This is a genomic window from Gilliamella sp. X-46 (assembly GCF_057063525.1).
Window position 1 is genome coordinate 1 of the sequence record NZ_JBXSQH010000006.1, and the last position, 57,671, is coordinate 57,671.

Below are 57,671 nucleotides of genomic sequence, written 5' to 3' on the forward strand. Positions count from 1 at the left end.
TGGTTATAAGTCTTTAAAAAAAGTCCCTCTCTCAAAAAATGTATCGGATTTTCACTTAATGCTAATTTTTGTTCTATTTCCATTACATGACTTCTCTTTATTTATTTGATTTTACCCCTGAGCCACCCGCCATCGACACTTCCAGCGTCGCCGGCGGGGGGCGGCGCGATTGTGGCTTCGCCGCAACAGCGCAACCCTAAGGGAAATGCCCCAACTGACGCGAGGGCGTTATTCTTTGTTAGATTGTCCTCTCAGGCACCATAACCACCCCCGCGGCCCAAGGATTAAGGACTAAGCAATAAAAGCTAAGGTGTGGTGCAAACAGCGAAATCACTGTAGGAAGCGCTGACGCTGGTAACGACGCCGTCGTACGAGTAGACATCGAAGCCATGGCTACCTGCCGCGGCGCTTGTCCAGTAGTAGTAGCCGACGAAGCCCGCATCAGCGTAGCTGTCCATGTGGCCCCACTCCGTGAAAAATCCTGAACCTATGTGACGCTTGTAACCATTAAAACCAGACGACGGCACGGCGCCTAAATTGCTATAGTTTGAATTGGTTAAATCCCTTACCCTAGCAAGACGATAACCCAAACCACTACACCAAGTGGATTGGTTATTCTGAGTATCCAGTTTATCACTCCGATTGACGAACCACTGCCTTAACACAAATCCATAACGAACCTCATTACCACTTCTATCCCTACCGACCAACTCAAATCTCTGTGGCAAAGATAACGACGGAGTAAGCCGACTAGGACTACTTGAATTTATCTGAGAACTACTTGCCCTAGGACCATGCAACGTTACCCGTGTTACATAACTGGATTTATCTCTAATCCATTTATCTTCGTTTGCACCTTGGTTTGGCCGTCTCCAACTCACCGTTGCCCCTAGACTACCACTTGTATTAACCGTCCAACTCAACTGACTTGCATCGATTCCACCTATGAGCAAATCAAAATACAATCCGTCAGCACCCGTTGTAGGAAAATTTCGGTCGTAAGACGATGGATTTGTAGACTGAACTAAAAAGCCCTTAGTAGGACTCCATATGTTAGCTGGGCCTGCAAAGCGAGGGTTGTCATAAGAAACGATGCCAGCAGTGCCACCCAACAACAAATTCGGCCTGACCGAACAAATAACCGGCTGTGACGACAAAGTGATATAATAATTCGCCGTCCCTCCGTAAAATCGACTACTTCTAGGCACACCATAACGAGTCTCTAAAGTCCCCCCTGTACTACTTAAAGTTAACCTATAAGGCGCTTTACATAGACTTAATGCATCACTACGACTAACGATAGTGCCATTTTTATCCTTTATTGTTAAATCTATACGCCCTGATGCTGTTACTCCATTAACACCCTGTCCATCCCCATCATCATCTCCCCACTTCCCTTGGCTAACCAAATTATTTATATCTATTGCATACTCACCATTTACCAATGAGACCGATGCGGGAACCACCGTGTGTATATCATTAAATGTATAATTACCTCTAGGTAACATTATCGGATTGGTAGCACTTGATGTGTTAGCTGACTGACTAATACGTCTTCCATCTGGCAACTCAATTGCCAAGAAGGTGTCTGTATTAGTTGCCTTTGTCTGTCCACCATCAAATGTTAAATATGGCGCACTACCTTCAATTGCTCTTGATGTCTGGGCCGTTAATGCCACTGAACCCTGTGTATATGACAATAACAACAATGCCACGAAGAACAACGCCGATTTAAATAACAATGAAGGTTTAAATAATAACCTCGGTTTGGATAGCAATGGCGGCCCTAATAACCACTTGGATATCGACGATAATTTTACCGAACATGTGGCCGATGACCTGACCAAAGCGGTTTCCGACGATATTTCCAAAGATGTTGCCGAAGTACCCGCCGAAAACATCGCCTGTAAAGACCACGACGACGGCGTCCATTTCGCTACGCGAAATGACCTCGCTGATGAAAATAAGAACTGTGTCTGTTTTAGACTACGGTGAAATTGAAAAAGATTTTGAGCATAGGTTTGGCAGGCCAGATGCCAGATGCCAGATGCCATAAATGGTAACGCATTTCGATTATCCTGTCAAGTAATTTTTTGTTTTATTTGAATTTTTTATAATTGACTGCTCGACTAATGAGCACTCCCTTGCTTTGAAAGCGATTAAATTATAACCGTGTGAGTAATAATGCGCTACCTTTTTTGTTAAAAATTTGTAAAGTTTTGTTAAAGGATGAGTCAGCCTATGTTGGCGGGCTACTGGGGACGACTTTTGCTGGTGGTTTTTGGTTAAAAACCAACAAACAAAAACTTCAATAAAATCAATACCTTTCCTGACCGATTTTTGGTTAAATTTGAGAAGTTTGTTTGGCGGGGAGGTTGTCGATTTGTTGTTAAATTGATGTTATTATCTTGCTGTTTATTAATACAATGATAGGAATTATGTTGATAACATGGATATGCCGAGGTAGTCGGTTTACGTCAATGGATGGAAATCCGAAAAGCTGTGCTAGGATTATATTGCTACTCTTTATTTTCATTCTTGCTTTTGTTCCATTAACCTATTGCTTTGCACAAGAAAGATCCTACCGAAATAAAGGCGATCATCTCCTTTTTACGCCTAAAGTGGGGGATATCTATTTGTTTAATTTAGCGAATGTCGGAAGAAGCGGTAACGATGATTCTAACGATTTTATTTATGATCTGTATCAAGAGAAGATCATTAAAATAGATGATTCTGATATTGATAACTTCAATACTGATAAGATTGGTAGATATCAAGACCTTTATGTGGGAATGAAGTTGTTAAGCTATAATTCAAGCAATTATGTCTACTCTGTTGCACTTTCGAATGTAGCTTATACGTCATTAAGCCAAGCTAAATCAAATCTCATTTTGTCGTCTTCTTATACTAGGCAGCATAATTCACTTGATGATCGGGAAATGGCTGACTTGCGTCAAAACGATATTATGACCGATGTCATTCGTCGATCTTTAGGTAAATCCTCTAAGAAGGATCCTTATTATTCTGTGTTTAAGCCGATGAAACATGATGTGTATTTAATTGATTTAGATAAATTTAATACCTTTAATTATAAATACAGTAATGAGTTTAATCAGGATGATATCTATCAACAAAACCTGACTAATATAGATGGCGTAAGTACAGACGATTTTAATAAAGACGCGAAGAATAAGAGTAAGAAGATCTATGTCGGTATGAAGATGGATTTTTACAGTTTAAGAAACGATTATTATCAGTTTGCTGTTTCAAAATCAGGTTATACGTCGTTAAAAGAGGCTAAAATTAAGCTTCCGTCTTTTGATTATAATCTTTTTGATTTGACGATAAGTGGCAAGGCGGTAAGGTATATGATTAATCATGGTATCATTGTCGATAAAGTTCGCGAATCAGAATACCTAAGTAAAGAAGAAAATGATAATAAGAAGTAGTTACAAGATAATGCTAACCTTGTGGTAATATTGATAAAAATCAGGTGGTTGTTGATACCTGATTTTTGTTTGTATGCTAATTATGGTGATTAATCGTCACTATATCCTAAGCTGCGCAATGCTCGCTCATCATCCGCCCAACCCGCTTTGACTTTGACCCAAAGCTCTAGATGGACTTTGTTGTCAAAAAATGACTGCATATCTTTGCGGGCTTCTATGCCTATTTTTTTGATTTTTTCGCCTTTATTGCCGATAACCATTTTCTTTTGTCCATCGCGTTCAACTAAGATTAATCCGTTAATGCGATACATTCCATTGCGTTCGTCTACTTTGAATTGTTCAATTTCAACGGTTACCGAATAAGGTAGTTCATCGCCTAAAAAACGCATAAGTTTTTCGCGGATGATTTCCGATGCCATAAAGCGTTGCGAGCGGTCAGTTATGTAATCTTCAGGAAAATGGTGCTCACCCTCAGGTAAGTGTTTTTTGACGATATCTTTAATAATATCAACACCCTCTCCTTTTTCAGCGCTAATTGGCACAACATCAAGAAAATTAATTTTTTGGCTTATCGCTTGAATATGTGGTAATAATTGTGTTTTGTCGGTGACGTTGTCAATCTTATTAATCACTAGCAGAACTGGACTTTTGCAGTCTTTGAGTTTGTTGGCGACCATTTCATCATCGTCATTCCAATGAGTTCCTTCCACCACAAAAATCACTAGCTCCACATCGCCAATTGAGCTGCTTGCAGCACGATTCATTAAGCGGTTTATGGCTCTTTTTTCTTCTATATGAAGTCCAGGGGTGTCGATATAGATAATTTGGTCGTTATTCTGTGTGTCAATACCGACAATACGGTGCCTTGTGGTTTGTGCTTTACGTGATGTGATCGAGATTTTTTGACCAAGTAATTGGTTTAATAGCGTTGATTTACCTACATTTGGTCGCCCAACAATGGCGACAAATCCACAATGTTGTGTTGTTTCTGTCATTTTATACCTAATTGGTTGAGTGCTTCTTGTGCAGCTAGTTGTTCTGCTTTTCGGCGACTTAAGCCACGACCTAAATATTCGTGGTTATCATTGTCGATTTTGCATTGGACTAAGAATTCCTGTTCGTGGTTATCACCCGTGACCTCAAGAATAAGATAGCACGGCCTTGGGCGGTGAGTGCCTTGTAAATATTCTTGTAGTCTTGTTTTAGCATCTTTTTGTTTTATGCCAGGTTGGATCTGGGTTAAGCGAGTTTCATACCACGATAAGATTAACTGTCGAATGATTTCAATATTGCTATCTAAGTAAATAGCACCAATAACAGCTTCGACCGTATCAGAAATAATCGATTCCCGACGAAATCCACCGCTTTTTAATTCCCCTTGGCCTAAGATGATGTGTTCACCCAATTGGAAGTTCTTGCCAATTTCAGCAAGTGTTTGCCCACAAACCAGTGTTGCACGCATTTGGCTTAGGTCACCTTCGTCTTGCTTGACAAAACGGTGATAGAGCTCATCTGCAATAACAAAACTTAAGATAGAGTCACCAAGGAATTCTAAACGTTCGTTATGTTGTTTATTAGCGCTTCGGTGAGTAAGCGCTAATTCAAGTAGTGATAGATCTTGAAACTGATAACCAATTGATTGTTGAATTTGACTAAATTTTTTCATAATTATAGCTATTAATGTATACCACCAATACGACTAAAGCGAATTCCAGTAGGCCATTGATTAGGCTGTTTTTCAAAGCTCATCCAAATAGCAGTTGCTTTACCAACAAAGTTACCTTCAGGTACAAAACCAAAGTATCGACTGTCGCCACTGTTATCGCGGTTGTCGCCCATCATAAAGTAATGACCTTGTGGCACAACCCAAGTCGCTATAGGTTGACCTTCTTGATGATAATAATATCTTGGATCTTCTTGCGAACCTTGCGTTGTTAAAATATCGTGCTGTGTGTTGCCTAGAGTTTCTTGTTGAATATTTACATTCAATGTCACGATAGATTCAGAATCGACAATACCTTTGTCGGTATATTGATCTAAAGTATAGAAGCTAGGGGCAGATTTAAACTGTTCATGAACTTCTTTCCAATTGCTTGGTTTGGGTTCACTATAATGTAAATCGAGCGGCTGTGCTTGTTGCCCTACACAATTGGTATCGGTAATTTGGCACGCAGGGTAAATGACGATTCTCTTTTCTTTAACAAGATAGACGATTTTGTCACCCGGTAGACCAACTACACGTTTGATAAGATCCATTTTTGGGATACTTGGGTGTTTAAATACCGCTACATCACCGCGTTTAGGCTGTCCCGTTGGAATGATGACGGTGTTAGTAATAGGATCACGCAAGCCATAAGCGTATTTTTCAACAGCAATAAAATCGCCAACGAGCAACGTTTGCATCATTGATCCTGATGGGATTTGAAACGGCTCATATAAAAATGAGCGAATAACAAATACCACAAACAAAACGGGAAAAAACGATGATAAGTTTTCAACCCAACCTTTGGGTTTTCCAACTTCAGCAAGTATCTTTCCATCTATTTCGCCATTGCTTTGGGTGCGAATTTCTTCAACTTTTCGCTGCCTTGCGGGTTTCCATTTGAATTTTTCTAAAAACCAAAATATCCCGGTAATAAAAGTTGCTACTGTTAATGTGATGGCAAATGTTCCAGCCATTTTTTTCCCTCTTTAAATGAATCTTTTTATGGATTCGTTTTAATTAGTTAATCTTTTCCTACATGCAAAATCGCTAAAAACGCTTCTTGTGGTAATTCAACATTACCCACTTGTTTCATGCGTTTTTTACCTTCTTTTTGCTTCTGTAAAAGTTTCTTTTTACGACTTACGTCACCACCATAACATTTGGCCAATACGTTTTTACGTAGCTGTTTGACCGTTGATCGTGCAATGACATGATTGCCGATAGCCGCTTGAATGGCGATATCAAATAGTTGACGAGGAATAAGATCTTTCATTTTTTCGACTAATTCCCGCCCTCGATATGGTGCGTTATCTTTATGGGTGATTAAAGCTAATGCATCCACTCGCTCACCGTTGATTAATACATCCAATCTTACCATATCGGCAGCTTGGAATCGTTTAAAACTATAATCTAACGAGGCATACCCACGCGAAGTCGATTTTAGTTTATCAAAAAAGTCTAATACAACTTCAGTCATTGGAATTTCGTACGTTAAAGCAACTTGGTTACCATGATAAACCATGTTGGTTTGCACGCCACGTTTTTCAACGCATAGTGTGATGACGTTACCTAAATAAGTTTGCGGAACTAATATGTTACATTCAGCAATTGGTTCGCGTAATTCTTGGATGTTGTTTACTGCCGGTAATTTAGCTGGACTATCAACATAAATTGTTTCGTTCGATGTGGTTAGTACTTCATAAACAACTGTTGGCGCAGTAGTGATAAGATCGAGGTTGTATTCACGCTCTAAGCGTTCTTGAATGATTTCCATGTGTAGCAAACCAAGGAAGCCACAACGGAATCCAAATCCTAAAGCACCAGAATTTTCAGGCTCATAAAATAGTGAAGCATCGTTTAAACTTAATTTGCCAAGCGCATCACGAAAAGCTTCATAATCGTCAGAACTAGTTGGGAATAACCCAGCATAAACCTGCGGTTTAACCTTTTTAAAACCCGGTAATGGGGTTTGTGCAGGTGCTTTTGCTAAAGTTAAAGTATCACCTACTGGAGCGCCTAATATATCTTTGATAGCACAAACAACCCAACCCACTTCGCCGCAATGTAAGCATTGTTTGTCAACTTGTTTTGGGGTGAATATGCCAAGTCGATCAACGTTATAAGTCATGCCTGTGCTCATAACTTTGATTTTATCGCCTTTGTTTAATTCGCCATTTTTTATGCGAATTAATGAGACAACACCTAAGTAGTTATCAAACCATGAGTCGATAATTAGTGCTTGTAATGGCGCTGTTGAGTCGCCTTCTGGTGGTGGAATGTCGTTAACTAATTGTTCAAGTACATCAATAACACCAACACCAGTTTTAGCCGAACAGCGAACGGCATTGCTTGCATCAATGCCAACAATGTCTTCAATTTCGGCCGCTACGCGCTCTGGTTCAGCCGCCGGTAAGTCAATTTTGTTAAGAACAGGAACAACTTCAAGATCCATATCTAACGCGGTATAGCAGTTTGCTAGCGTTTGTGCTTCAACACCTTGCCCTGCATCGACAACTAATAATGCCCCTTCACAAGCAGCAAGCGAGCGCGAGACTTCGTAAGAAAAGTCAACATGGCCTGGTGTGTCGATAAAATTGAGCTGATAGGTTTCGCCATTTTTAGCATGATAATCAAGCGTGACACTTTGTGCTTTAATTGTGATCCCTCGCTCACGCTCAAGATCCATTGAGTCGAGCACTTGGGCTTCCATTTCGCGATCTGACAGTCCACCACAAATCTGAATGATGCGGTCTGAAAGTGTTGATTTGCCATGGTCAATATGTGCAATAATTGAAAAATTGCGGATATTTTTATTCATATTAATAAATTATAATAAGTATCTTCGTTATTAATGGTTAACTATCTAAAATGGCTTTGGTTGTTACCAACATTGCTAATAATTACATAGTCATAAAGGGAACATTTTACACATTTATCGCTGCCAAGCATAGCGTTATCGAGAAGTTTGCACTCATTTCTGAATAATATTTTGTGCAATACGTTCAACTGTAGCCCGCGGTAAATTGCCAATGACGATAATATTTTTGTGGCCTAAGTTAGTTGAATAAATAGTTTGTCCGCCTTGTTGAATGATTTGGTTTGATTGCTTCGCTTGTTCTGACGAGATATTGACTGTAAACGAAAATACACCATCTGAATACAATTTGGTGGCAATATCAGAGCTATAAAAATTCAAATTATAGGCAGCTATTTCTTTAAAGCCTTGTGGTAACCAAGCTAGTCGCCATTGGTCGAGCAAATTACTTTGTTTTTCGATCGATAGTAAAATGGGGTAAGTTCGGCCGTTTATATAACTAATAATCTGTTTTTTATCAAATTTATCATCAAGCTGAATGACTTTTAGTTGGCTAATAATATCGTTATTTTGATCTAATAAATCAACCCTAATTGGTAAATAAGTTTCATCATCAATCCAAATCACATAGCTATAACGATCTTTTTCTTTCGCAACAATTTTGACCAGTTGTGCACTGCGATTCGCGGTTCTTGCTTTTCCTAATATAATAAAGTCGTAAATATCTTTTAGATCATTAAAATTATTATAAATAACATCAGGGAAAACCTCGATAATACGGGAACTTGTAATCGAAAACGATGGGCTGTCTGGTTGAAAATAGCTAGTTATGCCTTTATGCAGGATGATCTCTTTGTCTGGACCTTCAAGATAACGTAGACATGCGTTAACAGCATCTTTGCTTGTAGCACCTAAATGGCTATATTCAAATGTGGTTGCATACTGATCTTTATCTTGAGATAAGAAGTGAATGCGGTAATCTTGCGTTTGCGCAGCATGATTCATTTTGTTTAATAGCGCTAAGGCATCGTTTGTGTCATCTGCATAAATCGACGCTGAAAAAAACGCAAAAAACAGAGTGAAAATAATGTTTCCACTCTGTTTTATACAATGTAGCAAGAAATTATAATGAAGTAATTTCATTTTGAATTAACGGGCATTAAGTCTTTTTTGTAATTCATAATCTTGTACAAGCAATCTGATTTTGTCGTATTGTCTTTTTTCAAGTAGTTGTTGATCATTTTGTGGATGAATCCCACCCACAGGCGCAACATTAACGCCCACTGGAATGGTATTTAATGTAGGACTTCCATTGGTATTATCCGGTTGGCTTTGCTGATATTGTACACCAGCAATAATGCCAAGCGTTACACACGCCGCAAGTCCAACCTGACTTGCTTTAGCAAAAAAGTCTTTAATGTGAATCCAAATTAGATTTTCAGCTTTTGGTAATGTGGTTGTTTTGGTATTAGGCTGATCAGGAAGTTGATTGTATAAATCTTCGCTTGCAATAGCTTGAGCGATTTGATTAGAAAGATCCAACGTCAATACACTACTATGCAACTCACCTCGCATTGTGTCTCTTACAATATGGTAACGGTGCCAGCATGATTGCAAACTTTCATTTTGTGATACTTCATCAATAATATGATCGTTTGCGAACTCACCATCCATAAGTAATGAAAGTTGTTCTTTCTGCTCTGTTTGCGTAGTAAATTGCATAGTAAATACCTTAAATGTATGACTACTCTTTATTAGTTTGTAACCATTAACTGAGTAATGGTTTTATTTTTTCATCTATTGCATCACGTGCTCTAAAGATCCGCGATCGCACTGTCCCAACAGGTGTATCCATAATTTCAGCGATTTCTTCGTAACTTAAACCGTCAATTTCCCGCAAAGTAATTGCTGTTTTTAAGTCATCAGGTAGCGCTTCAATCGTTGCAAATACGGTTTTTTTTACTTCTTCTGAAAGAGCTAGATTTTCGGGGTTATCAAAATCCCTTAATGAATCCGCACCTTCGTAACTTTCAGCTTCGCTAGCATCAATATCTGATGACGGCGGCCTTCGCCCTTGAGAGGTTAAAAAATTTTTTGCCGTATTAACCGCAATTCGATACAACCATGTATAAAAAACACTTTCACCTTTAAAAAGACTTAACGACCGATACGCCTTAATAAAAGTCTCTTGTACAACATCGGGGACTTCGGACGCTAATACATAACGAGAAACCAAATGAGCTAATTTGTTTTGATAACGAACCACAAGTAAATTAAATGCGTTTTTATCTCCGTTAAGAACGCGATCAACTAATACTTGGTCTGTTACTTGCTCCCCCATTAAAGGCCATTCCTTATTATGTTAATAACTGTCTATCGGCCCATATTTGTGCACTCTAACAGTTAGATTCTTAAATTGAAAAAAAGTTCCCATTATTTTAATAGAAATTTAATTATTTTACTTATTAATTGTAAATTTTTATTCTTTTTATACTAAAACGGATCGTTTCCTGAAACTTTTAGACATAATCTTGTCTAACTAAGATCGTTTTCGATCATTTAATTAAGTGGGATGATATCTCGTTCACCACAGTCATTATAAGTGATTTGATAAAATTGAGGTAGATTAAAATTAACTGAGCTGCTAGTCGTAAAAGTAAAACGATCGTCTGATAGAGCATAAAATTCGTTGATATCTTTAACCATGTTATCTTTTGATCCGTTGCAATTACGGTAAATTTCGACTTGGTTGTGTTCGTTTAGGATATAAAGATCAAAACCTGAATCGGTATCTTCAAAGAAGAATTGAATGATCCCTCTGTAAGCAACGCTGTCGACTTCTATCGGTAGTTCATTGGTTTCGTCTAAAATGTTCAGTGGTCTGCCTTGTACTTTATTATTTGATACCGCTCCATAAAAATCGATCGCATTTTCAAATTGATGGCTGGAAACACCTAGCCGTTCAAAAAATAGGTACCAAGAAGAACCCCCTATTCTTAATGGTTTGACTTGCGTTGAGTTATTTTGAGTCGTAGTTAAACGTAGATCAATACATTCATCCATGAGCTTTTTCATTTGCTGTTTGATTTCACCGCTTAAATATTCACTATAACAAAAAATTTCGATTGAATTGGGCAAGTCTGCATCTTTGTGCATGCGATTTAATAATGCCTTAATGGCTTCAAGCATGGATAATTCACCACTAAAATGGAGTACGCGAATTTCATTCCAAGAATTGCGATAAAGAAGATCAATTGATCCCACCAAACTTAGCTCGTCTTTGCTGTAATTAAGTACGCTATTGGTAACCCCATCGTCTAAGTCAATATTAACTGTAGGATCGTCTTCTATATTTAAAATAATAGCTAAGTGACGAATTTCGCAAGGACCATATAACTGTGCTTCAGTTGCTGCAGGCACATCAATAGGAAAGTAATTTTTTAGATCCTCGATCAATTTATTAATTTTTGAGTTATTTCGATTTTCACCATCACGATAATAAAAGTGAGTAGTATCCGCAATTAATCCGTTAAAATAACACCATCCCACCAATTTCACTAGGTATTTGCTGTATTCCAAATATTGATGACCAATGATTGATTGCATTATCGGTTTTTGATTATAAACATACCATCCAGCTCGATTGATACGATCTTCTGCCACATGAATAAACGTTAATGCATCTTCTTGCAAATTATCTGATATGTTGAGCTTTAAAGTGGTGATCTTACCCGGTAATACTTCAAAAGCGGCATAGAGCTTGCGCGTTAAGATCGCAAGATCTTGAGGGCTAATCAATGAGTCTAAATTATTACGACGACCAAAATTAAGTAAATTTCGATAGCCTGTCATCATGGTGTGTAACAAGATTTCATGTATTTCTCGTACTTGTCCTATATTCCAAGTTTGACAGGCATCTAATTTTGTAATTTGTTGCTCATTCCATCCCCAATCGTTTACTAAATTAGTCAAAATAGTACGACGCCATGACGGTGATTGCATTGGAATGGACAGTTTTTCATTCACTTTTAAATAAAAGCAGTTACGGATTAACTCAAGCCGCTGAAAATCATTAATTTCAATGAGATATTTACTAATTCTGTCTAACAGCATGTAATACGAATCTAGATACATGCCTTTATGTATTTCACCGTTTTGAATAAGTTCTCTCATTTGATAAGCAACTGGTTTATTTTGTGGGTAAATCCATGAATACGCTTCTAATAGCAGGGTTTTAAGAACTGCTTTAAAAGGTGAATCGATACTTTTATAAAGTTGCCATAAACTTGCGCCAAAATACTCTTCAGCCGATAAGCCGGTTAGCGGGCCAAAATCAATCCATTGTTCTCGTTCAATTAACTTAAGATCAACCATTGCGTTAACGCACTCTTCATAAGTTGGATAAGTGACGTTATTTACAGTGAAATTATAAGGTACCGCAAACCACAATAAAAATTTACCCGCTAATAAATTTGCTGAACGGTAAAACTCTTCAAGCAACAATATATGCTGTGCAGATCCGCAATTTTCTCCCATTAGACATTCATGATGCTTATTGATAAAACGATCAGCATCAACCACAAATAACGTTAATTTGACTTGCAAATTAGCTGCCCAGTTTTCGATTAAACGACATTTTTTCTGTAAGGCTTCTTTTTGTTGCTCTGTTAAGCTGTTTTCAATACATATCCAAATATCAAGATCTGATTGGATCGATTGCCCAATAGAACAGGTGCTACCCATCGAATATAAAGCAGATATTGTTGGAAGCGTAGAGGTTAGAGTTTCATTTTTGGTTGCAATAAAATTGAATTTACTTTTAAGTAGTTTATTCACATCATCGGATAATTGATAACAAGCAATGCCTGAAGGTATGTTACCCTCCATATATCCTGGTAACTCAGGAGTATGATAATGAAAAAGAGCTGGAAGTAACAAAAATACCTGTCGAAATTCATCAGGCATGCCACATAGAGCTCGCTCTCGTTTTAAATCGGCAAGATCTTCAAGTTCTTTTTTTATGTTATTGATATAATATTGCATGGCTTCAATTAGGTAAAACACGCGTATTAAATTAACGCATTTAGTAAATCTAGCATGTTATTGATGCAAGGTAAATAGGGCTAAAATTTAAACACTGAGTAAAGTTAATTATTATGATCACAATTGAAAATATAGTTAAACAGATTAAAAAACAAGAAAACGCTAAATCTGCTGATAACAAAGCTGCGGTGTTATTACCTATCGTGGATATTGATCATCAACTGCATATTTTATTTCAAGTTAGATCGAAAAAATTAAGATGGCAACCGGGGGATATCTGCTTTCCTGGTGGACGTGTTGAATTAACTGACATCACCCCCGAATACACAGCTAAACGTGAAACGGTTGAAGAATTAGGTATAGCCTTTGATCGAATAAAGATTTTAGGACAATTACCCAAATTTATTGCCACATTAGGCATGATTATTTATCCATTTGTAGGCACAATAAACTCACTAGATAATTTACAACTAAACCATGACGAGGTTGAACAGATTTTTACCGTTCCTGTTGAGTGGTTTATTCATCATCCACCAGAGCATGCAACAATGTTGGTAGGACATAAACCTGCCAATGATTTCCCTTTTGATATCATTGCTAATCGTTCACCAAATTGGCAAAAAAGATCAGAACATACCGTCTATTTTTATCGGTATCATAATTGGGTTATTTGGGGATTAACCGCACAAATCCTTAAGCGATTCATCGAAACCATTTGCGAATAATATTATCAACCCAATAATTCAAAAAAGCTTGCCAATAGGCTTAATTGGCACAAAATTAACATTTTTTTTAAATAATTTATTTTAAGCAATTTGTGCTAGACCTTTGCTATTTTGTTAAAAGAGCTTGAGGATTATTGCTGAACGTCTTATAAAGATAGTTAGTTGTTTTACTTTTTATTTCTACTAAAACAACAATATGTCTTAACGCTTTTAACAAGTAGACAAGGACAAAACATTCAGGAGCTCCACAAGTTCGAATACTCTCGAAGCAATACCATTACAAATCTATTAATTAAATAAGCGTTAAACAGTGATTTTCTATTTTAATAATTCAAAATGAAGGATTCAATCATGAAACGTTTTACCAAAACCTCTATTGCTTTAGCCATATTTTTATCTTTACCTGTTGCTAATCTTTACGCAGCTCAACCACTAACAGCAAAAGAAAGTCGTCACTTAGTACCATTAAAAGAAATCTCAGTGACAGGAAGTTATTTACAAGCCAATAACGCCGCTAATGATATTTCGCGCGCTGCCGATGAAGCAGGTGCTAAATATTACTATATTACAGCAATGGAAAACCCTGCTAATGGAACCTCGTCAGATCGTGCTATTGTTTATGCCAACATTTATAGCTCTAATGCACCAATCGCCGTGGAACAAAATACAACTACTTATAATGGTGTTGTTTCCTATAGCCGTTCAAAAGCGCTTTACTATGTACCATTTGAAGTTGCAAAATTGAAAGGCAATTACAATAACACGTCTGAAATTACTGAAGCTGCAAGTAAATTAGCCGCTGAAAAAAATGCCTATGCGTTTTATATCGATTCTATTTTATCTGCTGATAGTCAAAATCAAGCACAAGATATTGACGTTGCCTTATACAAAAAAGACGCACCTGTTAGGGATTATATCGTCGCAACCGCAATACAAGGTCAAGATGCTTACGAAATCAGTAGCGATGCATTTAAACGCATGACACCATACAAAACAATTAGCTTCCATGGAAGCTTCAACAATACTTCCGAAATCAGCGATGCAGCACAAAAACATGCTATTGCTAATGGTGCACATTTTTATTATGTAAAAGAAGTGTCAGCAAACTCAGCAGGCACAGCACAAACTATTTTTGTCAATTTATATAAATAAAGCATAAATAAACTCGTTCTTTACAAAAAACACCCACGCGATAACCCGTTTGCCGCGTGGGCTTTACTTTAAAAGTCAGTCAGGTAAGACATTGATTTTATTTAATTTTTTATGTTTTAAATTAAATCAAACAGTTCTGCTCAATTAAGCAAACAAAAAATATTCCTCAAATTCAATTCAACGATAGCAAATCAGTATTTTAGTTTAATTAGAAATGGTACTTAGACAGACAGCAACCGTTAAGAAGGTTATCTATGAGTGTAGATATGGCTGGGGTACCAGGATTCGAACCTGGGCATGGCGGGATCAAAACCCGCTGCCTTACCGCTTGGCTATACCCCAATGAAGGATATATGATATCTGGTACGGGTAGTGAGATTTGAACTCGCACACCTTTCGGAACTAGAATCTGAATCTAGCGCGTCTACCAATTCCGCCATACCCGTTAGGAATAATCGAAAAAGCAAATTGTAATAACAAAGATAGACTGAATAATCAGATATCAAAAATTTGAGCAGTTGGAATGGCTGGGGTACCAGGATTCGAACCTGGGCGTGGCGGGATCAAAACCCGCTGCCTTACCGCTTGGCTATACCCCAATAAAGGATAATCATCAAGATTAAATGGTGCGGGTGGAGAGACTTGAACTCACACACCTTGCGGCGCCAGAACCTAAATCTGGTGCGTCTACCAATTTCGCCACACCCGCACTGAATATTTTCGGTAAAAATACTACCTAATCTTAATGGTGGCTACGACGGGATTCGAACCTGTGACCCCATCATTATGAGTGATGTGCTCTAACCAACTGAGCTACGTAGCCATTCATTCGCAACGTCATAACCAACACTGCGAGGCGCATTATGCTTGTGTTACGCAAAATCGTCAACTATTTTTTTTAGATATTTTGAAAAAAAGTGACAATTGATTAAGATGCAATCAAATCCAGTTTAATAACGCTTCAATTCGCCTTTTTTGTAGTTCAATATGAATTTGTTTTCCCGTATAACCTTCTGCAAGAATGCGTTGTACGTTGACATGACTAGCAATGTTATAAGCTTCTTTTAGATAATTTGCTTGTGAAAATGAGGTTGCTTTAGCAAACGCTTGGCTTGCAATAATTAGTTGGTCAAGGTGTAACGGATTACGCCAAACATCTATACTATTGAGTAAAGAAACAATTTGCTCCGCAGTCAGCGTTTGCACACATTCAAGATCGTGACGATATTGCTGAACCATAACGGCAATTTTAGTGTAGTTGTTAGGTGCTTTGATTTTTTTACATAAGGCTTCAACCACTGGCTTGTTAGATAGTTGCGCACACAATACCGCAAAACGGATAGTCAAATCGTCAGTTAATAAAGCGGATCGTTTTAATGCATCAATAATATTGCTTGATAATTCTAGTGAAGGAAAGAGTAATGTAAACGCTCCGCATTGTTCCAACACTTGAAAGTAAATTTCAGGATTTGCCGCTGATAAGGCCTTTTCGGTTTCCTTCCATATGCGTTCGGCTGTTAGGTAACTCATTTCGCCAGCAAACACCATTTGTTTCATTAGTTCTAGGGTTTGTGGCGCTACTGTAAAACCGAGTTGATGAAAACGAGCAGCAAAGCGTGCCACGCGTAAAATACGTAGTGGATCTTCACGAAAAGCAGGCGAGACATGGCGCAAAACCTTTTTTTTGATATCATCAACACCATGGTAAGGATCAATGATATTGCCGTTTTCATCCATGGCAATAGCGTTAATGGTTAGGTCTCTACGAATCAGATCTTGTTCTAACGTGATTTCTTGACCAAAATCGCAAATAAATCCAGTATAGCCTTTACCCGACTTGCGTTCAGTACGAGCTAAAGCATATTCTTCTTTTGTGATTGGGTGTAAAAATACGGGGAAGTCTTTACCAACTTGTTGATACCCTAAATTCAAAAGCTCATCTGGAGTAGCACCAACAACAACCCAATCATGGTCGGCAACAGGCAGATGCAACAATCGATCACGTACACTTCCACCTACCAGATAGATTTTACTCATCTATCGCATCCAACGATCTTTTTTGCGACGTCTAGGTATTATACTTGGCAATACCAACCCTAAAATAAGTCCACCACCAGCAACAAGTCCACCATAGGTAAACCAAGTGGTAATAAGATCACGACGTTTATCATCCACTTGATTTAGCATCGATTCAATCTGTGAGCCCTGCTCTTTGACTTGCTGTTCTAAGGCTGCATTCTTATTTTGTAGTGTTTCTATTGATTTTTCAGCCAATTGTAGCTTTTCGATATAGTCGCTCACCAATTTTTGTTGATTTGCTTCGGCATTATCAACTTTGTCTTGATATTCTGCAAGTTTTGCTTCTAGTGATGGAAAGCGCTCTTTATAGCTAGGTTGCTCACTTAGTTTAGCTGTTTCAATCCAAGCTGTGTTACCATTATTAAGTTGAATGTGGGTGTACTTACCATCTGCGCTTTTTTCAAGCTCAACAACTTTTTCTCCAGCTTTAACAGCATTAGAATACGCATATTGCGCCCCTGGGCCACGACGCAAATAAATATCAACATTATCAGTTACATATTTGTCTATAGCATAAGTATCAAAAGCCATCGCAAAAAACGAAAGTAGCGCAATAATATTTTGTTTTTTCATTATATTTCCAACAATCACCCATAGATAGGTACATAATATCATAAATAAACGGCAATTCGCATCGTCATTTTATAATAAATCGTTTTAGATCCTAAAATGAAATCGGTTACAATTTCATGAGATCTTAACTATAAAATATGAAATTAATGATATTTTTTAGACATATCTAGGTCTTATTTTACACTAATGCTATGATAAATTTATGGTATAAAGTATAATCATCAATAAACTTGCTAATTGAGATAAATTGCTAGCAATTAAAAATGGTCAATTAAGTTATGATGAGATTATGAATATAGCGGACTTATTGTTAGCCAACATTGAAATTGCATCACATATTTCAATTTTCCCAAAAAGTCCTAAATCAACAAAGCAATACAGATTTTAGTTAATACGCGTTATTACTTATATATGATTACTTTCACCAAGGTATAGAAATGAAGCACTTTATTCCATATTGTTATTTAATTTTATCTATTTTCCTTTGCAGTTGCGATTCAACAACAAAGCAATTTAAAGGTTTGAATGAAGAACCTATGATAGCTCCATACTCTCGTTATATAAAAAAACAAGTGCTTAAAACAGCAGCTAATGGTGAATTAGAAAGTGTTCAAACTTATCAATACACAAAATCAGGAAATATATTATCAAGTCATGCCAAATATACTAATTCAAATGCGCTTGAAAATAGTTTTGAGTTTGATTATAAAAATAAAAAATTTAATCACTATAATCATTTATATCAAATTAATATCACTGGTGGGGACTTCATATTAGATAATAATAATTATGATTTTATTAAATTATCAGGAGTTAACGATGGTACGCTTTTCGAGAATGACTTTAAATATAACCAAATAAATACTTTTAAAGATGGCAAAATTATTCTTTCTGTTACAGAAGTTGGTAAACTAAAAACTGAAACTAAAATGCATTGGCAAGATTTTCAACTCGTAAAGTTGGAAAAACAAATTTTTAAAAATGACAAATTAAAAATTTATACCCAATTTAATTATTCATATAACTTAAAAAAACAAATAATAAAATTAGAAATGTATTCAATTTTGCCAGATAAAAAAATTGTTAGTTCGGAAACGACTTTTGATGAGTACAACAAGTATGGTGATTGGACTAAGGCCATCACATATAGAAAAAATCAAGGTTCCTCTGAAACTGAAACTGTAATAACAACAAGAGAAATCGAATATTGGTAATTGTAAAAAACAATTCAACATTCCATGATTTATTAAAAGTGTAAATATTTATACAATTAGTTAGAAAATTAAAGGAATAAAAACAGGCAACCTAGTATTGATTGCTCATTTTTAGTTATTTAATCGTGTTTTTTATACGACATTTCACCATCAAATAGCTTATCAAGTTCTTCAATAAATGCTTGTTCAGGTAGATGGTAGAAAATACCATTCTTGGGCATACCTCGCAAAAAGAGATAATAGACACCCCCAAAATGCGTTTGGTATTGATAATTTAATAAACGACTTTTTAAAAAACGATGTAATGCTAAACTATAAAGTTGATATTGCAAGTCATAGCGGTGCTCGCACATTACTTTTTCTAGTGCTTTTGGAGTATAAGAATCAACACTCTCACCTAGCCAATTTGATTTATAATCGACCACATAATATTTACCTTCAAATTCAAAGACTAAATCAATAAATCCTTTTAACATGCCTTGTACGGAGTCAAAATCTAACTCAGGGCATAATTTTGATAAACAATCATATTGTTTACATAAGCTATCTAATTGCTGGCTAGTAACAGTTTTCCGTATCGGTAGGTAAAATTGTAATTCGTTAATGCACTTCCCTTTTAGCACTTGTGACAATATTAAATTCGGCGCATGCAATTGAGTCGAAAGTATTTGTTGCATCCAGTTTGTTACTACATAACTCCATGCTAAATCTAAATTGAGTTTTTTTATCATTTTATCAGAGAGTTCATCAAGGTTATCTGACATGATATTTTCCATCATGCTATGCATCAATGTACCGACATATGCGCCTTTAGGAAAATGGTGAATATCGTATGGTAAATCGTTTGGTTCAACGTTATCAGATTCGAGTGTAGATTCATCCCAATCATTAATAATATCGGAATTATAAGCCATTACAATATGATTATTTTTTTGTAATTCTGTATAACTTGTGACTCGCCAACTGTTTGATATCTTACGTGTAAATGCGTTAGCCGATAATGATTGATTTGGTAAAATTGGAGGAAGATATTGTTTGCTCTCTATCGGCAACTGAACATCAACTAAATGAGCCATATTGGCAATTGTTCTTAACTCACCTTTTAATAAATGATTAATAGCCGATCTGTTTTTTTTCAAAGAAGCAAGCCCAATACTACAATGATAAACCGAACGCGTCATTGCAACATATAATAGTCGCAAATCTTCAGCAAGGCGTTCATCTTCTATTTGTTGCTTAATTTCATCAGTTAATAACCATGCATAGGTTGGTTGATAGTCATTATCTTTATCATGATAAAACTGGTTGTCAGACACACGATACATCGAAATAAATGGTAACCAAACAATTGGGAATTCCAGCCCCTTGGATTTATGAATGGTAATTATTTTGACAAGGTTTTCGTCACTTTCAAGCCGTTGCTGATGATTTTCTAGATCCAGATCTGGACTAACTATTTGTTTGGTCAACCAACGAATTAAGGCATGAGGACTATCTAATTCGTCAGAAGCGTCTTGAAGTAATTCACCTAAATGCATTAAGTTAGTTAATGTTCGTTCACCATCTTGGCGAGCTAAGATATTTTCAGCTAAATGACGTTTTCTCATCATTCTGCGTAACATCACTAATACACCATAGTATTGCCAAATTGCTTGATATTGTTTGAATTCTTCGACTAAGCTTTCCCACTTATCTTGGTCATCGCTGGTTTGCTCAAGCTCGGTCATCGTTTGCCCCAAGAGCGAGGTCATTAATGCTAATCTTAGTTTTGTTTCATTTTCAGGCATTAAGACGGCTTGTAATAGATTCAACACCTCTTTTGCTTCAATTGAAGAAAAGACACTACTATGATTTGATAAATAAACACTTTTAACACCACAATTGGCTAATTTTTGCTGAATAATGCTAGCTTCTCGCCCTGTACGCACTAAGATTGCAATATCAGCAGTAGTTACAGGACGTTGTTCTTTTTCATTATCAATTAATAGCGAGGAGTTAGATAACAAAGTCACAATTTGGTTGGCACAACAGCTTGCTATGAGTTCTTGATAATCATCATTTGTTACAATATCATCAGGCAATACATAAGCAGCTAATGCAGCAACTTCTTGGTTATTAATTTGTAAAGATTTTTGCTGGTTTCGTTTTGCAGCATCCATGGGTAAGAAAGGAATATCTTTAAATATAAATGGATTATCATTATTAGCAAATAATTGGTTAACAGCTTTAACCATCGAAGCAGATGAACGATGGTTTACATCCATAGTGAAATAATTTTCTCCCGTTGATTGCTTGGCTTTTAAATAAGTGAATATATCAGCGCCCCGAAAGCTATAAATCGCTTGTTTTGGATCGCCAATAAACAGCAAACCTTGTTCAGACTGTTGGTTGCCATAAATACGATTAAAAATTTGATACTGCGCAGGATCGGTATCTTGAAATTCATCAATCAAGGCAACACGGTATTTCGAAACTATACTTTTCGCTAATCGTTCGCCTGTTTTTGCTTGTAATGCTCGGTTAAGTTGCCAAATAAGATCATCAAAGCTCATTTTTCCTTGTTTGATTTTTTCATTATAGATCCCTTTTTGAATCACACTAACAATATCCATTAAGATTTGGCTGCGTAAATTAAATGGCTGTTGATATAGGTTGTCAATTTGTTCAAAAACAAAATGACATGGCGCAACTTTTCCTTCTTTCGTTTTTTCAATTAAAACTGATTGCTTAAATTTTTCAAGTTCGCTTGGTAATTCAAACGTTAGCGTTGGATTGCTAGCCCATGTAGACACCTTATTTACCCAATTAGGCAAATATCGACTACTATAAGATTGTTTACTGATGCCCGATTGAATGATGATATCAACTAATTCATCTGTCGATGCTAACCACGACTGTTTAATATCTTCAATCTTTTGATAATTCTTTTGGTAGAATGCCTTAATTGTTACACTAATATCTGAGTTTACCTTGGTATCATCGTTAAGATTTAGGCCTAAATATGGACTAATATCTTTCAATAATGAGGTTGGATCTTGCCATGTAGCAAGTACTAAATGAGCAAGCGGTTTATCAAGTGGAGTAAAATAGTGTCGCCAAAAATCTTGTACCACTCGCAATTTTAGTTGATTCTCATCAGAAATAAGCGTTTGTTCAAATAAAACGCCAGATTCAAAGGCGTGACTAGTAAGTATTCGCTGACAAAAACTATGTATAGTATAAATTGCTGCATCATCCATTGATTGTTGAGCTACTGTAAGTTGTTGTACAGCCAACTTACGATCAACAATTAAATCAATTAATTTTTGATAAATAGGATCTTGATGTTGCCCTTTTAGCAATCCAATTCGCAATTCTTGAATATTTTGTCTTATCCGCGAGCGTAGTTCTTGAGTTGCCGCTTTGGTAAAGGTAACCACTAAAATTTCATTAACTTCTAAAGGTATTGGGTGACTATTTTGACCAATGCCAAGTAATAACCTTAAGTAAATGAAGGCAAGCGAATAAGTTTTACCTGTTCCAGCTGATGCTTCAATCAAAGTTCGACCAGTTAAAGGTAAATCAAAAAGATTAAGTTTTTTTACTCCGCTTGATGAAACCATTCAAACTTCCCTGCAGAGTTGGGCGATAAACTAATACAAGCAATTGCAGCAGTAGGAAACATAGGGGGAGAAACTTGCGGACACAGTTCATTAACTAAATAGCCCACTAAAGGCAAATGCGATACCACAATCACATTTTCAACACCATCATTTAACAACAGCGTTAACACATCGGCAACATCAGATGGACTACCACCGGGCACTAAAAACGAATGAGTTTCAACGCTTGCAACACTAACGTGTGACGATAATTCGGTTAATGTTTGTTGAGCTCGTAGGTAAGGACTAACTAAACCAAAATCAAATCGATAGTTTTGCTGTTTAAGCCATATTCCTGCTTGATTTGACTGCTCGATACCATAATTCGTTAACGTGCGACTTGAATCCGATGAAGCTGAAAATCCTGCTTCACCGTGTCTCATAATACAAACTTTCATAAATATTTAATTAGCGTAATTTTAATTGAAAAATCATGCATTCAGCACCACAACAAAAAGTGAATTTAGCAGTTAATTTAAAACCATTGTTAACCTTTTCAAGGCGGCTTGTGATTTCACATGGTTCAGTTGCAACATCTTCGGCTGCTTGGGTCAATAAAGCTAATTTGGCTTGAGCTTCTGACTCTGTTGCAAAAACGTGATCATACTCTGCGCTACAATCTTCGTTGTCAATGATTGTGCCAACATCCACACAACAACACGCTGCAGTTTCGTTTGCTTTACATTTGTTTAAAGAATCTGTCATTCTATACCTCAATTTCCTAGTTAATATTGCTAACAGTATACTCTCAATCATAACTTAGGGCAAAATGCTATTATTTCAGTTAAAGTAATACAATTAAGAACCTCTATTTTTTAATAACTATAAGTTAAATAGAACCAATATTTGATTAGCATTGATTATATGACTCTACTGGAAGGGACTGGTAATAATACGTATGAAATGAATAAAAAAACCTTTGCCACTTGGGCAAAGGTTAGTCGAACTAAAATTTAGGTGCTGAAGGGCGACCACGTTTTTTAGCGCCCGCTTTATCTGATGCATCAAATTTATTGCTTTTACGCCCACGCTTAGCATCAGAGGATGCTCCGCTAACAAGACTCATTTTCATTGGCTGATTAAGCACTCTTACTTTTTCAAAGTGTTTTAATATGTCTTTTGGCATCCCTTTTGGCAATTCAACTGTAGAGTAAGTCTCATAAAGCTTAATATTACCAATATAACGACTACTAATATCGGCTTCATTAGCAATAGCGCCAACGATATGACGAACTTCTACACCATTTTCTTTACCAATTTCGATACGATACATATCCATGTCGCCTACATCGCGACGTTCACGACGTTTTGGTGTTTCACGGTTATCCCCACGTAAACGACGTTCTCCTCCACGACCATCAAAATCACGGGTATCTCGTGATGGTTTAAATACAGGATCAGGTGGAAGAATGAGTGGACGTTCGCCTTGAGCTAATTTTAATAATGCTGTTGCTAATGTTTCCAGATCAGTACCACTATTAGCCTGTATTTGTGATAATAAGGTTTGATATTGTTCTAAATCACTACTTTCTAACTGTTTTTGAACTTGCTGGGTAAACTTAGCTAGACGACGTTTTTCAAGTAATTCTTTTGATGGTAATCCAATTTCTGGAATTGGCTTTTTAATGGTGTGCTCAATATTTTTAAGCAAACGACGTTCACGACTATCAACGAATAAAATAGCACGTCCAGCACGGCCAGCTCGTCCTGTACGACCAATACGGTGAACATAAGATTCAGAATCCAATGTAATGTCATAGTTAATCACTAAGCTAATGCGTTCAACATCTAAACCACGAGCAGCAACATCTGTTGCAATTAAAATATCTAAACGCCCATTCCGTAAACGATCTAATGTTTGCTCACGTAATTGTTGTGTCATATCACCATTTAATGCAGCACAACTATAGCCGTGTTTTTCAAGTACTTCTGCCACATCTAAAGTAGCTGATTTTGTTCTAACAAAAATAATAGCAGCATCAAAATCTTCTGCTTCTAAAAAACGAACAATCGCTTCATTTTTACGCATACCGCGAACAAGCCAATAACTTTGGTCAATATCAGGTGCTGTTTGATTAGTACCTTTAATTTGAACTTCTTTTGGATTATTCATAAATCGTTTAGTAATACGACGAATAGGTGCTGGCATCGTTGCTGAAAATAATGCTGTTTGATGATTTTCGGGAATCGTTGCCATGATGCTTTCAACATCATCAATAAACCCCATCCTTAGCATTTCATCAGCTTCATCAAGCACTAAACCCTTCAGATTAGAAAGATCTAGTGTTTTACGATTAAGATGATCTAACAAACGACCAGGTGTACCGACTACAATCTGTGGACCTTGTTTCAACGCGCGTAACTGAACGTCGTAACGTTGACCACCATATAAAGCAAGTACTTTTATTCCCTTCATATATTTTGAATATTCAGAGCAGGCATCTGCAACTTGCATAGCCAATTCACGCGTTGGTGCTAGAACTAAAAGTTGTGGTGCTTTTAAGTTTGCATCAATATTCATTAAAAAGGGAATTGAAAACGCAGCAGTTTTACCGCTACCCGTTTGTGCCATTCCTAATACATCGTTCCCCTTTAATAATAAAGGAATACACTCTGTTTGGATTGGTGATGGCTTGCTAAAACCAAGATCATTTAATGCGTTAAGAATATCTTCGGATAAACCAAGGTCAATAAAAGAAACTTCTGTTGTCATGTAAACTCGCTTATAAATTTTGAATATATAAACTTGCTTATTTAGTTAACAAAAAGATTGATGATTATTAACTAACACCAATTTTAATATGTCTTATTTTTGCTAAACCAAATAAAGAAAGCAGATATAAATTTATGCCAGCTCACTAAATTGAAAATTTACAACTCACCCCAATAACTAACTGCCAATATAACTCCAACAATTATCCAATATAGAAACAATATAAATTTTAAGATAATTGATATATCTAAGATAAAGCTAACTACATTATCAAATATTAAGAATATATTATTGGCAAATCAGAACTACGCTATAACAATATTTTCACTTTTAAAACTGGCATGACCCTTGTTACTTTTCTTTCTCTTCAAGTAACTTTATTTCATAGAGTGCCTGTTGATGTTCAACATAGTTATAAATATTATTAGCTAAAGCATATTTAAATAACATTTTGGCACGCTCATTGTCACCTTTACTTTGATAATACTTACCTAAGTAAAAGTAGGCTTCACAAAGGCGTTCGGCTAACTGCCGATTATTTTCAACACCTTGCTGAAGATTCTGCATTAATTTAGACTCGCTTATTTTGCCTAAATAAAATGCAATAATATTGCCACTATAAATCGTTTTATCATTAATCAGATCATAACGTTTTTGTAGCTCATTTTGGGCAACTTTATTGTTGATTTCCTTCTCAATCAAATAAAGCCATAAAATCCTGATGGGTTCATTCACATCATATTGATAAAACTGTAATGCATCGCGCTTAGCGGCTTGATAATGCCCTGTACGATATAATGAAATTGCACGATTTAAGTAAGCATAAGCATAAGTAGGATCAAGCTCTAACGTTGTATTAAACGATGTTAAAGCTTCATCAAAATTACCTTCTCTGAGCGCATAAGTACCCAAAAAATTATAAATATCCGGGATTTCTGGATTAAAATTTAACAAATACGAAAAATCACTTTGTGCAAAAGCTTTAAAACCTAATGAATCGTAAACAATACCACGCTCAAAGATAAGTTGCATTCGCGTTACAGTATCAAGATCTTTTCTTGATAACTGTTGGCTGATCTGAGCAATTTTTAATTCGTCATCATATGAAACTTGCTCAGGAACAGCCAGCAAAGGCTGAGAGTTAGAACAACCCGACAAAAGAATAACAGCTAGCAAAAAGCAGTATACAATCCTCAGGTTGAATAATTTCACTTTTACCCCCTAGAGTGAATCACAGTTTTATTCTGCAGTCGGAGCTAAGTCTTCTGCCGACTCAACAGCATCTTTCATGCTTAACCGAATTCTGCCTTGACGATCAATTTCGAGTACCTTCACATTCACTTCTTGGCCTACTTTTAAATAATCAGCCACTTTTTCGACTCGATGATCAGCAATTTGAGAAACATGGACAAGTCCTTCTTTTCCGCCAATAACAGATACAAAAGCACCAAAATCAACGATTCTAGTAACTTTCCCTGTATAAATTTTACCAATTTCGACATCAGCAACTAAATTAGTAATACGTGCCATTGCATCTTTAGCTTTATTGCCATCTGAAGCTGCAATCTTAACTGTACCATCGTCAGTGATTTCTATAGTAGTCCCTGTTTCTTCAGTTAAAGCTCGAATAGTTGCCCCACCTTTACCGATAATATCGCGGATTTTGTCAGGATTAACATTCATCGTATAAATGCGCGGTGCAAATTCAGAAATTTCTTGACGAGGTTTATTAATTGCTTGCTCCATTACACCTAAAATGTGTAAACGTGCACCTTTTGCTTGATTAAGCGCTACTTGCATAATCTCTTTAGTGATACCTTCAATTTTGATATCCATTTGTAATGCACTAACACCTTCACGCGTACCTGCTACTTTAAAGTCCATATCACCAAGATGATCTTCATCACCAAGAATATCTGACAATACCACAAATTGATCGCCTTCTTTGACTAGGCCCATCGCAATACCAGCAACAGATGATTTAATTGGCACGCCAGCATCCATAAGCGCAAGTGAAGCTCCACAAACAGAAGCCATTGAAGATGAGCCATTTGATTCAGTAATTTCTGATACCACTCGGACAGTATATGGAAATTCTTCACGACTTGGCATTACTGCCGCAACACCGCGTTTGGCTAAGCGACCATGACCGATTTCACGACGCTTTGGTGATCCAACCATACCTGTTTCGCCAACAGAATATGGAGGAAAATTGTAATGAAGTAAGAAACGTTCAGTATATTCACCCGTTAGTTCATCAATAATTTGTGCATCACGTTCTGTACCTAATGTTGCCGTGACTAATGCTTGTGTTTCACCACGTGTAAACAGTGCACTACCATGCGTTCTTGGTAAAACACCCGTGCGGATATCAAGTGCACGAATCATATCTTTTTCACGACCATCAATACGAGGTTCGCCCGCAATAACACGCTTACGAACAATTTGGCTTTCTAAATCGACGATAATATTAAGCACTTCGTTTTCATCAATCTCTTCATTTTGTTCTTTTAGTGCGGCTAATACTTCTTCTTTGATTAAATCGATTTGAGCATAACGCGCTTGTTTTTCGGTTATACGATAAGCTTCACCTAAACGTTCTTTAGCGAGTTCAATAATGGCATTATATAATACTTCGTTTTTAGCTGGTGCTACCCAATCCCATTTTTCACAATTGGCTTTTTTTACAAATTCATTAATATTATCAATAACAACTTGTTGTTGTTCATGACCGAATACCACCGCCGCTAACATTTGATCTTCAGTAAGTAAATCAGCTTCAGATTCAACCATTAATACTGCACTTTTAGTTCCAGCAACCACTAAATCTAAACGACTTGTAGCAAGTTCTTTTACAGATGGATTTAATACAAATTCATCATTAATAAAACCAACACGCGCAGCACCAATAGGGCCATGGAATGGCACACCTGATAAGCAAAGCGCAGCAGAAGCACCAATCATAGCAACTAAGTCTGGGCTCACATCTGGGTTTACTGAAACAACGGTTGCAATAATTTGGATTTCATTAACAAATCCTTCAGGGAATAATGGACGAAGTGGACGGTCTATCAAACGTGCAATTAATGTTTCGCCTTCACTTGGGCGACCTTCACGTTTAAAAAAACCACCGGGAATTCGCCCTGCTGCATAGGTACGTTCTTGGTAATTGACTGTTAGTGGAAAAAAGTCTTGACCTTCTTTCACTTTTTTATTGGCAACAACGGTAACAAATACGGCGGTATCATCCATATTAACCATAACCGCGGCAGTTGCTTGACGAGCCATAATGCCTGTTTCTAAAGTAACAGTATGACGACCATATTGGAATTTTTGATAAGTCGGATTAAACAAAATAATGTCCTCTTGTTATTTATTATGTTGAAGTTTGATATTTCGACAGGAAGCAGCATTATGCTGCACTTATTGATATTCTCTTCAACAATGTGGGGATAAATTCAACAAAAAGATTATTTCACTGTCACGACTAATGACAAATCTATAAATTATAGAGCTCTCATTAGTCGCGCGAAACATGAGATACAATCTTTACTTTGTTGACTTCATAAAATATTAATTTTTTCGAGCTCTGTATTATATCAGAGTGCCAATTTTTCACAACGAAAAAGAGGCCTAAGCCTCTTTTCAAGTAGATGATGAATTAGCGACGTAAACCTAGCTTTTTAATCAATTGGCTGTAACGTTCAATATCTTTACGACGTAAATAATCTAATAATTTACGACGGCTAGACACCATACGTAATAGACCGCGACGGCTATGGTGATCTTTTTTGTGCTCAGAAAAATGACCTTGTAAATCATTAATACGTGCAGTTAAAAGAGCAACTTGAACTTCAGTTGAACCTGTATCGTTAGTACCACGACCATATTCAGCAACGATTTTCGCTTTAGCTTCTACAGTTAGAGACATAATAAACCTCTTCAAATAAATATAAAATATGGAATGACCGATCTCTAATTCAGACATTCCTCAATATTCATATAGAAATATATGAACTGCATAATTATACTGAAATTTGTTAAAATAGCAATTTGATTTACTTAGTTAACCACAAGATTTACTTTAGTTCAAAACCATACTCCTCTTGAATGAGTTTTTTTAATGCCTCAATATAATTTTGAGCAGATAGACTCAATTGAGCTTTTTGTGATGTGATCCAACCAATTAAGATTTTTTCATCTACATCTAAAGGTATTGATAAAATATCAGAACCATTTAAATCCGTACTTAACACCCCTGTACTAATGGTATAACCATTAAGTCCATGCAATAGATTAAACAAAGTTGCCCTATCACTCACATGAATACTTTTTTTATGGTACACCGTACTTAAAATCTCTTCTGAAAAATAAAACGAATTATATTCTCCCTGCTCGAAAGAGAGATAAGGATAATCCTCTAAATCATCTAATGTTAATGACTTCATTCCCGCTAATGGATGATGAGTACTAATAAATACATGAGGATGCGCTTCAAAAAGTGGATTAAATGTTAATCGATGTTCTTTCAGTAGTCGCAAAATTACCTTTTGGTTAAAATCAGTCAAATATAAGATGCCAACTTCGCTGCGTAAATTGGCGACGTCGGTGATAATATCATATGTTCTTGTTTCTCTGAGTGTAAACTCGTATTCATCCGTATGATTTTTTTTTATTAAATTAACAAAAGCATTGACCGCAAAAGCATAATGTTGGGTAGATATACTACATAGCTGCTTAGAAGGTGCTTTTTTTGAATAGTGTTGTTCCAATAACTCAGCCTGATCTAAAACTTGTTTAGCATAACCTAAAAACTCAACACCATCGGTCGAAAGAGAAACGCCTTTGGAGGTACGTACAAAAATTTCAATACCAAATTCAGCTTCTAAATCTTTTACCGCCGTTGATAAACTCGGTTGTGTAATGTACAAATTTTTAGCTGCCTCATTAATTGAGCCTGAACGTGCAATTTCTAAAATATAACGTAGTTGTTGAAGTTTCATAATATCAGTTAATGCCTTAACACAAACTATCTTGCTGAGCACAAATATATACTAAATGATATTAAAGTGAAGTAAATAATTGTTATCGTTTTTATACTTAAACAAATACTTTTATGAAAATTTTTAACAACGACTTTATTGCACTTCTGTAAAATAGTGATTAAAAACAAATGTTAATAATTAAAATGGTGAACAATTAAAAGAAGTTTTCGTAAATTAATTTTATACTCATAAGCGTTGAAACAGTAATTAGCATTGGTCTGATTAATTTGCGACCTTTAGCAATGACCATCTTAGCACCAAGTCTTGCACCTATAAATTGACCAACTAACATGATAAGTCCAATTGACCATATCACTTCGCCACCAACAATAAAAAACAGTAAACCGGCTAAATTTGAAGTGAAGTTTAATACTTTGGTATGCGCTGTCGCTTTAGTTAAATTAAAGCCAGCCAGTGTAATATAAGCTAACGCATAAAATGAACCCGCGCCAGGACCAAAAAATCCATCATAAAAACCAATTCCCAAAGCTGGTATTAGTGCAAATTGGATAAGTGAAAAGCGACTTTTACAATCGTTTTCACCAATGGTTGGAGAAAGTAAAAAATAAAGTCCCACGCCAATGGTTAAAATAGGCAGTAATAGCTTTAAAAAATCAACTTGGACATGCATAACCGACAATGTTCCAACTGCCGATCCAACAAAAGCAAACATGATTGAACACTTTTGCTGCTTTAAATCGACCATTCGCTGACGGATAAAATATAAACTAGCAGAAAATGAACCACCACAGCTTTGTAATTTATTGGTCGCCAAGGCACTGGCTGGCGGCAATCCAACAGCAAGTAAAGCGGGCACAGTCAATAAACCACCGCCACCTGCAATTGAATCAATAAAACCAGCTAAAATAGCAATAAAAAACAGTAAAATAATTAACTCATAAGTCATAGCGAATTGACATCATTACATTGAGCACGATAGCGAAGATAATGATCCATTAGCACTATAGCAACCATCGCTTCAGCGATGGGCACAGCTCGTATTCCTACGCATGGATCATGTCGACCATGGGTCGATACTTCAACAGTCTCGCCATGGATATTGATTGATTGCCCTGCAATTTCAATGCTTGGTGTTGGCTTTAAGGCGATACTGGCTAATATCGTTTGTCCTGAGCTAATCCCCCCTAAAATACCACCAGCATGGTTAGATAAAAAACCTTGCTTAGTTATTTCATCTCGATTTTCACTGCCTCGTTTATTAACAACCGCATAACCATCACCAATTTCAACGCCTTTCACTGCATTAATACTCATTAACGCATGTGCAAGTTCAGCATCTAATTTGTCAAATACGGGTTCACCAAATCCTACTGGAACGTTTTCGGCAACAATACAGACTTTAGCACCAATTGAGTCACCTTCTTTTTTCAGTGTTCTGAGCAACTGATCAAGTGCTTCTAATTTGCTTTCATCAGCGCAAAAAAATGGGTTTTTTTCAACTTGTTGCCAATCTTTTAATTCACATTTTACATCGCCCATCTGAGCCAAATAACCACGAATGGTTATGCCAAGCTTTTCTTGCAGATATTTTTTTGCAATCGCGCCAGCGGCAACACGCATGGCAGTTTCACGAGCAGAAGAACGACCACCACCACGATAATCGCGTATACCATATTTATTTTGATAAGTATAATCTGCATGGCTTGGTCTAAAGATATCTTTAATTTTGCTATAATCTTGAGAACGTTGATCGGTGTTTTCAATAAGTAATCCAATACTTGTACCTGTTGTCACACCCTCAAATACACCTGATAAGATTTTGACTCGATCGGCTTCTCGGCGTTGAGTAGTATAACGAGATGAACCAGGTCTACGACGGTCAAGGTCATGTTGCATATCTGATTCAGTTAATGCAAGTCCAGGTGGAACACCATCGACAATACACCCTAATGCTACACCGTGTGATTCACCAAATGTGGTCACTTTGAATAATTTTCCGATTGAGTTTCCAGCCATAATAAATTTATTCCAATTATTGAAAGCAGCTTATTTAAAACAGTAATGATATTGAATCAACTCTTCACGAGTGATCGCAAACACGCCCAGACCACCATGCTTAAATTCAATCCAATTAAATGGGACATTTGGATATTGTTGCTGTAAGCTAATCCAGCTATTGCCAACTTCACAGACTAATATACCCGCTGGTGCTAAATAATCTATCGCATCTCGTAAAATTGTTTTTACCAAATCTAAACCATCAAAACCCGCCTCTAATGCTAATTTAGGTTCATATAAAAACTCATCTGGTAAATCACTCATATCTTCACTATCAACATAAGGTGGATTTGTGACAATTAAGTCATATTGTTTTACAGGCACATCATTAAATAAATCTGACAAAATAGGCGTAACTCGAAAATCCATTTCGTGCATTTCAATATTTGTTTGTGCAATATCTAATGCTTCTAATGAAATATCGGTGATATCAACTTGAGCATCAGCAAACTCATAAGCACAAGCAATACCAATACAACCGCTGCCTGTACACAAATCTAAAATATTTTTAGGCTCAGCGAATATTAGCTGTTCAAAATGTTTATTGATGAGTTCACCAATAGGAGAGCGAGGAATTAATACACGTTCATCAACGTAAAAAGAATGGCCACAAAACCAAGCTTGATTAGTCAAATAAGGGGTTGGTACACGATCTTTAATTCGTTTTTGAATAACATCAAAAAGTTGATTTTTTTCGTCATTAGTCAAATTTGCGGAATAAAATTCCGTAGGGATAAACAACGACAACCCCAATGTTGCTAAAATTAGTTGTTTAGATTCATCAATAGGATTATCCGTACCATGCCCTAAAAAGACATCCGATAGATTAAGTTGCGATGCTGTCCAGCGTATAAAGTCCTGAACTGTGCGTAAGTTTTCCATAATGACTCCAAATGCTTTAGGAGAGGAAGGCGTTACTTGTCATTCTAGGCGACTGCCTTCAATGGGGTTTTGCTAAAGTAACCTTGACAATATACTTCTAACAACAATATTGAACCTGATGTTCGACCCTTTAATGACTAAATATGGCGGTGAGGAAGGGATTCGAACCCTTGATACGTTGCCGTATACACACTTTCCAGGCGTGCTCCTTCAACCACTCGGACACCTCACCTAATTATTAGCACCTGCTTTTTTAAGCAGGTTGCATACTATAATAATCACGAAATAATTAATCAAGCTTTTTTAATTCATACAAACAATGATACCAAAAGTTACCAAAACAGCTAGCACCCCCGCTGTTGCGATCAATGCATATTTTAAATCTGAACACATTTTATTATCTCCAATTATTTTTTATTAATTAGCTTTTTCGATTGGCAAATCAAACGAAATAATATTGTTAATAGAACCATTACTTTCAATTTTTGGATATTTAGACGCAAAATCAAGAAGTATCTCGATCGATTCATCTAAGTAAGCATCGGGTTGTTTATAATCCTTAGGTAAATCATCTAATTTAGAGATCGATGGTAAACCTGCTTTATTTAAACGTTCATTCATTCTTTTTAAACTACGTTCATCATTAATTTTTTGTTCTGCTTCTCTTTGTTTCTTATTCAACGAAACAATATATTGATGATCTTTTTTATCATTAAACATTTTAATATCTTCATCAATATAAATAAATTCAGGATTTTTTGAAATCCTAGCCAAATGTTGCGATTCTAAATCAGGTAACAACGACTTGATATTGGCAAGAGTCAAATAATTAGCTGATGGTATTTTATCCCAAGGTAACGCATTATCTAAGAATCGTTCACCTGTCTCATCAACATATTTCACTCTATTCATTTCAATGTCAGGCTCAACACCTTTTAATTGTGTACTACCGCCATTAATACGATAAAACTTCTGTATAGTGTATTGAGCACCACCTAGTTCAGGCCAATTTGGATGTAACCTTGCATCAACTGGATAGGAAATGTTACGAGATGTTTGTACGGTACCTTTACCATAAGTCGTTTCACCAACAATTAATGCACGTCCATAATCCTGCATAGCGGCAGAAAATATTTCTGATGCTGATGCACTATAGCGATTAATCATCACAACAAGTGGACCAGTATATTCAATACCTTTATTTTTATCATCATAAGTAATGACTTTTTGCAAATTATCTCGAACTTGAACTACAGGCCCACTATCAATAAACAAACCAGTTAAAGTAATAACTTCAGCTAATGAACCACCACCATTATCACGTAAATCAATAATTAAACCTTGCAAATTTTCTTTATTCGCTTTTGATAAAAGAGACTCAACTTTTTCGGTTAATCCCATGTAGAAACTAGGTATTTCAATAACCCCTACTTTACCGCGCTGATTATCCATGATCTTCAATTTCGCTTCACGATCTTCAAAATGAATTTTATCACGAGTAAGCTCAATGACTTTGGCCTTACTATTATTACCTGCAGGTAAAATTTCTAACTTAACTATAGTACCTTTTGGTCCACGAATTTTATCGACAATATCATCTAAACGCCAACCAATAACATCTTCAATCGCCGAATCACGTTGACCTACACCAATAATTTTATCTCCAACTGTCAACTGTTTGCTTTTTTCAGCTGGTCCTCCTGTCACAAAAGACATAATCACAGTATAGTCATCTTGCTGGCTTAATGTTGCTCCAATACCTTCAAATGACAAACTCATTTCAGAATCAAAATCTCGTTTTTTGCGTGGCGCTAAATAGCTAGTGTGAGGGTCAATTTCTCTTGCAAATGCATTCATAAATATTTGAAAAGCATCTTCATTATTTGATTGCATTACTGTTTTTAAAACGCGATTGTAACGTTTAGTTAATATTTCACGGATCTCTTTTTCGTTTTTTCCAGATAAAGATAAATTCAACTCGTCATATTTAACTCGTTTATCCCAATAGACATTGAGTTCAGTTTCAGAAGTAGGCCATGCAATTTCTTCACGATTAAAATCAACTTCATCGCTAGTAGAAAAATCCATAGGTTGTTGTAAAACTTCAAGAGCGTATTGATAACGGTTATAACGTTTTTGCAAAAAGAGGTTATAAATGTCATAAGCCGTTTTTAGATTACCATCAATTAATTCCTGACCTAAAGATTCTTGTCTATTTCGAAAGCTATCAACATCACTTTGAATAAATAAAGATTTATTGCTATCTAATAATTTGAAATAGCGATCAAAGATCTTAGAAGAAAAAGCACCATCTAAAGCAAAATTACGATAATGTGACTGAGTAAAAAAATTTGTCACACGCTTAGCAACAACTTGGTGAATCTCATCTTGCTTTAAAATAGGTATTTGTTCTTTTGCTTGCGTTTTTGCCTGAGCGTTTTGGTCAAAAATACACAAAACAAGGCTAAATGTAATAATACCTTTCAGTAATTTATTCATTCAAATTCTCTATTTATTGATAATATATTCAGGTTTAACCGTTAATTCCATACCTGAACCAATTTTTACTTTAATATGTTCTTTTTCAATATTAATTATTTGTACTTTTATAGGTTTATTACCTACTATAACTTTAACAAAATCACCATTATTTAAAGATTTAACTTTTTTAGAAGGCGCTTGAGTAGTTTTACGTTTTCCTTTTGCTTGTTCTTTAAAACGTTCTTTAGCCTTTTCTTTGCTCTCTTTTAATTGTTGTTGAGCATGATCCATCTGTTCTTGGTTAATGATTTCATCAGGGTTGCCATCTAAATCAATACGATTAGCGCCTTTTTTTATACTATACAAGTAACGCCAACTCATTGTGTATGAACGCAATGCAACACGAAGTTTAGTTTTACTTAATATTTGGCAACCATCTAAACGAGAAATAATATCTTGAAAAATCCCAATCTTTAATGGTTTTGCTTCACCCTCAAGGGTAAAACAATTTGGGAATTGTTGAGCTAAATAAGCAATAATCTCTTTACTATTTGTTAATTGAAACTGATTTTCCATTGGTTATCCCATAGCAACTAAATTTTACTAGCGTTAAAGTATATCGCAGCTTATATAATAACACTAACTATCTTTTTTTCGTTCATTAATAATTGTTATAACATCCTAAATACTATTATAAAAACATTCTATTTTAGAATACACAATGAAATATTGAACTTACTGTTTTTAGTATTAGAAAAGCATAACATAGATACTTATGGTTATAAACTAAGAGAGATTAAAAAAAGAAAAACATAACAATTAGCCGAATTATCTTTTTTAAGCACATCTTAGTTACTCCATATTGAACGTTATCAAACATATGATATTATCAACTCACATTTTTAATAACCTAACAGGCAACTATACCATGAAAAATATAAAAAAATTTATTATAATTCTATGCTCTACACTTACCCTATCCGCATGCGCACAAAAAAATTTTATTGAACAAGGCTCTCCACTTAATAACGAAAAAGTAAGCAAAATTGTTGAAGGTTCGTCCACCGAATCTCAAATTTTATCTATATTTGGAGAACCTACAAGTAAAAAAATCCTTAATAATAACGAAACACAATGGACATACCAATATACTAAAAAAAGCTCAACCAGTCATATGTTAATTGGTGAAACACAATACAATATTCTTGAAGGCAAGCTCGATATTATTATTTCTAAAGGCGTTGTAACTTGGTTTAATTATGACGAAAATCAAAAACAAAAAAAATGGTAATTAAATTAAAGTAATATTATTACTATAGCACATCATTAAGATGTGCTATTCATTTCATGTATCATCTTTATTATATAATTCTATTTATCTTAAAAACATTTAAACATCATTCATTTATTCTCTAATGATCATACAGTTCTGGACAAAATTGTGCTTTAGTTTATACTTATTGATGAAATTAACCAGACAATCGCTGCTTTGTTGTTCTTTATTAGTGGAGATAAACAGAGGGGAGGAAAGTCCGGGCTCCATAGGGCAGAGTGCCAGGTAACGCCTGGGGAGTTTTGGCGAGAGCTAAAATTCACGACTAGTGCAACAGAAAGTAAACCGCCGATGGCTTATTTTATAAGATCAGGTAAGGGTGAAAGGGTGTGGTAAGAGCACACCGCGCAACTGGTAACAGTTGTGGCACGGTAAACTCCACTCGGAGCAAGGTCAAATAGGGATTCATTGGCGCGGCCCGCGTTGAATCCGGGTAGACTGCTTGAGCTAATGCGTGAGCATTAGCCTAGAGGAATGATTGTCCACGACAGAACCCGGCTTATCGGTTAATTTCACTTTCTATTTTTTATTGTGGTTTGATGTCGCTTTAGATTGTCTTTTATTATTTATCGAGCGTTTGACAGCAAGAAAAACTGAAAATAGCAATCCTAATACCAATAAAAAAACAGGTATTAACATTAGCAAAGACATAATTTGCTTTTCATACTCTTTGAAAATTGGCGATAATCCAAATAAATAACCTAACGTCACAATCAAGAAAATCCATAATGTTGCACTGATCAAATTATAGATATGGAATTTTCGACTATGTAATCCTGATAATCCTGCCATCATTGGTAATAATGTACGTACGAAAGCAATAAATCGTCCAATAAATAGCGCCTGTAATCCATACTTATGGAATAATACTTCAGATTTATGATGATATTTTTCAGGAATATGCGCCATCCAACCTTGTACAAGCTTAGTATTGCCAAGCCACAAACCTTGTGCATAACCTAACCAAGTTCCTAAAGCTGCGCCAGCAATTAAAATAAGATTAATTAGACCAAAATGAAATACATTTTGACTAATTAGTACACCTGTTAAGAATAATAGGCTGTCTCCAGGCAAAAAAGCTGCTGGTAAAACGCCATTTTCTAAAAGGATAATAACAAACAACATACCATATAGTGCCCATAGCACATTAGGATTTGAGAGCGTTGCAATATCCAAATTAATAAACGCATGATAAAGTGTAATTATTGTTTCCATCTATTTTGAAATCCCATTAATGTATCGTTATTAGTGATTAATGGTACCACCAACGGTCAAATTATTCACTTTTAAAGTAGGTTGCCCAACCCCAACAGGAACACTTTGGCCTGCTTTACCACAAACGCCTACACCTGAATCTAGTTCAAGATCATTGCCTACCATAGATACTTGTTGCATGGTTTCAATACCAGAACCAATTAGTGTTGCACCTTTTACTGGCGTTGTTATTTTACCCTTTTCAATCAAATAGGCCTCTGAGGTTGAAAAAACAAACTTACCGGAAGTGATATCAACTTGACCACCAGCAAAATTAGGTGCATAAAGCCCGTAATCAACACTGCTAATAATATCGTCAAAAGATGAATTCCCCGCCAGCATATAGGTGTTTGTCATTCTTGGCATAGGTAAGTAAGCATACCCTTCACGACGCCCATTGCCCGTTGAATGCGTATTCATCAATTTTGCGTTGAGTTTATCAAACATATAGCCCTTTAAGATACCATTTTCAATAAGGACTGTTTTTTGGCTTGGTGTACCTTCGTCATCTATAGAGAGTGATCCTCGGCGATTTTCGATCGTACCATCATCGACAATGGTACAAAATTCTGAGGTAACTTGTTCACCAATTTTTCTGGAAAAAACTGAACTATTTTTACGATTAAAATCACCTTCTAACCCATGGCCTACAGCTTCATGTAATAATACCCCGGGCCAACCAGCCCCTAAAATAACAGGCATTGTTCCAGCAGGTGCAGCTTTCGCTGAAAGGGATACGAGTGCTTGGCGTACGGCTTCTCGCGTATAACTATCAGCGTAACTTTCTGATGTTTTTGGATTGATTGTTAAGAAATATTCATATCCAAATCGCCCACCACCACCACTACTGCCACGTTCACGTTTACCTTCTTTTTCAACTAAAACAGAAACAGATAAACGAACTAAAGGGCGAATATCAGCACATAATGTACCGTCTGTTGCCACAATTAAAATATCTTCATAACTTCCAGTTAAACTAGCAGAGACTTCAATAACCCTAGGATCAAGTGAGCGAGCTAATTGATCAATATGTTGCAACAGCGAAATTTTTTGCTCTTGAGAAAACAAATTAATCGGATTGATTGATGGATATATTGACACTGTTTGAGTAGTTCTAAATGGAGTCACAGCGATGGATGTTTGTAGTGTGGTGATTGAGCTTGCCGCTAATACACTTTGTTCCAAACGCGCTAATGAAAGCTGATCAGTATAAGCAAATCCCGTTTTTTCACCAACAATAGCTCTAACTCCAACACCTTGATCTCGATGGAATGAAGCATTTTTTATAATGCCATCTTCAAGTAACCAGCTTTCATAATAGCCAGATAAAAAATACAAATCACCAAAACAAATTTGCCTTGAACTTAGCATATCAAGTAAATGCAAAAGATCTTGTTGGTTTAGATTATTTGGATTGAGCAATCGTTCACTCACTTGAGTTAGTGTCATAAATTCCTTAAATTTTAATTGTGGATGCAAGTTTTTTTGATGATCATACAAGTATTTGATCATAATATTTTTTTGCCTTTAATATTTTTATAATCAAACATTTGGTAACTACATTAATACCACATCGTATTGTTCTTGAATATAAAGTGGTTCAATCTTTACTTCAACACGTTTACCCACAAACACCTCAACTTCAGCTAAAGCGTGAGACTCATCATTAGTTAAAGCATTAGCCACAGCAGCAGATGCATAAACCAAAAAATACTCTGAGTGATGTGCTTTATAAACACGAACTATTTCACGTAAAATTTCGTTGCAAACTGTTTCTACAGATTTGACCATACCACGGCCTTTGCATGCAGGACATTCTTCGCATAAAATATGTCCTATACTTTCACGCGTTCGTTTGCGTGTCATTTCTACTAAGCCTAAAGTAGAAAATAAATTAACAGTAGTTCTAGCTCTATCTTTAGATAAAAAATCTTGGAGCGATTGTAATACTCGCTCACGATGCAAATCCTCTTGCATATCAATAAAATCGATAATAATAATGCCACCCAAATTACGCAAACGCAATTGTCGAGCAATTGCTATTGTTGCCTCAATATTGGTATTAAAAATAGTTTCCTCTAAATTACGATGACCAACAAATGCACCAGTATTAATATCAATTGTCGTCATAGCTTCAGTTTGGTCAATAATTAAATATCCGCCAGATTTCAATTTTACTTTACGATCTAATGCTCTTTGAATTTCGTTTTCGGTATCATAAAGATCAAAAATCGGAATATTACCTCGATAATGTGATAATTTACTAGTCACTTCGGGCATAAATTCTTGCGTAAACTCAACTAATAAATCATAAGTTAATTTTGAGTCTACCAGAATTCGTTCAATAGGATCACCCACAAAATCACGTAATACACGTTGTGATAATGCCAATTCACCATAAACTAGATTTTTACTTACTGGTCGAGCCATTCTTTCTTGGATTTTACTCCAAAGACGTTTTAAAAAATTGGCATCTTGCTCTAATTCATGAGCATTTGCGCCCTCTGCAGCCGTTCTAACAATAAAACCACCTTCGGCTGTCACATATTGTTCAACAATACTTTTTAGTCTTTCACGCTCTTGTTCACTTTCTATCCTTTGCGAAGTAGCTACATGAGCAGAATTAGGTCCTGGCATTAATACTAAATAGCGCGACGGCAAAGTAATATCAGTTGTTAGCCTCGCTCCCTTTGTTCCCAGAGGGTCTTTAACCACCTGCACCATTAAGTCCTGTCCTTGACGAACAAGTTCAGATATGTCTTTTACTTGAAATTGTTCTTGTTCAGTATCTGATACACACTCTGTATGGGGCATAATATCAGATGCATGTAAAAAAGCTGCTTTCTCAAGACCTATGTCTACGAAAGCAGCCTGCATACCAGGTAAAATACGGATCACTTTGCCTTTATAGATATTCCCAACAATACCTCGCCTAGATTCACGATCCACATGGATTTCTTGTAATACACCATCTTCAATATAAGCGACTCTAGTTTCGGATGGCGTTACATTCATTAATAATTCAACAGACATAAAATTCCTTTTAATTGATGGCAAAACTTCGTCTTATTAATCGTAAAAATAAATAGATCACAACCCATAATAAGCCATCAATACAGCTTGATAGTAAAATCAATGGCGATATTGTTATAGTATGATAAATACTAACTTGAAATACAAACACAAGTAAATTGTAGCACACCGAAATACCAAAAATAATAAACGACTGTTGCCATAAAGCTAAATTACGTATCAATTGGAATTTAAAAACAAGTAAATAAGCAATACATGAATAAATAAAAGCATGTACCCCCAAGATTGAACCGGAACACAGATCTATTACGATTCCAAATATAAAAGCAGTCCCAATTCCAATTCGATGAGGAAGAGCAATTAACCAATAAGCAAAAATAAGAATCAGCAAATGCGGTTTAAACATACTATATGATGGTGACCATGGAATAATTTGCAAACATAAGCCAATTAATAGCGTTATCCAAATAATCAATATCCGATTACGACCCCTCATGTTTTACCCCTTGATTTCCCCACAATAACAATAAATAGCGTAAACGTTTTAAATCTGCTGTTGGTGTAGCCGAAATAATTGGAGTTGAATCAGTAATATCAAGTTTTACTGAACTTACTATTGCTACTGGATAACCTTCTGGAAAACGACCGTCAAGTCCTGAGGTGACTAAAACATCTCCTACTTTTATATCAACATTATTAGGCAAAAACTCTAATGTTAAATCATTACTACATCCGTTACCCACAGCAACCATACCAATATCGTTTCTTAGCACTTGTACCGGTATTGCATGCTGATAATCACACACTAAAATAGCGCGACTAGTTGATTGAGCAGTTTCATAAATTTGTCCGACTATCCCTTTTTCATCAACTACTGGCTGGCCGACATAAACACCATCTTGTTTACCTTTATTTACAACGAATTGATAAACATAAGGATCTGTATCAGCAAGCAATACTTGTGCTGCCATTTTATGCTCATCAGGCCTTAATGGAGAACCAAGTAATTCACGAAGCCTAGTGTTTTCATGTTTTAAATGTTCAAGCAATAATAAATCATTTTTTTGTTGCAACAAGTCTGCACGCAATTTTTCTTTTTCACTGATCAAGGTTTCTCTTGTTTTTGTCATCTCGTAAAGAGAATCCAATGATGACTTTGGCGCATTCGACACATGATAAAGAGGCGAAATGATAGTATCTAAATAATAACGAATTTCTTTAAATGGTCGATAGTTGACATCTAATACAATTAGTACTAAAGCTAATGCTAAAAAAGTAAATAATTGTACACTGAGGGGGGAACGTTTAGAAAAAAGTAATTTCATTGTCCAGTACTTACCTGTTTTATGCTCAAGATCTAATTATTTTAAGATACGACTCCGCCGACAATGTCGGCGGATGAAAATATGAGATATTTACTTACTAATCGTTTCACCAATATGAAATTTAGCAACGATTAAGGTAGCAATTACTCTTCACTAAATAGATCTCCACCATGCATGTCAACCATATCTAGCGCTTTTCCACCACCTCTTGCAACACATGTTAATGGATCTTCAGCCACTACAACATGAATACCAGTTTCAGCCGATAATAATTTATCAATATTACGTAATAAAGCTCCACCACCAGTTAAAACCATACCGTGCTCTGAAATATCAGAAGCAAGTTCTGGAGGACACTGCTCTAACGCCACTTTAACTGCACTGACAATGCCGCTTAAAGGTTCTTGTAGCGCCTCTAAAATTTCGTTAGAATTTAAAGTAAAACTGCGAGGCACGCCTTCAGCAAGATTACGTCCACGGACTTCTATTTCAAGCACTTCATCGCCAGGATAAGCACTACCAATAAAATGTTTGATTTTTTCAGCTGTTGCTTCACCAATCAAGGCACCATAATTACGACGAACATAGTTAATAATCGCTTCATCAAAGCGATCCCCGCCAATACGCGCAGATGCAGAATATACAACACCATTTAATGAAATAACTGCCACTTCTGTAGTTCCACCACCAATATCAACGACCATTGAACCTGTTGGCGCAGATACCGGTAAATCAGCACCAATAGCAGCTGCCATTGGCTCTTCAATTAAATATACCTCACGAGCACCTGCGCCTAATGCTGACTCGCGAATAGCACGACGCTCAACTTGTGTAGCCCCGACAGGAACACAAACAAGTACACGGGGGCTTGGCCTTAAAAAACTATGGCTATGAACTTGGCGAATAAAATACTGTAGCATTTTTTCAGTAACAGAAAAGTCGGCAATAACGCCATCTTTCATTGGTCTAATAGCAGCAATATTACCAGGCGTCCGCCCTAACATCTGTTTCGCAGCATGCCCAACAGCAGCAACACTTTTAGGTGTGCCTGTGCGATGATCTTGGCGGATCGCTACAACTGAAGGTTCGTTTAATACAATACCTTGTCCTTTTACATAAATAAGTGTGTTTGCTGTACCTAAATCGATCGATAAATCATTTGAAAACAAGCCGCGAACTTTTTTGAACATAATAAAAACTCTTCCTAGAATAAATCTTGTTTAAGTATATTTTAGTATTTAAAAATAAACCATGGAATCAAAAAATATATATTTTCAACTTTATCCAAGCTAAATAAGATATTATTTAACCTTTTTAAACCATAGCCAAACCCAATAATAAATCACTTCTGTTATTGTATCGCAATTATAAAATAATACCTAGAAAATAGTATAACAAGTGTTTGTAAAGGAGATATATAATGACAAATTCAATTTTACAGTGTATTCTTCCGCGTTAATGTTGAGTTACAACCTTATTTTGGCGAAAATAACACTTTTAGCTGATAATAAGGATACATTAAAATCATTGTTACTTATATCAAATAAACACGGTGTAATTCATGGATATACGCAAAATTAAAAAATTAATTGAATTAGTTGAAGAGTCAGGTATTTCTGAACTTGAAATTTCTGAAGGTGAGGAATCAGTTCGAATTAGTCGTTCTGCTCCTACTACAAACTATTCGGCGCCAGTACAAAATATTCAAATTCCTCAACCTGCTCCTGTCGTTGTAGCCCCAACAGCTCAAACTGAAGTCGTAACAGAGACTGTTGTAACTGATGGAACAACAATCAAATCCCCAATGGTTGGAACTTTTTATCGTACACCAAGTCCAGAATCAAAAGCTTTTGTTGAAGTTGGTCAAACAGTAAATGTTGGCGATGTACTTTGCATTGTTGAAGCGATGAAAATGATGAACCAAATCGAGTCAGAAAAGGCTGGTACAATAAAAGCAATCTTGGTTGAAAATGGTCAACCAGTTGAATTTGATCAGCCACTATTCATTATTGAATAATCTGAATTTATTAATGACTATACGATTAAGAGATTGAATATGCTTGATAAAATTCTTATTGCGAATCGTGGAGAAATAGCTCTACGTATATTACGAGCATGTAAAGAACTTGGAATTAAAACTGTTGCAGTTCATTCTACGGCAGATAAAGATTTAAAACATGTATTACTAGCAGATGAAACCGTCTGTATTGGCTCAGCAGCTTCCGTAAAAAGTTACCTTAATGTGCCAGCACTAATTTCAGCTGCTGAAGTAACCGGTGCTGCTGCTATTCATCCAGGATATGGATTCTTATCTGAAAATGCGGACTTTGCTGAGCAAGTTGAGCGTTCAGGCTTTATTTTTGTTGGTCCAAAACCCGACACCATCCGTTTAATGGGCGATAAAGTATCGGCGATTCATGCCATGAAAAAAGCCGGTGTGCCTTGTGTGCCGGGTTCAGATGGACCACTAGGTAGTGATATTGAAGCCAATAAACAAATCGCTAAACAAATTGGCTATCCTGTGATTATTAAAGCTTCTGGTGGCGGCGGTGGTCGCGGTATGCGTATTGTTCGGGAAGAAAAGGATCTTGAACAATCCATCAAAATGACCAAATTGGAAGCCAAAACAGCTTTCAATAATGATATGGTTTACATGGAAAAATTCCTTGAGAACCCACGTCATATCGAAATTCAAGTACTTTCTGATGGTCAAGGTCATGCTGTTTATTTAGGTGAACGAGATTGCTCAATGCAAAGACGTCATCAAAAAGTGGTAGAAGAAGCACCAGCACTTGGCATCACACCTAAAATGCGTAAATTCATTGGCGAGCGTTGCGTTAATGCATGTATTGAGATCGGCTATCGTGGTGCAGGTACATTCGAATTCTTATTTGAAAATGGCGAGTTTTATTTCATTGAAATGAATACCCGTATTCAAGTAGAGCATCCAGTTACCGAAATGGTAACTGGCGTTGATTTAATAAGAGAACAAATTTTGATCGCCGCAGGCAAACCACTGTCAATTAAACAAAGTGATATTGAAATAAAAGGCCACGCGATTGAATGCCGAATTAATGCTGAAGATCCTAAAACCTTTATGCCATCACCAGGAAAAATTACCCGTTTTCATGCACCAGGTGGCTTTGGTATTCGTTGGGAATCACATATTTATGCTGGTTATACTGTCCCACCTTACTATGACTCAATGATTGGTAAATTAATCGCTTATGGTGAAACACGCGAAGTTGCCATTGCGCGGATGAAAAATGCCTTAGCAGAGCTAGTGATTGATGGAATCAAAACCAATATTGATCTTCATATTGAAATCATGAATGATGAAGGCTTCCAAAAAGGTGGTACCAACATTCATTACTTAGAAAAGAAATTAGGCATTTATGAGTAACAAAATAATCCCTATCTATTAGGGATTATTGCTATATTTAAGTATCAATAAGGTATGGGTAGATATAAATGAAAAATTGGAAAAAAAGTGCTGAAGAAATTTTAACCATGGGACCTGTTGTTCCGGTTATTGTGATTGAACGTATTGAAGATGCTGTACCGCTAGCCAAAGCGCTCATTGCTGGTGGAGTAAAAGTACTAGAGGTGACGTTACGAACAGCTTGTGCAATTGACGCAATAAAGAAAATCATCAAAGAAGTTCCTGAAGCTGTGGTTGGTGCAGGAACAGTGACAACTGTTGAACAACTAAAACAAGTCACCGAAGCTGGCGTTGAATTTGTCATCACTCCTGGTATTACTGACGCTATTTTAAAAGCTGCGGTTGAAGGTCCTATCCCTGTTATTCCTGGTATTGCAACTATTTCTGAACTATTAACAGCACAAGAATATGGTCTAACGGCACTAAAATTCTTCCCAGCTGAAATCAATGGTGGCGTTGCAGCATTAAAAGCTTTTGCTGGCCCTTGTGGATATATGAAGTTCTGTCCTACGGGGGGAGTAAACCCGAAAAACTATCGCGATTACCTTGCGCTTGATAATGTACTTTGCGTCGGTGGCACTTGGTTTATTCCAACCGATGCAATTGCAAAAGGAGATTTTGCTAAAATTACGGAAATGACAAAACAAGCTGTTGCTGGTGCACAATAACTGCTATTATTCCGCCGATATAATATCGGCGGTTAACCACTCGTTGTCAATACTTCTTAACTTCTTAACCCTCGCCCACTTTCAATAAGTCGCCATGCAATTACATACAGTACGGTAACAAACAAAATCAGCATTGAAAACGTGATCCATAACGGCACGTCTGTCACGCCCAAAAATCCATAACGAAAACCGTTAATCATATAAACGATTGGATTAATTTTTGAAATCCACTGCCAAAAGTCTGGTAGCATAGTAATGGAATAGAAAACACCTCCAAGATAAGTTAATGGTGTTAATACAAATGTTGGAATAATGCTTATATCATCAAATGTCTTGGCAAATACCGCATTTAATAAACCAGCTAATGAAAACAGAATTGAGGTCAATAGTAATGTACAAACAACAAATAACCAAGAATGCACTTCATAACGAACAAAAAATAGTGATACGATCGTCACTAAAATACCAGTTAAAATACCGCGCATCACGCCACCACCAACATATCCCAAAATAAGAATATGCGTGGGTACAGGCGCTACCAATAATTCTTCAATGTTATGTTGAAATTTAGCGCTAAAAAAGGATGAACAAACATTGGTATAAGAATTGGTAATAACGGACATCATAATTAATCCCGGCACAATAAATGCCATATAGCTAAATCCCCCCATTTCACCAACACGAGAGCCAATTAAATTACCAAAGATGATAAAATAAAGAGACATTGTAATTACTGGTGGAATTAGCGTTTGAACCCAAATTCTTAAAAATCGTGTCACTTCTTTACGCCAAATACTTTTTAAGGCAATCCAATATAAATTATTCATCAAATATCACCTTTTTGTTTAGTATCATTGTGCAATAGATCAACAAATAACTCTTCTAACCGATTTGCTTTATTTCGTACGCTGATCACTTTAATACTTTGTTGATTTAGTTGTTCAAATAATTGGTTTAACCCATGTTGCTTATCTACTTTGACTTCTAACATTCCGGCTTCAACATCAGAATAATTGTAGCCTCGTAATTTAATTGGCTCAGATGTAGGGACATAATCAATAACAATGGTTTCAGATTGGCTTTTAGCCAATAGAGCACGCATTGAAGAATTCGCAATCAATTGACCTCTCTGAATAATACCGATATTTCGACATAGCATTTCGGCTTCTTCTAAATAATGGGTGGTTAAAATAATTGTGATACCCTGCCGATTGATTTCACGTAAAAAATCCCACATAGAACGGCGTAATTCAATATCAACACCTGCGGTTGGTTCATCAAGAATTAATAATTTAGGCTCATGCACAAGCGCTCTGGCTATCATTAATCGCCTTTTCATGCCACCAGATAACATGCTAGCTCGACTGTGGCGTTTGTCCCATAAATCTAAAATTCGCAAATACTTTTCAGCACGCTCTAATGCAAGCTTTCGAGGCAATCCATAATAGCCACCTTGATTAGTAACTATTTGTAGCACTTCTTCAAATTGATTAAAATTAAATTCTTGTGGCACAAGCCCTAATTGTCTTTTAGCATTGACAACATCTTTATCTAAATCATAACCGAAAATCTTAACTTGTCCGGATGTTTTGGTGACTAATGAGCTAATAATACCTATAGTTGTTGACTTTCCAGCACCATTTGGCCCCAGCAAGGCATAAAAATCGCCGGCCTGTACAGTTAAATCGATACCTTTTAATGCTTCTATACCATTTTTATAGATTTTTTTGAGCGATATTAGCTCAAGTGCAGGAATTGATGACATGAATGTATCCTAAGTGAATCAATTGCTATTTAAATAATATGATATCATGTTAAATCAATTGACAATATAATCAATCAATGTAAGGGTCTTTTTAATTTTATTTATATCAATGAGAATAAATTATAATTGCAAGATCATAACGCATATTATTATTGATTGAGCACAAACAGTGTAGTTTTAAGTTTCAAGCTGTGTGCCTTTATCGTTGAAGGAATAAGTAGCATGTTTAAAATTGGGTTAGTTTCAGTATCAGATAGAGCTTCAAGTGGCGTTTACCAAGATGAAGGCATTCCATCATTAGTTTCATGGTTACAAACCGCATTGAAAACGCCTTTTACAACCGAAAATCGTATTATTCCTGATGAGCAAGCTGTCATTGAACGAACATTATGTGAGCTTGTGGATAATCTACATTGCCATTTAATTTTAACCACCGGAGGTACTGGTCCTGCAATTAGAGACGTAACACCTGATGCGACACTTGCCATCTCTGATCGGGTGATGCCAGGATATGGAGAGCAAATGCGTCAAATCAGCTTACATTTTGTACCAACTGCAATTTTATCAAGACAAGTTGGTGTTATTCGTAAAAAGTGTTTAATCATAAACCTACCTGGCAGACCAAAATCAATCAAAGAAACACTTGAAGGACTTAAAGACAATCAAGGAAATGTAATTGTTAATGGTATCTTTGCCAGCATTCCCTATTGTATACAACTATTAGAAGGCCCTTACATTGAAACTCATGATCAAATAGTTAAATCTTTTCGCCCTAAAGATGCAATTAAATCAAAACTTTAATTTTATGCAAATTTAATGCATAATTATTTATACAGTAATTACTGCTAATACTTTTAAAATGACTGGAGTTATTTTTGTTTAAATAGCAAGAAAATTTTATTATAAGTGTTATAACTTCATGTATTAGAAAAAGACAGTAACAAAATAAAAGCCAAGGAACATTATGAGACAAGCTAATCTCACTAAAACTTTTAAAGAGATGCTTCTTCAAGAGAAGTTTAGTTCGCAAGTAGAAATCGTACAAGCGCTACAAGAACAAGGTTTTGATAATATCAATCAATCAAAAGTTTCACGTATGCTAACCAAATTTGGCGCAGTAAGAACTCGAAATGCAAAATCCGAAATGGTCTATTGCTTACCTGCTGAAATCAGCGTACCAACTACAAGTAGCCCATTAAAAAACTTAGTGATTGATATCGATTTTAATAGTTCAATGGTGGTGATACACACCAGCCCTGGTGCAGCCCAACTCATTGCTCGGTTACTCGACTCAATTGGTAAATCTGAAGGTATTTTAGGTTCAATTGCAGGTGATGATACAATTTTTAGTACACCAACTAAAGAGTGTACAGTAAAAAAATTGTATCAAACCATTATCGAATTGTTTGAACGAGAATTATAGTGGTTGCAATTTCCCCATATTACACCTAATAATTTTTAACATTTAACCTGTTGACACAATTAATAAAATAGTTAATCTTATATAACGCTGACTTCGTTACAGAAGTTGCAAAACGAAGAGGCGCATTACTCAGGTAAATCATTTTAGGTACTGGAATCATTAATAAATGATTGAGGGGATGTAATGCCGAGGTTTGATTGCCTATCCAGAAGCTATCAAATCGACTGCAAGGGCTGAATCCCTTGGGTTGTCACCTTAACAGGTGGAGCACTTCAGGGTTTGTACTTTTTTAATTGTAAATAGGACACACCCGCTCTAACTCTGTTAAAAATAAAAATTTTTAATATGAGGAATCCATGGAAACATCATTTGTAATTGCTAAATTTGGTGGTACTAGCGTTGCTGATTACCCTTCAATGGTAAATAGTGCCAATATTGTAATAACTAATCCTAACGTAAAAGTTGTGGTACTATCGGCATCTGCTGGCGTAACAAATTTGTTAGTCGCATTAGCAGAAGGACGTGATGCCGATGTTCGATCTCAACATATTGCAAAAATTCAATCGATCCAATACAACATCTTAGAACAATTACCTGAAAATCCTGAACTACGAACTGAAATTGACAAAATCATTGCTAATATAGCGTCTTTGTCTGAAGCCGCAAGTTTAGCTACATCACCAGCATTAACTGATGAGCTAGTTAGCCACGGTGAAATTATGTCTTCAAAACTGTTTGTCGAAATATTGAAAGAAAAACAAAAAAATGCCATATGGTTTGACGTCCGTAAAGTTATGCGCACCGATGATAAATTTGGTAAAGCCACACCTAAAATTGAAGATATTAAACAGCTTTGCTGTGCGCATTTAAAATCACTAAACAGTCATAGCATCGTTGTAACACAAGGATTTATCGGTAGTGAAAGTTCAGGCAAAACCACCACTTTAGGCCGTGGGGGCAGCGATTATACCGCAGCGTTATTAGGTGAAGCATTAAATGCAACTCAAATTGACATTTGGACTGATGTTGCAGGAATTTATACTAACGATCCTCGCATTACGCCAGCAGCTAAACGCATTGATGAAATATCTTTTGCTGAAGCAACTGAAATGGCAACGTTTGGCGCAAAGGTACTACACCCTGCAACACTAGTACCAGCAGTACGTAGCAATATCCCTGTTTTTGTTGGTTCAAGTAAAGCACCTCAAGAAGGAGGAACTATTGTTTACAACACTAATAGCATTACATCTAAATTACCAGTATTTAGAGCGTTAGCACTACGTCGTAAACAAACATTGTTAACACTTACTAGTTTAAATATGCTACATGCTCAAGGTTTTCTAGCTAATGTGTTTACGATATTAGCCAAACATAATATTTCAGTTGATTTAGTCACAACATCAGAAGTTAGTATTGCATTAACTATCGATACAACAGGCACTAACACCAATGGTAACAGTTTATTAACGAAAGCATTATTTGATGAGCTGTCAACAGTGTGTCATGTCACAGTTGAAGAAGATTTAGCTCTAATTGCTATTATTGGAAATAACCTAACTTCAACACAAGGTATAACAAAAGAAGTGTTTGGTGTATTAAATGACTTTATTATTAGACTTTGCTGTTATGGGGCAAGTACTCACAATCTTTGCCTATTAGCAAAAAGCAATGACGCAGAATCAATTATTAAAATTCTGCATAAAACAATTTTTGAATCATAATATTAAAAGGGAGATTAGCGCTCCCTTCTTCAATCAAAACAAATTTTAATATTTAGACAGTCACTTTAAAATAAATTAACTTTCATTAAAAATGATTATAAAATATTATTAATGAATCAATAATTTTTTAACTTTGTATTCATAACATTAACATTTAGATTAAACCATCTTACTTCTTTATTATAATTAGTTATTACTATATTTTGAATATGATTTATTACTCTTAATTAATCGATTAAAACTATTAAATTGAACATCAACTTCTGTTAGATTTTTTAATTAATTTGAGTAAACTAAAATTAATTTCAATAACAAGAGGAAATTACCATGGGTATTATAAGTTGGATAATTCTAGGATTAATTGCCGGCTGGATTGCCAAGTTTTTTATGCCATTAGGAAGTGTAGGTGTAATTAAAACAATTTTATTAGGCATTGCAGGTGCTTTAGTGGGAGGCTATATTAGTACTTTCTTTGGTTGGGGTAGTGTTACAGGATTTAACTTCCCTAGTTTGTTAATATCAGTACTTGGTTCGATTATACTCATTTATATTTTTCGCCACATAAAAAAATAATTTATTTCCTATTAAATTGGCGGTTTTCCCGCCAATTTAAATAACGCTTAAGTTTTATGCAATTAGATATATCATCCTTTTTAGTTCAAAGTTCGTAATAAGTAATTTCGTCATATCCAGAATTTTGTTATATTATTTACTTAAACCAATCAATTTCAACTTGTAGATTATAATGTTAAAAATATTCAATACATTAACCCGAGAAAAGGAAATCTTTCAGTCTATTATCCCGAATAAAGTTGGACTATATGTTTGTGGTGTGACAATTTACGATCTTTGCCATATTGGTCATGGGCGTACTTTTGTTGCATTCGATGTTATTGCACGTTATTTACGTTTTTTAGGTTATGATTTAACTTATGTGCGTAATATTACTGATGTTGATGACAAAATCATCAAACGTGCACTCGAAAACGGCGAGAGTTGCGATCAACTTACCGATCGAATGCTACAAGAAATGTATGCAGATTTTGATGCACTGAATATAAAACGCCCTGATATAGAACCACGTGCTACTCATCACATGCAGCAAATCATCCAATTAGTTGAAAAATTAATTACCAAAAATCACGCTTATATTGCCGATAATGGCGATGTAATGTTTTCAGTAGACAATGATCCGAATTATGGTATTTTATCGCGACAAAATTTAGAACAGCTACAAGCTGGCGCTCGTGTTGATGTGGTTGATGTTAAACGTAATCCAATGGATTTTGTGTTATGGAAAATGTCAAAACCGAATGAACCAAGTTGGGATTCGCCATGGGGTAAAGGTCGCCCAGGTTGGCACATTGAATGTTCGGCGATGAATAGTTATCAGTTAGGTAATCATTTCGATATTCATGGTGGCGGTTCTGATTTAATGTTTCCACATCATGAAAATGAAATTGCCCAATCAACCTGTGCGCATAATGGTCAATATGTCAATTATTGGATGCATTCAGGCATGGTTATGATAGACCAAGAAAAAATGTCAAAATCACTCAATAATTTTTTCACAATTCGCGATGTACTAAAACATTATGATGCCGAAACAGTGCGTTATTTTTTACTATCAGGCCATTATCGTAGCCAACTCAATTATAGCGAAGAAAATTTAAAGCAAGCGAGAATAGCACTAGAGAGACTCTATACAGCCCTACGAGGCACCGATCCAACTCATCCACACATGACGCCTGACAGCAATTATTATCGCCAATTTTGTGATGCAATGGATGATGACTTTAATACGCCAGAAGCTTATTCAACTCTTTTTGATTTAGCTCGTGAAATTAATAAAGCCAAAGCTGATAATAATATGTCACTTGCTAATGAATTAGCTGCTGAATTACGTTATTTATCCGCTGTACTTGGATTATTAGAGCAAGATCCCATTAAATTTTTACAAGGTGATCAGCAAGATGATGTTGATGTTGCATTAGTTGAGGCATTAATAAAACAACGCAATGAAGCCAGAGTAAGTAAAAATTGGGCACAAGCCGACGAAGCTCGCGACAAATTAAATGCAATGAATATTGTGCTTGAAGATGGCGCGAATGGAACAACATGGCGCAAAAAAAGTTGATATTCTCAAAATCAAAATTTTGATGAATAAATAAAATAACGCACTAAAAGTGTCAATTAAAAATAACACCCACAATTCTGCGGGTGTTTCTATTTGTGATCATCGTAACGTTTTATCAATCGAAGTTAAAATACCACGCAAAATATTCAGTTCCTGTTGTTCAATGCGTGCGCGCGTAAACAATCTTCGCAAACGTCCCATAATTTGCCCCGGATGGTTGACATTAATAAAGCCTGTGTGTAATAAAGTTTGTTCTAAATGCTGGTAAAAACGCTCTATATCGGCATCAATAGGAAATTCAGTTTCGGACAGATTCGCATTTTTTTGCTCTGATATGTTATTTTCAAGATTTAACATTGACATACGAATTTCATAACACAAAACTTGCACCGACATGGCAAGGTTTAAAGAACTATAATCAGGATTAGCAGGAATGCCAACATGATAATGGCACTTTTGCAATTCTTCATTGGTTAAACCGACTCGCTCGCGACCAAAGACCAAAGCAACCTTAGCGCTGGCATTAGTTGCTTCTTGAATAATCTTATCACCACATGTCTTTGGGGTTAAATGTGGCCATTGCAAACTACGAGAGCGGGCGCTAGTGCCAATCACTAGAGTACAGTCGGCAATCGCTTGTTCAAGTGACGAAAAAATTTGCGCATTTTTAATAATATCACTCGCACCTGCCGCTAGCGAAATTGATTGAGAATCAGGCTTGATGACTGGATTAACTAAACAAAGATTCGTTAATCCCATGGTTTTCATTGCTCTTGCAGCAGAGCCCATATTACCTGTATGAGATGTTTCGACCAAAACAATCTTTATATTATCTAAATAACTCACATTATCCTCATTCATTAAAAAAATCTTATAACGTACAATACACTAAATACTTATTGATACAGTATATATTAAAATTATAGTAAAATCAGTTTCAGTCCCACTGTTATGCAATAACTAATTAATAGAATCTATTTTTAAATTAAATTCACAAAAATGTAATTAATAACGAATATCTTATTGACGAATCTAAAATAATTTGCCAATGTAATGATAGCAATCTTTAAAAAGGTTAGATTTATTGAGAAAAAAACGGAGGTCAACTATGGCGTTAAGTATTACCAGTAAACAAATGGATATTACCCCTGCCATTCGTAGCTATCTAGAAGATAAGTTTTCGAAGTTAGATAAATGGAGAGCACATCTAATCAATCCTCATTTTATTTTATCCAAAGAACCAGATGGATTTATTGTTGATGCAACAATAGCTACCAAAGGAACACCATTAGTTGCATCTGCCAAACATATTGACATGTATGCTGCAATTAATGATCTTATTGATAAACTTGAAAAACAACTTAATAAGCTGCAACATAAAGGGGAAGCTCGCCGTGCAGCTAGCAGCATAAAAGATGCAGTATTAGAAGAGGAAATTTAATTAATTTATTTTCTCAATTTAATAAAAAGGCACTTTAATGGTGCCTTTATTTTTTTGCTTGTTATAATACAAACTATCTTTTTTTAAATATCTAATGAAAATGACTGCAAACCCTTTATTACCTTTACGAGATAAGATTAATAAACTAGATAAAACGTTGTTAGAACTTATTGCTGAACGTCGCAGACTCTCGACGCAAGTAATTCATACTAAAATTGAAGCAGACATTCCTGTACGTGATATTGAGCGTGAGCGTTTACTTATAAAGTCCTTAATCAATCAGGGGAAAAATTATCATCTTGATGATGTGTTCATAAAACGCTTATATCAATTAATTATCGAAGATTCTGTACTATTACAACAAAAAATATTACAAGAAAAGCTTAATCACGGTACTAGTGCCACTGCCAAAGTTGCCTTTTTAGGTCCCAAAGGATCTTATTCGCATTCAGCTGCTCGCCGCTATGCTAGCACTCACTTAGATGAAATGATTGAATTAGGCTGTTCAACCTTTAAAAATATTTTTGAGCAAGTCGAAAATGGTGCGGTAGATTATGGCATTTTACCAATAGAAAATTCTAGCTCAGGCTCGATTAATGAGGTTTATGATTTATTGCAAAAAACCAATTTGCACATTATTGGTGAGCTTTCTTTACCTATCGATCATTGCGTTCTCGCTATACCAAATTCACAACTTGAGCAAATTAATACTATTTATAGTCATCCACAACCATTCCAGCAATGCAGTAACTTCCTAGAAAACTACCCTCATTGGAAGATTGTATATTGCGACAGTACTTCATCAGCAATGGAAACTGTTGTTAAATTGAATCAACCTAATGTTGCAGCAATGGGTAATAAAGATGGCGGTGAATTATATGGACTGCAAGTCCTTGAACATAATTTTGCTAATCAAAAAGACAATATTACGCGTTTTATTGTGTTGGCACGCCAGCCGATTGAGGTTTCGGATCAAATTCCAGCTAAAACCACAATTTTAATGAAGACTGGTCAACAAGCAGGTGCTTTAGTTGATGCCCTATTAGTATTACGTAATCATAATATCGTCATGACTAAACTTGAGTCGCGTCCAATTCATGGTACACCATGGGAAGAAATGTTTTATATTGATTTGCAAGGCAACATCCATTCTTATGAAATGCAAACAGCACTCAAAGAACTAGCATCAATGACGCTATATACTAAGGTGCTCGGATGCTATCCAAGTGATTCAATTGTTGCGGTAATGTAATGACTATGACAATGCAACATTTTTCACAAGCGGTACTTAACTGGTATGAACAGTACGGTAGAAAATCGCTACCTTGGCAAATCGAAAAAAGCCCTTATCATGTTTGGTTATCAGAAGTCATGTTGCAACAAACTCAAGTTGCAACTGTTATCCCTTACTTTAACCGTTTTATTGAACAATTTCCCAAGGTAACTGACCTAGCAAAAGCTTCAATAGATGATGTATTGCACCTTTGGACAGGTCTTGGCTATTATGCAAGGGCACGTAACTTACATAAAGCAGCCCAAATGATTGCTGAAAAGTTTAATAGTGAATTCCCAACACAATTTGACGATGTCATTGCTCTACCCGGCGTAGGGCGTTCAACTGCTGGGGCAATTTTATCACTTTCACAAAATCAGCATTATCCCATTTTAGATGGCAATGTAAAACGTGTTTTAACCCGATATTTTGCAGTTGAAGGCTGGCCTGGTATTAAAACTGTTGAAAATAGGCTCTGGCAATTGAGTGAGCGAGTTACACCAAAAAATGATGTTGCAAAATTTAATCAAGCCATGATGGATATTGGAGCAACAGTTTGTACTCGCTCTAAACCTAAATGCACTTTATGTCCTTTACATAATCATTGCCTTGCCTATAAAACTGAAAGTTGGCAAAAATACCCAACAAAAAAACCTAAAAATACTATTCCTGAAAAAATAGCCTATTTTTTAATGCTTGAATATCATAAAGCTATTTGGCTCGAAAAAAGACCAGCGTCTGGCATTTGGGGAGGGCTATATTGTTTACCTCAGTTTTCAAGTAAACAAGCGTTAACTGACTGGTTAAAAAAATACGGAATTGAAACAACCAAGCCAAAGCAACTCATTGCCTTTCGCCACACATTTAGCCATTTTCACTTAGATATTATTCCTATCCATTGTGTTATCACTAAATATAAAAAATGTTGGGATGAATCTTGTGGCTATTGGTATAACCTCAAATCTGACAATGCCAAAATAGGACTAGCAGCTCCTATTTATAACTTATTAAAACAAACAACTTATTAACGCCTCTTTATCAGTATCTAGGTTATTTTTCGTATATAATTACCGATTATTTTTAATGATATTCTATTATGCAAAGCAAACCACATCAAAGTTTATCTAGCTACTTAGTCTTTTTAATGGCATTTGCTATTGGTATTACTATTGCCAGCAATTATTATGCGCAGCCGCTATTACATTCGATTACACATGATCTGCATATAAAAGTAGAAAATGCAGGATCAATCATTATGGCTGCGCAATTTAGTTATGCTGTTGGCTTACTTTTTATCGCACCACTTGGCGATAAATTGGA

51 protein-coding genes, 6 tRNA genes, 1 other RNA gene and 1 riboswitch (1 of these 59 running past the window's edge) are annotated in these 57,671 nt (G+C 35.9%); of the genes, 18 read left to right on the forward strand and 40 right to left on the reverse strand.

Annotated elements, in window-relative coordinates; all coding sequences use genetic code 11:
* Positions 1-305 precede the first annotated feature (305 nt).
* Positions 306-2,054, reverse strand: coding sequence for a hypothetical protein (locus ACYIAJ_RS06000; RefSeq protein WP_483564481.1), 1,749 nt, complete (start codon positions 2,052-2,054; stop codon positions 306-308).
* A 384-nt stretch (positions 2,055-2,438) separates the two neighbouring features.
* On the opposite strand from ACYIAJ_RS06000, the gene ACYIAJ_RS06005 reads away from it, so the two are divergent.
* On the forward strand, positions 2,439-3,449 hold the full coding sequence (locus tag ACYIAJ_RS06005; protein WP_483564482.1) for a hypothetical protein: 1,011 nt from the start codon (positions 2,439-2,441) through the stop codon (positions 3,447-3,449).
* An 89-nt stretch (positions 3,450-3,538) separates the two neighbouring features.
* On the opposite strand, the gene era is transcribed toward ACYIAJ_RS06005, so the two are convergent.
* From era to ACYIAJ_RS06045, 8 genes are all read right to left on the reverse strand, one after another.
* The gene (era, locus tag ACYIAJ_RS06010) at positions 3,539-4,444 is read right to left on the reverse strand and encodes a GTPase Era (RefSeq protein WP_483564483.1); all 906 of its coding nucleotides are present in this window, start codon (positions 4,442-4,444) and stop codon (positions 3,539-3,541) included.
* On the reverse strand, positions 4,441-5,118 hold the full coding sequence (gene rnc / locus ACYIAJ_RS06015) for a ribonuclease III (protein ID WP_483564518.1): 678 nt from the start codon (positions 5,116-5,118) through the stop codon (positions 4,441-4,443). The genes era and rnc overlap by 4 nt, the downstream gene beginning before the upstream one ends.
* Before the next feature lie 8 nt (positions 5,119-5,126).
* A complete protein-coding gene (lepB, locus tag ACYIAJ_RS06020) occupies positions 5,127-6,128 on the reverse strand; it encodes a signal peptidase I (protein WP_483564484.1) in 1,002 nt (333 codons plus the stop codon).
* Between the two features lie 47 nt (positions 6,129-6,175).
* A complete protein-coding gene (gene lepA / locus ACYIAJ_RS06025; RefSeq protein ID WP_483559112.1) occupies positions 6,176-7,972 on the reverse strand; it encodes a translation elongation factor 4 in 1,797 nt (598 codons plus the stop codon).
* A gap of 153 nt (positions 7,973-8,125) precedes the next feature.
* Positions 8,126-9,112: a MucB/RseB C-terminal domain-containing protein gene (locus ACYIAJ_RS06030; RefSeq protein ID WP_483559114.1), complete on the reverse strand. Its 987-nt coding sequence runs from the start codon at positions 9,110-9,112 to the stop codon at positions 8,126-8,128.
* A 6-nt stretch (positions 9,113-9,118) separates the two neighbouring features.
* On the reverse strand, positions 9,119-9,691 hold the full coding sequence (locus ACYIAJ_RS06035) for an RseA family anti-sigma factor (RefSeq protein ID WP_483559115.1): 573 nt from the start codon (positions 9,689-9,691) through the stop codon (positions 9,119-9,121).
* 46 nt (positions 9,692-9,737) lie between these two features.
* Positions 9,738-10,310: an RNA polymerase sigma factor RpoE gene (rpoE, locus tag ACYIAJ_RS06040; protein WP_483559116.1), complete on the reverse strand. Its 573-nt coding sequence runs from the start codon at positions 10,308-10,310 to the stop codon at positions 9,738-9,740.
* Between the two features lie 218 nt (positions 10,311-10,528).
* On the reverse strand, positions 10,529-13,012 hold the full coding sequence (locus tag ACYIAJ_RS06045) for a class I adenylate cyclase (RefSeq protein ID WP_483564485.1): 2,484 nt from the start codon (positions 13,010-13,012) through the stop codon (positions 10,529-10,531).
* Positions 13,013-13,125: 113 nt separating this feature from the next.
* Between ACYIAJ_RS06045 and ACYIAJ_RS06050 the strand changes: the two genes are divergently transcribed.
* Positions 13,126-13,737 carry an NUDIX hydrolase gene (locus ACYIAJ_RS06050; protein WP_483559119.1) on the forward strand — a complete coding sequence of 204 codons (612 nt, stop codon included), beginning with the start codon at positions 13,126-13,128 and terminating at the stop codon, positions 13,735-13,737.
* Between the two features lie 351 nt (positions 13,738-14,088).
* Positions 14,089-14,889, forward strand: a complete 801-nt coding sequence (locus ACYIAJ_RS06055) for a YdgH/BhsA/McbA-like domain containing protein (protein ID WP_483559120.1) — start codon at positions 14,089-14,091, stop codon at positions 14,887-14,889.
* Between the two features lie 267 nt (positions 14,890-15,156).
* Here ACYIAJ_RS06055 and ACYIAJ_RS06060 read toward each other — a convergent pair.
* The 7 genes from ACYIAJ_RS06060 to ACYIAJ_RS06090 all read right to left on the reverse strand — a co-directional run bounded on the left by ACYIAJ_RS06060 (position 15,157) and on the right by ACYIAJ_RS06090 (position 17,541).
* A tRNA-Gln gene (locus tag ACYIAJ_RS06060) sits at positions 15,157-15,231 on the reverse strand.
* 19 nt (positions 15,232-15,250) lie between these two features.
* Positions 15,251-15,335 (reverse strand) — tRNA-Leu (locus ACYIAJ_RS06065).
* Between the two features lie 78 nt (positions 15,336-15,413).
* Positions 15,414-15,488: transfer RNA gene (locus ACYIAJ_RS06070), tRNA-Gln, on the reverse strand.
* A gap of 25 nt (positions 15,489-15,513) precedes the next feature.
* A tRNA-Leu gene (locus ACYIAJ_RS06075) sits at positions 15,514-15,598 on the reverse strand.
* A gap of 37 nt (positions 15,599-15,635) precedes the next feature.
* Positions 15,636-15,712, reverse strand: a tRNA-Met gene (locus ACYIAJ_RS06080).
* A 116-nt stretch (positions 15,713-15,828) separates the two neighbouring features.
* The gene (locus ACYIAJ_RS06085; RefSeq protein ID WP_483559122.1) at positions 15,829-16,926 is read right to left on the reverse strand and encodes a tRNA nucleotidyltransferase/poly(A) polymerase-related protein; all 1,098 of its coding nucleotides are present in this window, start codon (positions 16,924-16,926) and stop codon (positions 15,829-15,831) included.
* Positions 16,927-17,541 (reverse strand): TIGR04211 family SH3 domain-containing protein, encoded by a 615-nt coding sequence (locus ACYIAJ_RS06090; RefSeq protein ID WP_483559124.1) that lies wholly within the window; start codon positions 17,539-17,541, stop codon positions 16,927-16,929. It abuts the gene before it with no gap.
* Positions 17,542-17,978: 437 nt separating this feature from the next.
* On the opposite strand from ACYIAJ_RS06090, the gene ACYIAJ_RS06095 reads away from it, so the two are divergent.
* Positions 17,979-18,755, forward strand: a complete 777-nt coding sequence (locus ACYIAJ_RS06095) for a hypothetical protein (RefSeq protein ID WP_483559126.1) — start codon at positions 17,979-17,981, stop codon at positions 18,753-18,755.
* A 119-nt stretch (positions 18,756-18,874) separates the two neighbouring features.
* Here the strand turns inward: ACYIAJ_RS06095 and recB are convergent, their stop codons facing one another.
* The 15 genes from recB to proQ form a co-directional block, all read right to left on the reverse strand.
* The gene (gene recB, locus ACYIAJ_RS06100) at positions 18,875-22,357 is read right to left on the reverse strand and encodes an exodeoxyribonuclease V subunit beta (protein WP_483564486.1); all 3,483 of its coding nucleotides are present in this window, start codon (positions 22,355-22,357) and stop codon (positions 18,875-18,877) included.
* The gene (gene sixA / locus ACYIAJ_RS06105) at positions 22,336-22,794 is read right to left on the reverse strand and encodes a phosphohistidine phosphatase SixA (protein WP_483559129.1); all 459 of its coding nucleotides are present in this window, start codon (positions 22,792-22,794) and stop codon (positions 22,336-22,338) included. The genes recB and sixA overlap by 22 nt, the downstream gene beginning before the upstream one ends.
* Positions 22,795-22,804: 10 nt before the next feature.
* Positions 22,805-23,101 carry a YfcZ/YiiS family protein gene (locus tag ACYIAJ_RS06110; RefSeq protein WP_483559131.1) on the reverse strand — a complete coding sequence of 99 codons (297 nt, stop codon included), beginning with the start codon at positions 23,099-23,101 and terminating at the stop codon, positions 22,805-22,807.
* 241 nt (positions 23,102-23,342) lie between these two features.
* Positions 23,343-25,109, reverse strand: coding sequence for a DEAD/DEAH family ATP-dependent RNA helicase (locus ACYIAJ_RS06115; protein ID WP_483559132.1), 1,767 nt, complete (start codon positions 25,107-25,109; stop codon positions 23,343-23,345).
* 351 nt (positions 25,110-25,460) lie between these two features.
* Positions 25,461-26,321 carry a lipoprotein NlpI gene (gene nlpI, locus ACYIAJ_RS06120; RefSeq protein ID WP_483559134.1) on the reverse strand — a complete coding sequence of 287 codons (861 nt, stop codon included), beginning with the start codon at positions 26,319-26,321 and terminating at the stop codon, positions 25,461-25,463.
* A 27-nt stretch (positions 26,322-26,348) separates the two neighbouring features.
* A complete protein-coding gene (gene pnp, locus ACYIAJ_RS06125; protein WP_483559135.1) occupies positions 26,349-28,463 on the reverse strand; it encodes a polyribonucleotide nucleotidyltransferase in 2,115 nt (704 codons plus the stop codon).
* A 307-nt stretch (positions 28,464-28,770) separates the two neighbouring features.
* Complete coding sequence (gene rpsO / locus ACYIAJ_RS06130) at positions 28,771-29,040, reverse strand: 30S ribosomal protein S15 (RefSeq protein ID WP_065567223.1); 270 nt, start codon at positions 29,038-29,040, stop codon at positions 28,771-28,773.
* Positions 29,041-29,188: 148 nt separating this feature from the next.
* Positions 29,189-30,112: a LysR family transcriptional regulator gene (locus ACYIAJ_RS06135; protein WP_483559138.1), complete on the reverse strand. Its 924-nt coding sequence runs from the start codon at positions 30,110-30,112 to the stop codon at positions 29,189-29,191.
* 196 nt (positions 30,113-30,308) lie between these two features.
* Positions 30,309-31,061 (reverse strand): TSUP family transporter, encoded by a 753-nt coding sequence (locus ACYIAJ_RS06140; RefSeq protein ID WP_483559140.1) that lies wholly within the window; start codon positions 31,059-31,061, stop codon positions 30,309-30,311.
* The gene (aroC, locus tag ACYIAJ_RS06145) at positions 31,058-32,131 is read right to left on the reverse strand and encodes a chorismate synthase (protein ID WP_483559142.1); all 1,074 of its coding nucleotides are present in this window, start codon (positions 32,129-32,131) and stop codon (positions 31,058-31,060) included. Before aroC ends, ACYIAJ_RS06140 begins: the two co-directional genes overlap by 4 nt.
* 30 nt (positions 32,132-32,161) lie before the next feature.
* A complete protein-coding gene (gene prmB, locus ACYIAJ_RS06150) occupies positions 32,162-33,055 on the reverse strand; it encodes a 50S ribosomal protein L3 N(5)-glutamine methyltransferase (RefSeq protein WP_483559143.1) in 894 nt (297 codons plus the stop codon).
* 144 nt (positions 33,056-33,199) lie between these two features.
* Positions 33,200-33,287, reverse strand: a tRNA-Ser gene (locus ACYIAJ_RS06155).
* Positions 33,288-33,358: 71 nt separating this feature from the next.
* The gene (gene cydH / locus ACYIAJ_RS06160; RefSeq protein WP_483559145.1) at positions 33,359-33,448 is read right to left on the reverse strand and encodes a cytochrome bd-I oxidase subunit CydH; all 90 of its coding nucleotides are present in this window, start codon (positions 33,446-33,448) and stop codon (positions 33,359-33,361) included.
* Between the two features lie 24 nt (positions 33,449-33,472).
* A complete protein-coding gene (gene prc, locus ACYIAJ_RS06165; protein WP_483559147.1) occupies positions 33,473-35,554 on the reverse strand; it encodes a carboxy terminal-processing peptidase in 2,082 nt (693 codons plus the stop codon).
* Between the two features lie 9 nt (positions 35,555-35,563).
* Complete coding sequence (proQ, locus tag ACYIAJ_RS06170) at positions 35,564-36,112, reverse strand: RNA chaperone ProQ (RefSeq protein WP_483559149.1); 549 nt, start codon at positions 36,110-36,112, stop codon at positions 35,564-35,566.
* A 352-nt stretch (positions 36,113-36,464) separates the two neighbouring features.
* On the opposite strand from proQ, the gene bamE reads away from it, so the two are divergent.
* Both bamE and rnpB read left to right on the forward strand, forming a co-directional pair.
* The gene (gene bamE, locus ACYIAJ_RS06175) at positions 36,465-36,827 is read left to right on the forward strand and encodes an outer membrane protein assembly factor BamE domain-containing protein (RefSeq protein ID WP_483559150.1); all 363 of its coding nucleotides are present in this window, start codon (positions 36,465-36,467) and stop codon (positions 36,825-36,827) included.
* A 174-nt stretch (positions 36,828-37,001) separates the two neighbouring features.
* Positions 37,002-37,387, forward strand: an RNA gene (gene rnpB / locus ACYIAJ_RS06180) — RNase P RNA component class A.
* 1 nt (position 37,388) lies between these two features.
* Here the strand turns inward: rnpB and ACYIAJ_RS06185 are convergent.
* The 6 genes from ACYIAJ_RS06185 to ACYIAJ_RS06210 all read right to left on the reverse strand — a co-directional run bounded on the left by ACYIAJ_RS06185 (position 37,389) and on the right by ACYIAJ_RS06210 (position 43,671).
* Positions 37,389-38,084 (reverse strand): DedA family protein, encoded by a 696-nt coding sequence (locus ACYIAJ_RS06185; protein ID WP_483559152.1) that lies wholly within the window; start codon positions 38,082-38,084, stop codon positions 37,389-37,391.
* Between the two features lie 30 nt (positions 38,085-38,114).
* Positions 38,115-39,572, reverse strand: coding sequence for a metalloprotease TldD (gene tldD, locus ACYIAJ_RS06190; RefSeq protein WP_483559220.1), 1,458 nt, complete (start codon positions 39,570-39,572; stop codon positions 38,115-38,117).
* Between the two features lie 108 nt (positions 39,573-39,680).
* Complete coding sequence (gene rng, locus ACYIAJ_RS06195) at positions 39,681-41,156, reverse strand: ribonuclease G (RefSeq protein WP_483559154.1); 1,476 nt, start codon at positions 41,154-41,156, stop codon at positions 39,681-39,683.
* A gap of 10 nt (positions 41,157-41,166) precedes the next feature.
* Positions 41,167-41,652 carry a rod shape-determining protein MreD gene (mreD, locus tag ACYIAJ_RS06200; protein WP_483559156.1) on the reverse strand — a complete coding sequence of 162 codons (486 nt, stop codon included), beginning with the start codon at positions 41,650-41,652 and terminating at the stop codon, positions 41,167-41,169.
* Positions 41,639-42,481 carry a rod shape-determining protein MreC gene (gene mreC, locus ACYIAJ_RS06205; protein WP_483559157.1) on the reverse strand — a complete coding sequence of 281 codons (843 nt, stop codon included), beginning with the start codon at positions 42,479-42,481 and terminating at the stop codon, positions 41,639-41,641. The genes mreD and mreC overlap by 14 nt, the downstream gene beginning before the upstream one ends.
* Before the next feature lie 143 nt (positions 42,482-42,624).
* Positions 42,625-43,671 carry a rod shape-determining protein gene (locus ACYIAJ_RS06210; RefSeq protein WP_160400374.1) on the reverse strand — a complete coding sequence of 349 codons (1,047 nt, stop codon included), beginning with the start codon at positions 43,669-43,671 and terminating at the stop codon, positions 42,625-42,627.
* Between the two features lie 371 nt (positions 43,672-44,042).
* Between ACYIAJ_RS06210 and accB the strand changes: the two genes are divergently transcribed.
* From accB to ACYIAJ_RS06225, 3 genes are all read left to right on the forward strand, one after another.
* On the forward strand, positions 44,043-44,498 hold the full coding sequence (gene accB, locus ACYIAJ_RS06215; protein ID WP_160430128.1) for an acetyl-CoA carboxylase biotin carboxyl carrier protein: 456 nt from the start codon (positions 44,043-44,045) through the stop codon (positions 44,496-44,498).
* Positions 44,499-44,537: 39 nt separating this feature from the next.
* The gene (accC, locus tag ACYIAJ_RS06220; RefSeq protein WP_483559159.1) at positions 44,538-45,884 is read left to right on the forward strand and encodes an acetyl-CoA carboxylase biotin carboxylase subunit; all 1,347 of its coding nucleotides are present in this window, start codon (positions 44,538-44,540) and stop codon (positions 45,882-45,884) included.
* A 68-nt stretch (positions 45,885-45,952) separates the two neighbouring features.
* The gene (locus ACYIAJ_RS06225) at positions 45,953-46,591 is read left to right on the forward strand and encodes a bifunctional 4-hydroxy-2-oxoglutarate aldolase/2-dehydro-3-deoxy-phosphogluconate aldolase (RefSeq protein WP_483559161.1); all 639 of its coding nucleotides are present in this window, start codon (positions 45,953-45,955) and stop codon (positions 46,589-46,591) included.
* A 56-nt stretch (positions 46,592-46,647) separates the two neighbouring features.
* On the opposite strand, the gene ACYIAJ_RS06230 is transcribed toward ACYIAJ_RS06225, so the two are convergent.
* On the reverse strand, positions 46,648-47,418 hold the full coding sequence (locus ACYIAJ_RS06230; protein ID WP_483559163.1) for an ABC transporter permease: 771 nt from the start codon (positions 47,416-47,418) through the stop codon (positions 46,648-46,650).
* Positions 47,418-48,356 carry an ABC transporter ATP-binding protein gene (locus ACYIAJ_RS06235; protein ID WP_483559164.1) on the reverse strand — a complete coding sequence of 313 codons (939 nt, stop codon included), beginning with the start codon at positions 48,354-48,356 and terminating at the stop codon, positions 47,418-47,420. Before ACYIAJ_RS06235 ends, ACYIAJ_RS06230 begins: the two co-directional genes overlap by 1 nt.
* A gap of 222 nt (positions 48,357-48,578) precedes the next feature.
* Here ACYIAJ_RS06235 and mog point away from each other — a divergent pair, with 222 nt between their 5' ends.
* The 5 genes from mog (at position 48,579) to cysS (ending at position 53,637) form a co-directional block, all read left to right on the forward strand.
* On the forward strand, positions 48,579-49,157 hold the full coding sequence (gene mog, locus ACYIAJ_RS06240; RefSeq protein WP_483559166.1) for a molybdopterin adenylyltransferase: 579 nt from the start codon (positions 48,579-48,581) through the stop codon (positions 49,155-49,157).
* Between the two features lie 163 nt (positions 49,158-49,320).
* Entirely contained in the window at positions 49,321-49,779 is a 459-nt protein-coding gene (argR, locus tag ACYIAJ_RS06245; RefSeq protein WP_483559168.1) for a transcriptional regulator ArgR, read from the forward strand.
* A 107-nt stretch (positions 49,780-49,886) separates the two neighbouring features.
* Positions 49,887-50,060, forward strand: a riboswitch (Lysine riboswitch).
* 75 nt (positions 50,061-50,135) lie between these two features.
* Positions 50,136-51,500: a lysine-sensitive aspartokinase 3 gene (lysC, locus tag ACYIAJ_RS06250; protein ID WP_483559169.1), complete on the forward strand. Its 1,365-nt coding sequence runs from the start codon at positions 50,136-50,138 to the stop codon at positions 51,498-51,500.
* Positions 51,501-51,827: 327 nt separating this feature from the next.
* Positions 51,828-52,073, forward strand: a complete 246-nt coding sequence (locus ACYIAJ_RS06255; protein ID WP_483559170.1) for a GlsB/YeaQ/YmgE family stress response membrane protein — start codon at positions 51,828-51,830, stop codon at positions 52,071-52,073.
* A 172-nt stretch (positions 52,074-52,245) separates the two neighbouring features.
* Positions 52,246-53,637: a cysteine--tRNA ligase gene (gene cysS / locus ACYIAJ_RS06260; RefSeq protein ID WP_483559172.1), complete on the forward strand. Its 1,392-nt coding sequence runs from the start codon at positions 52,246-52,248 to the stop codon at positions 53,635-53,637.
* A 99-nt stretch (positions 53,638-53,736) separates the two neighbouring features.
* Here the strand turns inward: cysS and trmJ are convergent, their stop codons facing one another.
* Positions 53,737-54,498, reverse strand: a complete 762-nt coding sequence (trmJ, locus tag ACYIAJ_RS06265) for a tRNA (cytosine(32)/uridine(32)-2'-O)-methyltransferase TrmJ (RefSeq protein ID WP_483559173.1) — start codon at positions 54,496-54,498, stop codon at positions 53,737-53,739.
* A 247-nt stretch (positions 54,499-54,745) separates the two neighbouring features.
* Between trmJ and raiA the strand changes: the two genes are divergently transcribed.
* From raiA to ACYIAJ_RS06285, 4 genes are all read left to right on the forward strand, one after another.
* Entirely contained in the window at positions 54,746-55,078 is a 333-nt protein-coding gene (gene raiA / locus ACYIAJ_RS06270; RefSeq protein WP_483559174.1) for a ribosome-associated translation inhibitor RaiA, read from the forward strand.
* 100 nt (positions 55,079-55,178) lie between these two features.
* Positions 55,179-56,330 (forward strand): bifunctional chorismate mutase/prephenate dehydratase, encoded by a 1,152-nt coding sequence (gene pheA, locus ACYIAJ_RS06275; RefSeq protein ID WP_483559222.1) that lies wholly within the window; start codon positions 55,179-55,181, stop codon positions 56,328-56,330.
* A gap of 5 nt (positions 56,331-56,335) precedes the next feature.
* On the forward strand, positions 56,336-57,379 hold the full coding sequence (gene mutY, locus ACYIAJ_RS06280; protein WP_483559224.1) for an A/G-specific adenine glycosylase: 1,044 nt from the start codon (positions 56,336-56,338) through the stop codon (positions 57,377-57,379).
* Between the two features lie 68 nt (positions 57,380-57,447).
* Positions 57,448-57,671, forward strand: the beginning of a protein-coding gene (locus ACYIAJ_RS06285) for an MFS transporter (protein ID WP_483559175.1). 958 nt of this gene lie beyond the right edge of the window; the window shows 224 of its 1,182 coding nt (coding positions 1-224); it begins with the start codon at positions 57,448-57,450; its stop codon lies off the right edge, out of view.

What these genes read in the sequence shown, in the direction of transcription:
- trmJ (WP_483559173.1), bottom strand. Translation starts at nt 54,498, where the DNA reads ATGAATGAGGATAATGTGAGTTATTTAGATAATATAAAGATTGTTTTG.
- ACYIAJ_RS06225 (WP_483559161.1), top strand. Translation starts at nt 45,953, where the DNA reads ATGAAAAATTGGAAAAAAAGTGCTGAAGAAATTTTAACCATGGGACCT.
- tldD (WP_483559220.1), bottom strand. Translation starts at nt 39,572, where the DNA reads ATGACACTAACTCAAGTGAGTGAACGATTGCTCAATCCAAATAATCTA.
- accC (WP_483559159.1), top strand. Translation starts at nt 44,538, where the DNA reads ATGCTTGATAAAATTCTTATTGCGAATCGTGGAGAAATAGCTCTACGT.
- accB (WP_160430128.1), top strand. Translation starts at nt 44,043, where the DNA reads ATGGATATACGCAAAATTAAAAAATTAATTGAATTAGTTGAAGAGTCA.
- ACYIAJ_RS06090 (WP_483559124.1), bottom strand. Translation starts at nt 17,541, where the DNA reads ATGAAAAAACAAAATATTATTGCGCTACTTTCGTTTTTTGCGATGGCT.
- rng (WP_483559154.1), bottom strand. Translation starts at nt 41,156, where the DNA reads ATGTCTGTTGAATTATTAATGAATGTAACGCCATCCGAAACTAGAGTC.
- ACYIAJ_RS06185 (WP_483559152.1), bottom strand. Translation starts at nt 38,084, where the DNA reads ATGGAAACAATAATTACACTTTATCATGCGTTTATTAATTTGGATATT.
- ACYIAJ_RS06230 (WP_483559163.1), bottom strand. Translation starts at nt 47,418, where the DNA reads ATGAATAATTTATATTGGATTGCCTTAAAAAGTATTTGGCGTAAAGAA.
- mreC (WP_483559157.1), bottom strand. Translation starts at nt 42,481, where the DNA reads ATGAAATTACTTTTTTCTAAACGTTCCCCCCTCAGTGTACAATTATTT.
- mog (WP_483559166.1), top strand. Translation starts at nt 48,579, where the DNA reads ATGTTTAAAATTGGGTTAGTTTCAGTATCAGATAGAGCTTCAAGTGGC.
- pheA (WP_483559222.1), top strand. Translation starts at nt 55,179, where the DNA reads ATGACTGCAAACCCTTTATTACCTTTACGAGATAAGATTAATAAACTA.
- mreD (WP_483559156.1), bottom strand. Translation starts at nt 41,652, where the DNA reads ATGAGGGGTCGTAATCGGATATTGATTATTTGGATAACGCTATTAATT.
- ACYIAJ_RS06035 (WP_483559115.1), bottom strand. Translation starts at nt 9,691, where the DNA reads ATGCAATTTACTACGCAAACAGAGCAGAAAGAACAACTTTCATTACTT.
- cysS (WP_483559172.1), top strand. Translation starts at nt 52,246, where the DNA reads ATGTTAAAAATATTCAATACATTAACCCGAGAAAAGGAAATCTTTCAG.
- cydH (WP_483559145.1), bottom strand. Translation starts at nt 33,448, where the DNA reads ATGTGTTCAGATTTAAAATATGCATTGATCGCAACAGCGGGGGTGCTA.
- raiA (WP_483559174.1), top strand. Translation starts at nt 54,746, where the DNA reads ATGGCGTTAAGTATTACCAGTAAACAAATGGATATTACCCCTGCCATT.
- recB (WP_483564486.1), bottom strand. Translation starts at nt 22,357, where the DNA reads ATGGTTTCATCAAGCGGAGTAAAAAAACTTAATCTTTTTGATTTACCT.
- ACYIAJ_RS06085 (WP_483559122.1), bottom strand. Translation starts at nt 16,926, where the DNA reads ATGAGTAAAATCTATCTGGTAGGTGGAAGTGTACGTGATCGATTGTTG.
- proQ (WP_483559149.1), bottom strand. Translation starts at nt 36,112, where the DNA reads ATGGAAAATCAGTTTCAATTAACAAATAGTAAAGAGATTATTGCTTAT.
- lysC (WP_483559169.1), top strand. Translation starts at nt 50,136, where the DNA reads ATGGAAACATCATTTGTAATTGCTAAATTTGGTGGTACTAGCGTTGCT.
- bamE (WP_483559150.1), top strand. Translation starts at nt 36,465, where the DNA reads ATGAAAAATATAAAAAAATTTATTATAATTCTATGCTCTACACTTACC.
- ACYIAJ_RS06210 (WP_160400374.1), bottom strand. Translation starts at nt 43,671, where the DNA reads ATGTTCAAAAAAGTTCGCGGCTTGTTTTCAAATGATTTATCGATCGAT.
- rpsO (WP_065567223.1), bottom strand. Translation starts at nt 29,040, where the DNA reads ATGTCTCTAACTGTAGAAGCTAAAGCGAAAATCGTTGCTGAATATGGT.
- prmB (WP_483559143.1), bottom strand. Translation starts at nt 33,055, where the DNA reads ATGGAAAACTTACGCACAGTTCAGGACTTTATACGCTGGACAGCATCG.
- sixA (WP_483559129.1), bottom strand. Translation starts at nt 22,794, where the DNA reads ATGAAAGTTTGTATTATGAGACACGGTGAAGCAGGATTTTCAGCTTCA.
- argR (WP_483559168.1), top strand. Translation starts at nt 49,321, where the DNA reads ATGAGACAAGCTAATCTCACTAAAACTTTTAAAGAGATGCTTCTTCAA.
- ACYIAJ_RS06255 (WP_483559170.1), top strand. Translation starts at nt 51,828, where the DNA reads ATGGGTATTATAAGTTGGATAATTCTAGGATTAATTGCCGGCTGGATT.
- ACYIAJ_RS06045 (WP_483564485.1), bottom strand. Translation starts at nt 13,012, where the DNA reads ATGCAATATTATATCAATAACATAAAAAAAGAACTTGAAGATCTTGCC.
- ACYIAJ_RS06005 (WP_483564482.1), top strand. Translation starts at nt 2,439, where the DNA reads ATGTTGATAACATGGATATGCCGAGGTAGTCGGTTTACGTCAATGGAT.
- ACYIAJ_RS06135 (WP_483559138.1), bottom strand. Translation starts at nt 30,112, where the DNA reads ATGAAACTTCAACAACTACGTTATATTTTAGAAATTGCACGTTCAGGC.
- aroC (WP_483559142.1), bottom strand. Translation starts at nt 32,131, where the DNA reads ATGGCTGGAAACTCAATCGGAAAATTATTCAAAGTGACCACATTTGGT.
- ACYIAJ_RS06095 (WP_483559126.1), top strand. Translation starts at nt 17,979, where the DNA reads ATGAAGCACTTTATTCCATATTGTTATTTAATTTTATCTATTTTCCTT.
- ACYIAJ_RS06055 (WP_483559120.1), top strand. Translation starts at nt 14,089, where the DNA reads ATGAAACGTTTTACCAAAACCTCTATTGCTTTAGCCATATTTTTATCT.
- prc (WP_483559147.1), bottom strand. Translation starts at nt 35,554, where the DNA reads ATGAATAAATTACTGAAAGGTATTATTACATTTAGCCTTGTTTTGTGT.
- ACYIAJ_RS06050 (WP_483559119.1), top strand. Translation starts at nt 13,126, where the DNA reads ATGATCACAATTGAAAATATAGTTAAACAGATTAAAAAACAAGAAAAC.
- mutY (WP_483559224.1), top strand. Translation starts at nt 56,336, where the DNA reads ATGACAATGCAACATTTTTCACAAGCGGTACTTAACTGGTATGAACAG.
- ACYIAJ_RS06030 (WP_483559114.1), bottom strand. Translation starts at nt 9,112, where the DNA reads ATGAAATTACTTCATTATAATTTCTTGCTACATTGTATAAAACAGAGT.
- lepA (WP_483559112.1), bottom strand. Translation starts at nt 7,972, where the DNA reads ATGAATAAAAATATCCGCAATTTTTCAATTATTGCACATATTGACCAT.
- ACYIAJ_RS06235 (WP_483559164.1), bottom strand. Translation starts at nt 48,356, where the DNA reads ATGTCATCAATTCCTGCACTTGAGCTAATATCGCTCAAAAAAATCTAT.
- ACYIAJ_RS06000 (WP_483564481.1), bottom strand. Translation starts at nt 2,054, where the DNA reads ATGGCATCTGGCATCTGGCATCTGGCCTGCCAAACCTATGCTCAAAAT.
- ACYIAJ_RS06140 (WP_483559140.1), bottom strand. Translation starts at nt 31,061, where the DNA reads ATGACTTATGAGTTAATTATTTTACTGTTTTTTATTGCTATTTTAGCT.
- rpoE (WP_483559116.1), bottom strand. Translation starts at nt 10,310, where the DNA reads ATGGGGGAGCAAGTAACAGACCAAGTATTAGTTGATCGCGTTCTTAAC.
- era (WP_483564483.1), bottom strand. Translation starts at nt 4,444, where the DNA reads ATGACAGAAACAACACAACATTGTGGATTTGTCGCCATTGTTGGGCGA.
- lepB (WP_483564484.1), bottom strand. Translation starts at nt 6,128, where the DNA reads ATGGCTGGAACATTTGCCATCACATTAACAGTAGCAACTTTTATTACC.
- ACYIAJ_RS06110 (WP_483559131.1), bottom strand. Translation starts at nt 23,101, where the DNA reads ATGACAGATTCTTTAAACAAATGTAAAGCAAACGAAACTGCAGCGTGT.
- ACYIAJ_RS06115 (WP_483559132.1), bottom strand. Translation starts at nt 25,109, where the DNA reads ATGACAACAGAAGTTTCTTTTATTGACCTTGGTTTATCCGAAGATATT.